The 57,671-nt window shown below is 33.9% G+C and carries 61 protein-coding genes and 1 tRNA gene (1 of these 62 running past the window's edge); 29 read left to right on the top strand and 33 right to left on the bottom strand.

All coding sequences use genetic code 11. The features are described from left to right. The 11 genes from ASJ80_RS12280 to ASJ80_RS17145 all read left to right on the top strand — a co-directional run. Nucleotides 1-182: the 3' portion of a V-type ATP synthase subunit I gene (locus tag ASJ80_RS12280; protein ID WP_069583870.1), read on the top strand. It extends 1,822 nt beyond the left edge of the window; only the last 182 of its 2,004 coding nucleotides appear in the window; its start codon lies beyond the left edge, outside the window; it ends in the stop codon at nucleotides 180-182. Further along, nucleotides 183-671 carry a V-type ATP synthase subunit K gene (locus ASJ80_RS12275; protein ID WP_069583871.1) on the top strand — a complete coding sequence of 163 codons (489 nt, stop codon included), beginning with the start codon at nucleotides 183-185 and terminating at the stop codon, nucleotides 669-671. It abuts the gene before it with no gap. 31 nt (nucleotides 672-702) lie between these two features. Next, complete coding sequence (locus tag ASJ80_RS12270; RefSeq protein WP_069583872.1) at nucleotides 703-1,326, top strand: V-type proton ATPase subunit E; 624 nt, start codon at nucleotides 703-705, stop codon at nucleotides 1,324-1,326. Between the two features lie 15 nt (nucleotides 1,327-1,341). Continuing rightward, nucleotides 1,342-2,499, top strand: coding sequence for a V-type ATP synthase subunit C (locus tag ASJ80_RS12265; protein WP_069583873.1), 1,158 nt, complete (start codon nucleotides 1,342-1,344; stop codon nucleotides 2,497-2,499). Then, nucleotides 2,496-2,816: a V-type ATP synthase subunit F gene (locus tag ASJ80_RS12260; protein ID WP_069583874.1), complete on the top strand. Its 321-nt coding sequence runs from the start codon at nucleotides 2,496-2,498 to the stop codon at nucleotides 2,814-2,816. The genes ASJ80_RS12265 and ASJ80_RS12260 overlap by 4 nt, the downstream gene beginning before the upstream one ends. Next, entirely contained in the window at nucleotides 2,813-4,564 is a 1,752-nt protein-coding gene (locus tag ASJ80_RS12255; RefSeq protein ID WP_095652092.1) for an ATP synthase subunit A, read from the top strand. The genes ASJ80_RS12260 and ASJ80_RS12255 overlap by 4 nt, the downstream gene beginning before the upstream one ends. Before the next feature lie 2 nt (nucleotides 4,565-4,566). Further along, nucleotides 4,567-5,958: an ATP synthase subunit B gene (locus ASJ80_RS12250; RefSeq protein ID WP_048082984.1), complete on the top strand. Its 1,392-nt coding sequence runs from the start codon at nucleotides 4,567-4,569 to the stop codon at nucleotides 5,956-5,958. A 34-nt stretch (nucleotides 5,959-5,992) separates the two neighbouring features. After that, complete coding sequence (locus ASJ80_RS12245) at nucleotides 5,993-6,631, top strand: V-type ATP synthase subunit D (protein WP_069583876.1); 639 nt, start codon at nucleotides 5,993-5,995, stop codon at nucleotides 6,629-6,631. A gap of 1 nt (nucleotide 6,632) precedes the next feature. Beyond that, on the top strand, nucleotides 6,633-7,025 hold the full coding sequence (locus ASJ80_RS12240; RefSeq protein WP_069583877.1) for a DUF22 domain-containing protein: 393 nt from the start codon (nucleotides 6,633-6,635) through the stop codon (nucleotides 7,023-7,025). A 144-nt stretch (nucleotides 7,026-7,169) separates the two neighbouring features. After that, nucleotides 7,170-7,574, top strand: coding sequence for a DUF61 family protein (locus tag ASJ80_RS12235; protein WP_069583878.1), 405 nt, complete (start codon nucleotides 7,170-7,172; stop codon nucleotides 7,572-7,574). A gap of 29 nt (nucleotides 7,575-7,603) precedes the next feature. Next, nucleotides 7,604-7,753 carry a hypothetical protein gene (locus ASJ80_RS17145; protein WP_176720251.1) on the top strand — a complete coding sequence of 50 codons (150 nt, stop codon included), beginning with the start codon at nucleotides 7,604-7,606 and terminating at the stop codon, nucleotides 7,751-7,753. 104 nt (nucleotides 7,754-7,857) lie between these two features. Here ASJ80_RS17145 and ASJ80_RS12230 read toward each other — a convergent pair whose 3' ends face one another. The 6 genes from ASJ80_RS12230 to ASJ80_RS17515 all read right to left on the bottom strand — a co-directional run bounded on the left by ASJ80_RS12230 (nucleotide 7,858) and on the right by ASJ80_RS17515 (nucleotide 14,681). Then, nucleotides 7,858-9,015, bottom strand: a complete 1,158-nt coding sequence (locus ASJ80_RS12230) for an ATP-grasp domain-containing protein (RefSeq protein ID WP_069583879.1) — start codon at nucleotides 9,013-9,015, stop codon at nucleotides 7,858-7,860. A 29-nt stretch (nucleotides 9,016-9,044) separates the two neighbouring features. Continuing rightward, nucleotides 9,045-9,116 (bottom strand) — tRNA-Gln (locus tag ASJ80_RS12225). Between the two features lie 431 nt (nucleotides 9,117-9,547). Beyond that, on the bottom strand, nucleotides 9,548-10,207 hold the full coding sequence (locus tag ASJ80_RS12220) for a CRISPR-associated protein Cas4 (protein WP_069583880.1): 660 nt from the start codon (nucleotides 10,205-10,207) through the stop codon (nucleotides 9,548-9,550). Nucleotides 10,208-10,430: 223 nt separating this feature from the next. Beyond that, the gene (locus ASJ80_RS12215; RefSeq protein ID WP_069583881.1) at nucleotides 10,431-12,770 is read right to left on the bottom strand and encodes a DEAD/DEAH box helicase; all 2,340 of its coding nucleotides are present in this window, start codon (nucleotides 12,768-12,770) and stop codon (nucleotides 10,431-10,433) included. Between the two features lie 50 nt (nucleotides 12,771-12,820). Next, nucleotides 12,821-13,447, bottom strand: a complete 627-nt coding sequence (locus ASJ80_RS12210; protein WP_069583882.1) for a hypothetical protein — start codon at nucleotides 13,445-13,447, stop codon at nucleotides 12,821-12,823. A gap of 502 nt (nucleotides 13,448-13,949) precedes the next feature. Then, nucleotides 13,950-14,681 carry an efflux MFS transporter permease gene (locus ASJ80_RS17515; RefSeq protein ID WP_245837579.1) on the bottom strand — a complete coding sequence of 244 codons (732 nt, stop codon included), beginning with the start codon at nucleotides 14,679-14,681 and terminating at the stop codon, nucleotides 13,950-13,952. On the opposite strand from ASJ80_RS17515, the gene ASJ80_RS17510 reads away from it, so the two are divergent. Beyond that, a complete protein-coding gene (locus ASJ80_RS17510; RefSeq protein ID WP_245837574.1) occupies nucleotides 14,664-14,885 on the top strand; it encodes a hypothetical protein in 222 nt (73 codons plus the stop codon). The two genes, ASJ80_RS17515 and ASJ80_RS17510, sit on opposite strands and share 18 nt — an antisense overlap. 237 nt (nucleotides 14,886-15,122) lie before the next feature. Here the strand turns inward: ASJ80_RS17510 and ASJ80_RS12200 are convergent, their stop codons facing one another. Beyond that, a complete protein-coding gene (locus ASJ80_RS12200; protein ID WP_069583883.1) occupies nucleotides 15,123-15,725 on the bottom strand; it encodes an SOUL family heme-binding protein in 603 nt (200 codons plus the stop codon). A 335-nt stretch (nucleotides 15,726-16,060) separates the two neighbouring features. On the opposite strand from ASJ80_RS12200, the gene ASJ80_RS12195 reads away from it, so the two are divergent. The 4 genes from ASJ80_RS12195 to ASJ80_RS12180 all read left to right on the top strand — a co-directional run bounded on the left by ASJ80_RS12195 (nucleotide 16,061) and on the right by ASJ80_RS12180 (nucleotide 19,196). Then, entirely contained in the window at nucleotides 16,061-16,567 is a 507-nt protein-coding gene (locus tag ASJ80_RS12195) for a PRC-barrel domain containing protein (protein ID WP_069583884.1), read from the top strand. Nucleotides 16,568-16,830: 263 nt separating this feature from the next. After that, on the top strand, nucleotides 16,831-17,076 hold the full coding sequence (locus ASJ80_RS12190; protein ID WP_069583885.1) for a hypothetical protein: 246 nt from the start codon (nucleotides 16,831-16,833) through the stop codon (nucleotides 17,074-17,076). A gap of 222 nt (nucleotides 17,077-17,298) precedes the next feature. Beyond that, complete coding sequence (locus tag ASJ80_RS12185; RefSeq protein WP_069583886.1) at nucleotides 17,299-18,156, top strand: HNH endonuclease; 858 nt, start codon at nucleotides 17,299-17,301, stop codon at nucleotides 18,154-18,156. A 560-nt stretch (nucleotides 18,157-18,716) separates the two neighbouring features. Continuing rightward, nucleotides 18,717-19,196 carry a DUF308 domain-containing protein gene (locus tag ASJ80_RS12180; protein ID WP_069583887.1) on the top strand — a complete coding sequence of 160 codons (480 nt, stop codon included), beginning with the start codon at nucleotides 18,717-18,719 and terminating at the stop codon, nucleotides 19,194-19,196. Nucleotides 19,197-19,307: 111 nt separating this feature from the next. Here the strand turns inward: ASJ80_RS12180 and ASJ80_RS12175 are convergent, their stop codons facing one another. Both ASJ80_RS12175 and ASJ80_RS12170 read right to left on the bottom strand, forming a co-directional pair. Then, nucleotides 19,308-20,771, bottom strand: a complete 1,464-nt coding sequence (locus tag ASJ80_RS12175) for a DHA2 family efflux MFS transporter permease subunit (RefSeq protein WP_083240960.1) — start codon at nucleotides 20,769-20,771, stop codon at nucleotides 19,308-19,310. A 130-nt stretch (nucleotides 20,772-20,901) separates the two neighbouring features. Then, a complete protein-coding gene (locus tag ASJ80_RS12170) occupies nucleotides 20,902-21,489 on the bottom strand; it encodes a TetR/AcrR family transcriptional regulator (protein WP_069583888.1) in 588 nt (195 codons plus the stop codon). A gap of 545 nt (nucleotides 21,490-22,034) precedes the next feature. On the opposite strand from ASJ80_RS12170, the gene ASJ80_RS12165 reads away from it, so the two are divergent. Together ASJ80_RS12165 and ASJ80_RS12160 are read left to right on the top strand one after the other, a co-directional pair. Next, nucleotides 22,035-22,361, top strand: a complete 327-nt coding sequence (locus ASJ80_RS12165; RefSeq protein WP_069583889.1) for a hypothetical protein — start codon at nucleotides 22,035-22,037, stop codon at nucleotides 22,359-22,361. After that, nucleotides 22,358-23,170 carry a hypothetical protein gene (locus ASJ80_RS12160; protein ID WP_245837573.1) on the top strand — a complete coding sequence of 271 codons (813 nt, stop codon included), beginning with the start codon at nucleotides 22,358-22,360 and terminating at the stop codon, nucleotides 23,168-23,170. The genes ASJ80_RS12165 and ASJ80_RS12160 overlap by 4 nt, the downstream gene beginning before the upstream one ends. 41 nt (nucleotides 23,171-23,211) lie before the next feature. Here ASJ80_RS12160 and nucS read toward each other — a convergent pair whose 3' ends face one another. Further along, the gene (gene nucS / locus ASJ80_RS12155) at nucleotides 23,212-23,967 is read right to left on the bottom strand and encodes an endonuclease NucS (protein WP_069583890.1); all 756 of its coding nucleotides are present in this window, start codon (nucleotides 23,965-23,967) and stop codon (nucleotides 23,212-23,214) included. Between the two features lie 205 nt (nucleotides 23,968-24,172). Continuing rightward, a complete protein-coding gene (locus ASJ80_RS12150; RefSeq protein WP_069583891.1) occupies nucleotides 24,173-24,871 on the bottom strand; it encodes a HEAT repeat domain-containing protein in 699 nt (232 codons plus the stop codon). Between the two features lie 586 nt (nucleotides 24,872-25,457). On the opposite strand from ASJ80_RS12150, the gene ASJ80_RS12145 reads away from it, so the two are divergent. Together ASJ80_RS12145 and ASJ80_RS12140 are read left to right on the top strand one after the other, a co-directional pair. Continuing rightward, entirely contained in the window at nucleotides 25,458-25,910 is a 453-nt protein-coding gene (locus tag ASJ80_RS12145; protein WP_069583892.1) for a hypothetical protein, read from the top strand. 167 nt (nucleotides 25,911-26,077) lie between these two features. Then, nucleotides 26,078-26,422 (top strand): hypothetical protein, encoded by a 345-nt coding sequence (locus tag ASJ80_RS12140; RefSeq protein ID WP_069583893.1) that lies wholly within the window; start codon nucleotides 26,078-26,080, stop codon nucleotides 26,420-26,422. 86 nt (nucleotides 26,423-26,508) lie between these two features. Here ASJ80_RS12140 and ASJ80_RS17140 read toward each other — a convergent pair whose 3' ends face one another. Beyond that, complete coding sequence (locus ASJ80_RS17140; protein ID WP_176720252.1) at nucleotides 26,509-26,682, bottom strand: hypothetical protein; 174 nt, start codon at nucleotides 26,680-26,682, stop codon at nucleotides 26,509-26,511. Nucleotides 26,683-26,892: 210 nt separating this feature from the next. On the opposite strand from ASJ80_RS17140, the gene ASJ80_RS12135 reads away from it, so the two are divergent. After that, complete coding sequence (locus ASJ80_RS12135; RefSeq protein WP_069583894.1) at nucleotides 26,893-27,909, top strand: S1 family peptidase; 1,017 nt, start codon at nucleotides 26,893-26,895, stop codon at nucleotides 27,907-27,909. Nucleotides 27,910-27,961: 52 nt separating this feature from the next. On the opposite strand, the gene ASJ80_RS12130 is transcribed toward ASJ80_RS12135, so the two are convergent. Then, on the bottom strand, nucleotides 27,962-28,381 hold the full coding sequence (locus ASJ80_RS12130; protein WP_069583895.1) for a hypothetical protein: 420 nt from the start codon (nucleotides 28,379-28,381) through the stop codon (nucleotides 27,962-27,964). A gap of 826 nt (nucleotides 28,382-29,207) precedes the next feature. On the opposite strand from ASJ80_RS12130, the gene ASJ80_RS12125 reads away from it, so the two are divergent. Beyond that, complete coding sequence (locus tag ASJ80_RS12125; protein ID WP_069583896.1) at nucleotides 29,208-31,499, top strand: pseudomurein-binding repeat-containing protein; 2,292 nt, start codon at nucleotides 29,208-29,210, stop codon at nucleotides 31,497-31,499. A gap of 84 nt (nucleotides 31,500-31,583) precedes the next feature. Here the strand turns inward: ASJ80_RS12125 and ASJ80_RS12120 are convergent, their stop codons facing one another. Further along, on the bottom strand, nucleotides 31,584-33,176 hold the full coding sequence (locus ASJ80_RS12120) for an MFS transporter (RefSeq protein WP_245837572.1): 1,593 nt from the start codon (nucleotides 33,174-33,176) through the stop codon (nucleotides 31,584-31,586). A gap of 267 nt (nucleotides 33,177-33,443) precedes the next feature. Between ASJ80_RS12120 and ASJ80_RS12115 the strand changes: the two genes are divergently transcribed. Then, nucleotides 33,444-33,647 (top strand): hypothetical protein, encoded by a 204-nt coding sequence (locus ASJ80_RS12115; RefSeq protein ID WP_069583898.1) that lies wholly within the window; start codon nucleotides 33,444-33,446, stop codon nucleotides 33,645-33,647. A gap of 127 nt (nucleotides 33,648-33,774) precedes the next feature. Here the strand turns inward: ASJ80_RS12115 and ASJ80_RS12110 are convergent, their stop codons facing one another. Next, a complete protein-coding gene (locus ASJ80_RS12110) occupies nucleotides 33,775-34,116 on the bottom strand; it encodes a hypothetical protein (protein WP_069583899.1) in 342 nt (113 codons plus the stop codon). A gap of 169 nt (nucleotides 34,117-34,285) precedes the next feature. On the opposite strand from ASJ80_RS12110, the gene ASJ80_RS12105 reads away from it, so the two are divergent. Further along, the gene (locus ASJ80_RS12105) at nucleotides 34,286-35,476 is read left to right on the top strand and encodes a M24 family metallopeptidase (protein ID WP_069583900.1); all 1,191 of its coding nucleotides are present in this window, start codon (nucleotides 34,286-34,288) and stop codon (nucleotides 35,474-35,476) included. 77 nt (nucleotides 35,477-35,553) lie between these two features. On the opposite strand, the gene ASJ80_RS12100 is transcribed toward ASJ80_RS12105, so the two are convergent. The 3 genes from ASJ80_RS12100 to ASJ80_RS12090 all read right to left on the bottom strand — a co-directional run bounded on the left by ASJ80_RS12100 (nucleotide 35,554) and on the right by ASJ80_RS12090 (nucleotide 36,800). Further along, nucleotides 35,554-35,928: a hypothetical protein gene (locus tag ASJ80_RS12100; protein WP_069583901.1), complete on the bottom strand. Its 375-nt coding sequence runs from the start codon at nucleotides 35,926-35,928 to the stop codon at nucleotides 35,554-35,556. 22 nt (nucleotides 35,929-35,950) lie between these two features. After that, on the bottom strand, nucleotides 35,951-36,109 hold the full coding sequence (locus tag ASJ80_RS12095; protein WP_069583902.1) for a rubredoxin: 159 nt from the start codon (nucleotides 36,107-36,109) through the stop codon (nucleotides 35,951-35,953). 244 nt (nucleotides 36,110-36,353) lie between these two features. After that, nucleotides 36,354-36,800 (bottom strand): hypothetical protein, encoded by a 447-nt coding sequence (locus ASJ80_RS12090; protein WP_069583903.1) that lies wholly within the window; start codon nucleotides 36,798-36,800, stop codon nucleotides 36,354-36,356. A gap of 621 nt (nucleotides 36,801-37,421) precedes the next feature. On the opposite strand from ASJ80_RS12090, the gene ASJ80_RS12085 reads away from it, so the two are divergent. Next, a complete protein-coding gene (locus tag ASJ80_RS12085) occupies nucleotides 37,422-38,129 on the top strand; it encodes a S24/S26 family peptidase (RefSeq protein ID WP_069583904.1) in 708 nt (235 codons plus the stop codon). A gap of 128 nt (nucleotides 38,130-38,257) precedes the next feature. Here ASJ80_RS12085 and ASJ80_RS12080 read toward each other — a convergent pair whose 3' ends face one another. Both ASJ80_RS12080 and ASJ80_RS12075 read right to left on the bottom strand, forming a co-directional pair. Next, complete coding sequence (locus ASJ80_RS12080; protein WP_069583905.1) at nucleotides 38,258-38,563, bottom strand: hypothetical protein; 306 nt, start codon at nucleotides 38,561-38,563, stop codon at nucleotides 38,258-38,260. A gap of 41 nt (nucleotides 38,564-38,604) precedes the next feature. Next, nucleotides 38,605-38,970 carry a hypothetical protein gene (locus ASJ80_RS12075; RefSeq protein WP_069583906.1) on the bottom strand — a complete coding sequence of 122 codons (366 nt, stop codon included), beginning with the start codon at nucleotides 38,968-38,970 and terminating at the stop codon, nucleotides 38,605-38,607. A 519-nt stretch (nucleotides 38,971-39,489) separates the two neighbouring features. Between ASJ80_RS12075 and ASJ80_RS12070 the strand changes: the two genes are divergently transcribed. From ASJ80_RS12070 to ASJ80_RS12060, 3 genes are all read left to right on the top strand, one after another. After that, complete coding sequence (locus tag ASJ80_RS12070; protein ID WP_069583907.1) at nucleotides 39,490-39,966, top strand: MarR family winged helix-turn-helix transcriptional regulator; 477 nt, start codon at nucleotides 39,490-39,492, stop codon at nucleotides 39,964-39,966. 2 nt (nucleotides 39,967-39,968) lie between these two features. Continuing rightward, nucleotides 39,969-41,429, top strand: coding sequence for an MATE family efflux transporter (locus tag ASJ80_RS12065; RefSeq protein WP_083240961.1), 1,461 nt, complete (start codon nucleotides 39,969-39,971; stop codon nucleotides 41,427-41,429). A 368-nt stretch (nucleotides 41,430-41,797) separates the two neighbouring features. Then, nucleotides 41,798-42,643 carry a transglutaminase-like domain-containing protein gene (locus ASJ80_RS12060; RefSeq protein ID WP_069583908.1) on the top strand — a complete coding sequence of 282 codons (846 nt, stop codon included), beginning with the start codon at nucleotides 41,798-41,800 and terminating at the stop codon, nucleotides 42,641-42,643. Nucleotides 42,644-42,860: 217 nt separating this feature from the next. On the opposite strand, the gene ASJ80_RS12055 is transcribed toward ASJ80_RS12060, so the two are convergent. The 8 genes from ASJ80_RS12055 to ASJ80_RS12020 all read right to left on the bottom strand — a co-directional run bounded on the left by ASJ80_RS12055 (nucleotide 42,861) and on the right by ASJ80_RS12020 (nucleotide 51,847). Beyond that, the gene (locus ASJ80_RS12055) at nucleotides 42,861-44,009 is read right to left on the bottom strand and encodes an AAA family ATPase (RefSeq protein WP_069583909.1); all 1,149 of its coding nucleotides are present in this window, start codon (nucleotides 44,007-44,009) and stop codon (nucleotides 42,861-42,863) included. Between the two features lie 510 nt (nucleotides 44,010-44,519). Beyond that, nucleotides 44,520-45,005, bottom strand: coding sequence for a hypothetical protein (locus ASJ80_RS12050; RefSeq protein ID WP_069583910.1), 486 nt, complete (start codon nucleotides 45,003-45,005; stop codon nucleotides 44,520-44,522). A 284-nt stretch (nucleotides 45,006-45,289) separates the two neighbouring features. Continuing rightward, nucleotides 45,290-45,865, bottom strand: coding sequence for a hypothetical protein (locus tag ASJ80_RS12045; protein WP_245837571.1), 576 nt, complete (start codon nucleotides 45,863-45,865; stop codon nucleotides 45,290-45,292). Nucleotides 45,866-46,259: 394 nt separating this feature from the next. Then, entirely contained in the window at nucleotides 46,260-46,667 is a 408-nt protein-coding gene (locus tag ASJ80_RS12040) for a hypothetical protein (protein WP_069583911.1), read from the bottom strand. A gap of 71 nt (nucleotides 46,668-46,738) precedes the next feature. Then, a complete protein-coding gene (locus ASJ80_RS12035) occupies nucleotides 46,739-47,047 on the bottom strand; it encodes a hypothetical protein (protein WP_069583912.1) in 309 nt (102 codons plus the stop codon). A 1,178-nt stretch (nucleotides 47,048-48,225) separates the two neighbouring features. After that, entirely contained in the window at nucleotides 48,226-48,699 is a 474-nt protein-coding gene (locus ASJ80_RS12030; protein WP_141705182.1) for a hypothetical protein, read from the bottom strand. A 443-nt stretch (nucleotides 48,700-49,142) separates the two neighbouring features. After that, entirely contained in the window at nucleotides 49,143-50,651 is a 1,509-nt protein-coding gene (locus ASJ80_RS12025) for an MBL fold metallo-hydrolase (protein ID WP_069583914.1), read from the bottom strand. A gap of 68 nt (nucleotides 50,652-50,719) precedes the next feature. Next, nucleotides 50,720-51,847 carry a GHMP family kinase ATP-binding protein gene (locus tag ASJ80_RS12020; protein ID WP_069583915.1) on the bottom strand — a complete coding sequence of 376 codons (1,128 nt, stop codon included), beginning with the start codon at nucleotides 51,845-51,847 and terminating at the stop codon, nucleotides 50,720-50,722. 438 nt (nucleotides 51,848-52,285) lie between these two features. On the opposite strand from ASJ80_RS12020, the gene ASJ80_RS12015 reads away from it, so the two are divergent. After that, nucleotides 52,286-53,239 carry a flavodoxin domain-containing protein gene (locus tag ASJ80_RS12015; RefSeq protein ID WP_069583916.1) on the top strand — a complete coding sequence of 318 codons (954 nt, stop codon included), beginning with the start codon at nucleotides 52,286-52,288 and terminating at the stop codon, nucleotides 53,237-53,239. Here ASJ80_RS12015 and ASJ80_RS12010 read toward each other — a convergent pair. The 5 genes from ASJ80_RS12010 to ASJ80_RS11990 form a co-directional block, all read right to left on the bottom strand. Beyond that, nucleotides 53,226-54,008: an alpha/beta fold hydrolase gene (locus tag ASJ80_RS12010; protein ID WP_069583917.1), complete on the bottom strand. Its 783-nt coding sequence runs from the start codon at nucleotides 54,006-54,008 to the stop codon at nucleotides 53,226-53,228. The two genes, ASJ80_RS12015 and ASJ80_RS12010, sit on opposite strands and share 14 nt — an antisense overlap. A 468-nt stretch (nucleotides 54,009-54,476) precedes the next feature. After that, nucleotides 54,477-55,322 carry a metallophosphoesterase family protein gene (locus ASJ80_RS12005; RefSeq protein ID WP_069583918.1) on the bottom strand — a complete coding sequence of 282 codons (846 nt, stop codon included), beginning with the start codon at nucleotides 55,320-55,322 and terminating at the stop codon, nucleotides 54,477-54,479. 80 nt (nucleotides 55,323-55,402) lie between these two features. Beyond that, nucleotides 55,403-55,546 carry a hypothetical protein gene (locus ASJ80_RS12000; protein ID WP_083240962.1) on the bottom strand — a complete coding sequence of 48 codons (144 nt, stop codon included), beginning with the start codon at nucleotides 55,544-55,546 and terminating at the stop codon, nucleotides 55,403-55,405. Between the two features lie 59 nt (nucleotides 55,547-55,605). Next, complete coding sequence (locus ASJ80_RS11995) at nucleotides 55,606-56,196, bottom strand: hypothetical protein (protein WP_069583919.1); 591 nt, start codon at nucleotides 56,194-56,196, stop codon at nucleotides 55,606-55,608. A gap of 54 nt (nucleotides 56,197-56,250) precedes the next feature. Then, the gene (locus ASJ80_RS11990; protein ID WP_069583920.1) at nucleotides 56,251-57,198 is read right to left on the bottom strand and encodes an ADP-ribosylglycohydrolase family protein; all 948 of its coding nucleotides are present in this window, start codon (nucleotides 57,196-57,198) and stop codon (nucleotides 56,251-56,253) included. Nucleotides 57,199-57,671: the final 473 nt, after the last annotated feature.

Here is a 57,671-nt window from a genome sequence, read left to right as displayed (position 1 = left end):
TTATACCAATAGTATTTATAGGTGGACACATTGCTAACGGCGCATTCCAGACTTTTGGAGGAGTTATCAACGCTCTCCGTTTACATTATGTTGAATTTTTTGGTCAGTTTTACATCGGCGGGAGTCAAAAATTCCGGGCTTTCCGTACAAAAAGAAAAATTACTACGTTAGGAGGTAAATAAATGGTATTAGAAATAGGTGCCGCATTAGTAGCAATAGGTGCGGGAGTAGCTATAGGTTTTGCTGGATTAGGATCAGGTTTAGGACAAGGTATTGCAGCTGCTGGAGGTGTAGGTGCAGTTGCAGAAGATAAAGGCATGTTTGCTCAGGGCCTTATCTTTGCAGTACTTGCAGAAACTCAGGCTATATACGGCCTGTTAATTGCCATACTGTTAATGTTAGGTGCTGGGTTAATTGGTGGAACACCAAAACCTATTAGTGTTGCTGCAGGATTAGCAGCAGTAGGTGCAGGTGCAGCTATTGGATTTGCTGGTCTTGGTTCTGGTATCGGTCAGGGTATCACTGGAGCATCATCTGTAGGTGCAGTAGTAGAAGACAAAGACATGTTTGCTCAGGGTCTTATATTCGCAGTATTATCAGAGACTCAGGCTATATACGGTCTGTTAGTTGCTATATTGATAATGTTAGGTGCTAGCTTACTGGGAGCTTAAGTATTCGGCAGAATACATGGAGGATAGTTAAATGAACTCTGGGGCAGATAAAATTGTCTCAAGCATAATTTCTGACGCGCAAAGTAAGGCTGATGTTATAATCCAAGAAGCTGAAAGAGAAGCTGCTCTTATTGTTGAAGAAGGAGAAAAAGAAGCAGTTTTAGAAAAAGAAAAGATCCTGGAAAACGCCAATAAACAGTCCGCAATGAAATATCAACAGCTCATCTCTGAAGCTAAAATGAACTCCAGAAGAGCAGAGCTTGAGGCAAGAGAAGAAATAATAGAAGGTGCATTTAAACGTGCCGAAGATGAACTAAAGAAAATTGCATCTACTGATAGTAATGAATACAAAGAATCTCTCAAAAAAATCATAGAAGAAGCTTCTATTGAAATTGGTGGGGGAGACTTAATATTATCCTTAAAAGCAGATGACATTGCCAAAGTCAAGGATGCAATTTCATCACTTGAAAAAAATATTGAAGGAAAAACTGGCACTAAAACAACCTTAGAGATTGGAGAAAACATAGCTACCATTGGGGGAGCTGTTGTAAAAACCAAAAATGGAGATATTGAAGTTAACAATACAATCGAAGCTAGAATGCTGAGGTTCAAAAAAGCTCTACGATCAGAGGTTGCAAGAATATTATTTAAATAATAAGGGGGAAAAATCATGGCAGATGGTATCATATCAATAGTAGCTCAAATGGGTTTTCCCTCTATTGATCCTCTTTTAGGTCTTTTAGCACTGGTAGGGTTAATTGTTGGAGCTATAGTGATAGTGGTAGTCATACGACCATTGTTAGATATTTTTCCATATGCTTACCCTAATGCACGAGTAAGAGCAAGAACAGGAAAAATTCTTACAGAAAAACAATTAACAGAAATTATCGAATCAAATGACTTAACAGAAGTGACAAATTATCTTAGAGGACTTCCAGACTATGCAAAATACATAGATCAGTATCCCCTAGAAAAAGCCCTTGATACGCATCTTGCAGATAATTATGAAACATTAACCAAAATAGTCCCAAAGGATATTAAACCTATTTTTAGTGTTTTACTCCAAAAATGGGATATAAGAAATATAAAAAGCATAATTGCTGCAAAAGAAGCAGATTTATCCAGAGAGGAAACTGTAAATCTTATAGTTCCATTTGGAGAGTTAAAAGACTCACTGGATAAACTTTTAGATGCAAAAAATATCACTGAAATTATCAACGGTCTTGAAGGGACAGCATATGCACATGTTCTTGATGAAGCATTACCTGCATATCAAAAAACAGGCATGGTTTTACCTTTAGAAGCTTCACTCGATAAATTCTTCCTTGAAAACTTATTAACTGCTGCATCAAATCCTTCTGATGAAAGCGCAAGAGCGTTACATTCATATATAGGAACACAAATTGACGCAGCTAACTTAAGTATTATTTTAAGAGCGAAGGCTGAAGGTCTAATGTATGACGATATACAACCTTATATTATTTCAGATGGTTATCAAATCAGGGAATGGAAATTAAAAGACCTGATGGAATCTGAAAGTGTAGGAAATGTTGTAAGCAGCCTAGACGGAACTGAATATGCACAAATTCTTACTGATGCTTTACCTGAATATACCAAAACAGGTTCTGTAGCACCACTGGAAGCAGCTTTAGATGAAAAAGTCAGACAAACTGCAAAAGCATTATCAGTTAAAATACCTTTCGGAATAGGGCCAATTGTAGGTTTCTTAAGCAAAAAAGAAAAAGAAATACGAAACTTAAAAGTCATAACTCGTGCGAAAAGAGAAATTGGATTCTCTAACTCAAAAATTAAGGAGTTGCTAGTATGAAATCAAGTATAGCAGTGATCGCAGATCCAGACACAGTTACCGGCTTTAAACTCGGAGGTATTAAAACCGGATATCCTGTTGAGGATATGAATAAAGCCAAAACACGTCTAGAGGAACTTTTTAAACAGGATTTCTCAATTATTATAACCACTGAAAAAATTGGGGATGAGTTAAGAGAAACAATTGACAAACTCACAAGAACAAGCACATTACCTATGATAATTGAAGTACCTGATAAAACAGGGCCAAGTGAAAGGGCAACTGATCCTATTGGTGAACTTATCAAACGAGTAATTGGGGTTGAGATGGTAAAATGATTACAGGAAGGATAATTAAAATAGCAGGTCCCGTTATTGTTGGAGACGGCATGAAGGGAACCCAGATGAATGAGATGGTTAGAGTCGGTGAAGAAGGACTTATCGGTGAGATAATCGAACTCGAAGGCGACACAGCAACCATTCAGGTTTATGAAGAAACCGCAGGTATTAAACCAGGGGAACAAATTGAAAGTACAGGAGGACCACTCTCCGTAGAGTTAGGTCCTGGAATTCTGACATCGATTTATGATGGAATTCAAAGGCCACTTGAAAACATTAAAGCCTTAACTGGAGACTACATTGAAAGAGGTGTAGACGTTCCAGCACTACCTAAAGACAAAAAATGGAAATTTACTCCAAAAGTAAGTGCAGGAGCACAGGTAAAAGGCGGAGACGTTATTGGTGAAGTTCAGGAAACTTCTTCCATAGTCCACAAGATTATGATCCCTCCAAAAACAGAAGGTACTCTAAAAAGTATCGTAAGTGAAGGGGAATATACAATAGTAGACGACATAGCTGAAGTAGAAACATCAGCCGGCGTTGAAAAAGTACAGATGGTACAGAAGTGGCCTGTAAGGGTTGGAAGACCATACAAAGCAAAACTTGACCCAGATATACCACTGGTAACTGGTCAAAGAGCGCAGGACACATTCTTCACAGTTGCAAAAGGTGGAACAGCAGCTATGCCGGGTCCATTCGGTTCAGGTAAAACTGTTACACAGCAGCAGCTTGCAAAATGGGCTGACGCAGACATCGTTGTATACATAGGATGTGGAGAACGTGGAAACGAAATGACAGAGGTTCTAACCGAGTTCCCAGAACTTGAAGACCCAAAAACAGGAAAACCACTCATGGACAGAACAGTCCTTATTGCAAACACATCAAACATGCCTGTGGCTGCAAGGGAAGCATCTGTATACACAGGAATTACCATTGCAGAATACTTCAGAGACATGGGATACGATGTAGCTCTTATGGCTGACTCAACATCAAGATGGGCAGAAGCTATGAGGGAAATTTCAGGAAGGCTCGAAGAGATGCCGGGTGAAGAAGGTTACCCAGCTTACCTTGCATCAAAACTCGCTCAATTCTACGAAAGAGCAGGAAGAGTAACCACAGTAGGTACAGAAGACAAAGTAGCATCATTAACAGTAGTTGGTGCAGTATCACCTCCGGGTGGGGACCTTTCAGAGCCTGTAACTCAAAACACTTTACGTATATCCAAAGTGTTCTGGGCGCTTGACTCATCACTTGCAGACAAACGTCACTTCCCTTCAATTGACTGGCTGCAGAGTTACTCATTATATGTAGACAGCATCGCAGGATGGTGGAACACCAACGTAGGTGAAGATTGGAGAGAATTAAGGGACGAAGCAATGCTTTTACTCCAGAAAGAATCCGAACTTCAGGAAATCGTTCAGCTCGTAGGTCCTGATGCATTACCTGACCGGGAAAGAGTCACCTTAGAAACCACAAGGATGTTAAGGGAAGATTTCCTCCAGCAGAACGCGTTCCACGAAATAGACACTTACTGTGCACCAGCAAAACAATACGGAATGCTTAAAACCATAGTCATGTTCCAGGAACACGCTACCGCAGCTCTTGAACGCGGCGCAGCGTCCAATGAGATCATTGCACTCAGCGTAAAAGAAGACATCGGTAGAATGAAATACATACCTGAAGCAGAGTTTGAAGCTGAGATTAAAGCAATTCAGGATAAGGTAATTAAACAAACTAGTGAGGTATGAAAATGGATTTAAATATCAAAACAAGGGAATATACAACCGTTTCTGAAGTTTCAGGACCTCTCATGATTGTAGAAGGTGTTGAAGATGTCGGCTACAACGAAATAGTAGACATAATAACACCTGCCGGGGACGCCAGAAGAGGACAAGTTCTCGAGGTACGTGAAGGTTTTGCGGTTGTACAGGTGTTTGAAGGTACAAGCGACCTTAACACAGCAACAACCAAAGTAAGATTTACAGGTGAAACAGCAAGATTAGGTGTTTCCCTTGACATGTTAGGAAGAGTTTTCGGAGGTACTGGAAAACCTATAGACGGCGGTCCAGAGATCATCCCCGATAAAGAACTCGATATTAACGGGAACCCAATGAACCCAACCGCAAGGGAATTCCCAGCAGAATTTATACAAACTGGTATCTCAACCATAGACGGAACAAACACCCTTGTTAGAGGACAAAAACTCCCTATATTTTCAGGATCAGGATTACCTCACAACGACCTTGCAGCACAGATTGCAAGACACGCTAAGGTAGTAGGAGAAGAAACTGAATTTGCAGTTGTATTTGCTGCTATGGGAATTACCCACGAAGAAGCAAACTTCTTCATGAGAGATTTCGAAAGAACTGGAGCTCTCGAAAGAGTTACAGTCTTCATGAACCTTGCAGACGACCCTGCAACTGAAAGGATCATCACACCAAGGATGGCACTTACAACAGCAGAATACTTTGCTTTTGAAAAAGGAATGCACGTTCTTGTTATCTTAACTGATATGACCAACTACTGTGAAGCATTAAGGGAAATTTCAGCTGCACGTGAAGAGGTTCCAGGAAGACGTGGATACCCAGGTTACATGTACACTGACCTTGCTTCACTCTATGAAAGAGCAGGTCGTATGGAAGGTAAAGAAGGTTCAATTACCCAGATGCCAATTCTTGTTATGCCTCAAGACGATATTACCCACCCAATTCCTGACCTGACAGGTTACATTACCGAAGGACAGATCGTATTAAGCAGAGACCTTTACAGGAAAGGTATTTACCCTCCAGTAGACGTTCTCCCATCACTTTCAAGATTGATGAGTGGTGGAATTGGTGAAGGAAGAACAAGAGAAGACCACAGTGGTGTATCTGACCAGCTGTATTCAGCATATTCTGAAGGCCGTGACTTAAGAGACCTTATGGCTGTTGTTGGTGAAGAAGCACTTACAGAACGTGACCGAAAATATCTCGCATTTGCAGATGAATTCGAGAACAAGTTCGTAACAGAAACCAAAGATGAAGACAGAACCATTGAAGAAACACTCACCATTGGTTGGGAACTTCTAAGCTTACTTCCTGAAGCCGAACTTAAGAGGGTTAAAGCAGAGCATATTCCAAAATATCATCCTGCACATAAATAACCTCCTTTATTTATTTTTAAAAGAGGGATAAAAAATGGCACAAGAAATGTTAGAAGGAGTTAATCCAACAAGAATGGAACTTCTTAAACTTAAGGACCGTGAAAAGCTCGCAGTTAAAGGGCATGGTCTCCTTAAAGAAAAAAGGAACGCTCTTATAATGGAATTTTTCAACATACTGGAACGTGTAAAAGGTTCCAGAGATGAAGTTGAGAAAAAAATGGCTGAGGCATTTGAAGATCTCACAACTGCTCAAATTGTTATGGGAGACTTAGCTGTTAAAAAAGCTGCTGTGTCTGTTAAAGAATCTGTCAAAGTGGATATCGACTCACGGAGTGTAATGGGTGTTGTGGTGCCTATACTTGAAGCTGAAACTTCACAAAGAAACATGGTTCAAAGAGGTTACGGATTTGTAGATACTTCTGCCAAACTTGATGAGGCAGCAAGGAAGTTCGAAGAATCAATCAATTTAATACTTGAACTTGCAGAAATCGAAAAAACCATTGTACTTCTTGCAGAAGAGATAGAGTCAACAAAAAGAAGGGTAAATGCGCTAGAGCACATAATCATTCCAAGGGTAGAAAATACAGTCAAGTATATCGAAATGCGGCTTGAAGAAATGGAAAGAGAAAACTTCGTAAGGTTGAAGATGATTAAAAAGGCCATGGAGTCATAAAATGGGAGCTATTAGAGTATTAAATAGAGTAGATGAGGTTAAAGAAGAGCTTAAAGGCGAAGAACTTCATGCATTAGGCAATTTTAAAGTAGGAAACATTATAGGTAAACTACGCGCAGTAATAGCTGATGAAGATGTCGATATTAAAGCTAATGAAGCCAAGTCAATAAAGATTAAAAAAATCAATATCCCTAAAAACTATATAACCTTTTTATCAGCCTATGCATCAAACAGATATGGTCATACAGTAGCAGTGGGAGAAGAAGTTCATCTTCCCATGAGCATGAAAAGAACAGTTGACTATGCTTCATTTCTTGCAAACATCGATGGTACTATAAAAGAAGACGACTTACTTGGAGTTTTAGTTCTTCTCCCTGTAGAGATGATTAAATAAACTCCTCTTTTTTACTATTTTTTTATTTTAATTACCCAAAAAATAAAAGCTATTTATACAGTTAAATCTATATTAAAAACATTATTTCCGCATTTTACATTATTTTTATAAAATTTATATGAGGGGAATAGATAAAATTAATAGATGAAAAAATTAGATCCTTCAGATAATATCCTTAAAAAGCAGGTTATAAGTTTAAACAGACATCTCCCTAGACGTCGAAAAACATTAGAAGAGCTTTTGAGAGAAGAACGTCCCCATGTACTCGGTGCAGATGGCACAAGGCACAGATTTAAAAATGCTGAACTTAAAAAAATTGCCAGCATGATTGATAAAGAGGACTATAAAAAATTAAAACTTCCTATTTATATTGAAATTGAGTCACTAACATCTGGAGCAAGAATTGCTGGAGACCTTGAGTCAACCATTATTTGCAAAATATTAAATATAGATCCATGTAAACGTGAACTTTTTATATATAGACCTCAAATAAAAGAACTTAGAATTAAGTTTCCAACAACTACACAGTACATCTTTCTCGTAAGATAGTCAAAGTCAAAATACATTAAGGTGATCAAATGAGTATAGACCCAATAGAAGATATTATGGATGATCCAGATAAACGTGCAAAATTATTTTTAATACTCTCTGGAGCATCAATTGTAGTAACTATGATGATAGTAATAGGGACCTTAATCTTTATTCTACGTGTTTTAGGCCTATTTTAATGAGAGTTTAATTATAAATTATTTGTAAAATTAAAAGTAATTGATAAGTAGCGAGTAAAACTACTTATCTTTTCCAAAATATAATGAAACGCTATTTTTAAATATCACACACTAACATTTCTGGCCAGTATTTTTTCAGGGAAAGGTTCAAGCTCATTATAAACTCTTTCAACCAGTCTTTCTGCTTTATAAATGGCCTTTTCAAGACTTTCATCTGATGTTATAACTGTTGCGGCAGGTTCATCTTTTTCAATAATGACATTTCGCTCAGGAATATCATATACACCCTCAAAATCTAAATTTCCCGCAATACAACGCCTTTTTGCAAAAATAACCATCTTAACAGCGAATTTATTTGGTTCTGGTATTTCAATTATTGTGCCGCTGCACGCATTAACATGGGCATCCACCATGTTAATTCCAAGCACTTCTTCAGCACACTCAAAGGTACCCTGAAATCTCGGGTTAACTTCTATAACATAGATGTCTTCTCCAGTATGGATCATATCTACCCCATTTGATCCTAAAAGTGATAACTCCATTATGGCATCTTCTGCTGTTTTTTTAACCTGCACGTCATCAGTGAATGGAACTATATTTCCACAGTATGCAAATTCATCAGGCTGTCCAAGTCCATCTTCTCCAAGTATCTGCCTGCTTGTAAAAATTGCCTTTGCTTCATTCCCTGTTGATAAAACAGATGCACTGACATTTTGGCCTTCTATAAACTCTTGAAGCATCATTCCATTAAAATTAGTGTTTTCATTTGTTTCCTCAAATCTTTTAATGCCTTTGCCCCCAGCCCCAAAAACTGGCTTTACAAGGAACTTTTTGTCGTCTTTACTCCCTACTATTTGGGCCGCCTCAGCATACGAAGATACTAAAAAAGTTTCTGGGACATTAAATTTATCTTTGAGTAAGTTGTAAAGGTTATATTTATTTTCGATTCCTGCGATTTTTTTGTTCCCTATCACTTTTGATTCTGGAAATTTATCAGGCATTGCCCCTGCACTGCATAGGATACAGTCCACATCATCAACAACTTCATTTGCATAAGTCTCAAGAAGTTCAGGATCGAACCTTTCAATGTAGTATCCGCAGGATTCATAGGGAATTTGATTTAATATGCATCTTAAATAATCAGAACATTTTACAAGGTCACTTGTACAAAAATAATCTACTGAATAGATGGTGTTTCCCATCTTTTTTGCAGAGCAAGCCACAGGTCGCGAATTTGTACCTACAACAAGAATGTTTTTCATAAAAACTACCTCTTGTGTTTTAAAAGGAATAGTCCCGAGCGGAGTCGAACCGCCGTCGCCGGTTCCAAAGACCAGCAGGATTACCACTACCCCACGGGACTAACTAAAATAAACAGATTATCTGCGCCGTGGCATTTCAGTTATTTACTGTTTGTCATATTTAAATTTATCGCTTATACATTCAAACAACAAACTAACTTATTTCGAGCTTCATTGTATTTAAATGTATCTTTAATGCCATTGGAGTATCCTATATTTTTATTTAACTTTAATACAGGATTAACAGATAATTTGCTTATTTTAAATTCCCCATAGTATTACAATATTGCTATTTTTTATGTATGATTACATATAACCTTTATGGAAAATTAGGGAGAAAAAGGTTATTATAAGTTTAAAAAGAAAAATATATTCCACAAATCAGCTCTTAATTTTATAATTCTCAAGAGCGGCATAATTACAATCAAAAAAGAGTATTGATTAAGTTATTTACAGCAGAAACCGTTGAAAACACGTTGTTTTGCAGGTATTTTCATACTCTTCTATCACATATTTTATTGAATCTGCATTTTCTGCATTTATTAGGATTATCAGTGGAACCAAATTCAGTATTTCCAGATATCAAATCATGTACATGATCTATAAGGCCAATTATGCTCTTTTCAGCTTTTGCGTCAAAATAAGATGCCCAGAATATATTATCAGTTCCCCTCTCACGGAGGGATGCTACAATTTGCCTGTCTTCCCCAACCATATCTTTAAATGCCAGGCAATATCCATATACCTGATTTATACTTGAATAATAAGGTATAACACCAGGTTTATCATCTATTATTATAAATTCATCAGGAGTCATCCATATTTCATCTATAAATCCGCGAATTCCATAATTAGCTGAAACTACTGGAAATTCACGCGATAAAAGTTCTCCAGTTTTTGAGGATTCAAGCATTTCATCGAATGTTGCGGGTACTGCTTCTTCTTTGAAGTTTTCTTCTAAAACAGCGTGTTCTTTTACCCCTTTAACCATAGCAGCTGTAGGTGCAGTTTTAATCTGGCGAACATTCTCAAGAAAAATGCCATATTCACAGTAGCCCTGCTTATTTAACCAGCTAATGGGGAAGTTAGTCTTATTTTCAATTATCTTAACTTGAGATACAGTGGGGTGAGGAATTGAATCTGGAAATGGCATGCATTATACTCCTGAATCTTCTAATATATACTATTAGAAGTTAAATGAATTATATAAACACTACCTTTTCTCCACTCGTTTAAAAAACAGATAATACAAAAATTATGCATACTAAAAAAGTCAATCTGATTACCAAAATTCAATCAGAAACCTTAATTCATAAAAATTGTGTTTCATAATTGATTAATATTTAATATAAAAAGTTAAAAATAAATAGCATTACCTATATATGAAACAGGTTATTTAGTCCTTCCCAATGCCATTCACCATCTCTATCCCAACCCGTTGCAACATTAGGAACATATCTCAAGGCATTATTAAAGAAATAGCCATCTTTTAATGAATTTAGACCCACAAGTAACAGTAGCCCCTGAGGCCTGCTGAATGCTACAAAATACTGCCTTATAAGGTCATCAAATGCCCTATCAAGCGCACCTCGTTTTGGTATTCCCAGTTTAGAAAATTTCCTCATGTTATCCTCCAAGGTACATGACTTTCCAGGGGTTCCAGGAAACCTTTTAAATGCATGGTTTGCATAATTCATTTTAAAATCAGAGCCCACGTCCACTATAACAATAGGAAACTCTAAACCTTTAGACTGGTGAATTGACATTATATTTATCCCATTTTGAGGCAGGTTCTCAAGAACATCCAGATCAAGGTTTATAGCACCTAATGCAATAGGTACAAATATATTCCACATTACCTCTATTACTGAATCTTGATCTATATCCCTATTCCGCCCATTTAATATGATATTTGATTTAAAATCACTGAATAAACTGGTCTGCGTAATGGTTTTAATGATAATTTCCAGATAGACAAGGCCTTCCTCATCTAATATTTCAGGTATCCATTTAACCATTTTATAGATAAGCTCAACTAGAGGAACCTCCATTTTGTCCTCTTTTATTTGAAAATAGCTTCTCCACGTATCTATAAAAGCGTGCATTTCTTCAGATTTATCTCCTTTATCATCTATATATTTTAAAGCCTTAGACCTCCAGATTTTAAATCGGAATACCGCATTTTGAGGCAATCTACCAAAGGTATTCTGGATTTTACACCCAGGATCTATACATTCCAAAAGAATTCCACATAATATCTCAATAACAGGTATTCTACCTAAACTCTGCCCACGGGGATTAAAAACAGGTATCTGTGGGTTAATTTTATTTAATTCATCTTTAAGTAGAATTGGAAGCCTCGAATTACCTTTAAAATCTAGTTCAAGAGGAGAACTACATAAAAATGCAATATCTGAAGGAGATCCCTCTTTTTCATCAATTTTGATTTTAAATGAACCACCTTTATAATCTAAATTAAATCCTTTACCATAGCTGACTTCCCTAATAAAATTTGCCAGATCTGCCGCAAGTGTGTTAATATCATCTCTAAACATTCCGAGAACAGGGACATTAATCGAATTTTTTAAACTGGGCGAAATTGACCTTTTACCTTCTGCACGCGCATTTTGAAACTCTTTATCAAGCTTTATAAACTCATTGCAGAAATCAACTATATGCTTGGTGGACCTGTAATTTTTAGAAAGATTTACAAAAAGAGGGTTTATTCCAAGATACCCATTTAATCTATTTCCAAAATCCGTAAAAAGATCCACAGTGGCGCCTCTGAACCTGTAAAGTGACTGGTCATCATCACCAACAACAATGATACTCCCTTTATTCTTGACGGCTACATCTGCAATCTTCAGGTAAATAGTTTCTTGAAGCAGGTTTGTATCCTGATATTCATCCACCAAAACTATTTTGATATTTTTTAAACCTTTAAGTCTCTCAGTTTGGAGTTTTCTTAAAAATTCATCCTCAAGCATTGAAAAATCAAGGAGGTTCCTGTTTTTTAAGTCACCGATATAATCAGATATTGCATCATAAGCTATTTTAGCGCCAGGGTGCTCATAATCATTTATAAACTTTTCAAAATCAATTCTATCATGGTATATCCTATCTTTTATCTCAAGGAGTATCTGACTCATCATTGAAACATTAAGCCTTGTTTTTGAACCTCGTATATGATTCAAAAACCCCCTGAGATCCTTATTTCTTTGACGGTCATGGTCAAGGATCCCAACTTTTATCATAAGTGCATTTGATACAAGATCTTCAATTATAGCCGGTGCTGGACCTTTAATATGATTATTTTCTAAAATATCCTCCGCTATACTATCCAGCGTTCCTGTAATTATCCTTTTAAAATCAAGTTTTTCAAGGAGGACATTAATGGATGAGTGCTTTGGGTTTTCCATTAAAGTTGATTTCAGTTCATTTCCCCATTCAACAGTCCGAGATTTTAATTGAGCAGCTGCTTTCCTTGTAAAAGTGGTTGCTAGAATTGAGGAAGGTTTTATACCATCTACAAAAATAAATTTCAGTATTTTTAAAACCATTACTGTTGTTTTACCGCTTCCAGGACCTGCCACTATAAATAACGAAGTATCAGGAGAAGATATTATTGCATTATGCTGGTCTTCATTTACCTCGATCCTTATATCCCTTCCAAGCTTTTCCAGGACTATCTTTTCAAAATCAGAGTATTCAATCATAAACCGCACTCATTAAAAATAATTAAAAAAAAAAATAAATATTAAATCTTTTATTCATCCTTAGGTACCAGTTCCTTTTTCCCAAGGCGGTTCTTTATCATAGACCAGAGATCTTTGTCTTCATCCGGTTTATCTTCATCTGGCTTAATCTGTTCCTCAATAATAGTACTTTTATTTAAAACCAGATCATAATCTTCTTTTAATTTATTATATTCAATATCCCGGAGTTCCAATTGTTTAGCCAGTTCTTCAGTTTTAGCTGCTAATTCCTGGAGTTTTGAGGTATCCATTTTGTATAATTTTGTGGCTTTGGTATGCTTGCTTAAAAGTTCCTTGTAAGATTTTGATAACTCACTGTGTTTCCATTCCAGATCTTTAAATTCTTTCTGATACATAAGTTCAAGTTCTTTAAATTCCTTTTTATATCCTTCAATGCTCATTTCATATCCTTTAAGCTTGCTCAAGTATTCCTTAACTGCCCATGTATCTTCCACGCCGAATAACTCTTTAAAGTATTTTTCAGGTATTATAAGTACTCCTTCTTTACATTCCAGGTTATCAGATCTTTTAAGGGGGATAAGATACTGATTATACTCATAAACCTTTTGTTTACCGCCCACTGTCTTTTTAGCTCTTTTTTTGTAGCATTTTACAGAGGTCTTAATTAGCTGTACCATTTATTCACTACTCCAAACCGAAGTCTAAGGGAAAATTTAGAGTATAACGCTCTTCAAGTTGTTCTATAGTATATTTATACATATATATTTCCAACTTACACTAGCCATATGTTTATTTTTACTATTTTTATACCTTATCATATTGAGGGCAGTAATATAAACTAAGGATAACTTATGGCATTTTTATGAAAGCATCTTCACAATATAATACATTTAAAAAAGATATCCCTCAATCATATTTTTGAATTTATTTTCATAGTTTTAACTTGCTCTAAGCGACCTTTAAGGCCCATGGTTAAACATAGCATTATAACCGCGGCAATACCAACTGCAATATATGCAAATTCGTAACCTGCATAAGTTCCTCCTTTAAAAGCAATTATACCCCCACTAATGCACCGCCAACTAACTGCCCAGCACTGGCATTGGTGTTGATCAGTGCCTGACCAGAGGCCCTGTATTTTTCTGGACTTTCTAATAACATGATGTATATCAAAGGAGCTTAAATAATTGTAATTAACCCCACACCCAAAATGAGGCCAGATAAGATAAAAATATAGAATGAATATGCAAAGAAGCTTAAAATAAAAATGCCTGTAATTAATATAAAGCTACTGTAAACATCACTTTTTGATCCAAATTTGTCAAGTAATTTACCAACTAAAGGTGCACTGATAACTTTGGTAATCACCAGAGGAAGAATCATTAAACTAGCAGTAGAAATGGACAGAGATAACGAAATTACCGCAGATGGGAGAAATACTATTGCCACTTGACTTAAACCGGAGCTTATTGATATACCTGTAGCCAGCCTAACTTCCCTATTTTTTAATAAATTAATCTGAATTACAGGGTCTTCAGCACCTTTCTCAATTCTCCATAGGACAGGCAGTAATGCAATAGAAAATATTAAAAATGGCCATACATAAAGCGATTTAAGACTTTCAGTAAAATTACTGCTGTCTATCTGATTTACCCAAAATGCAAGTGAGGCAACAAGAATTCCCAGTATTATGGCCCCATACCAGTCAAAACATGAAACCCATTTTCTTTTAGTTTTAGGCAATATGAAATATCCTGCATTTATAGGCATATTTATTATAAAAAGCCACCACCAACCATAGTTAAGAAATAAACCCCCAGGTATTGGTCCAAAAATCGCTGACAAACCAAATACGGAGCCCATAATACCAAATGCAGAGCCACGTTTTTCCGGATGAAACGTGTCCCCAATAAATGCACTTGCAACTGGAAAATTCCCCCTACTTCAAAACCTCAGATAGCCCTTTCAAGAAGCATTATTTCAAAGGAAGATGAAAATGCAGTGATTACAGAACCTGCAGCAAACAGAAATATATCGATTATATATTTCTCCTACTTTAAACATCAGATTAGCCATAAGCAGCGTCCTATCATGAAAAAAGGATATAAATGGTAAATATCAGGGACAGCCCATCATTTACAGTAAAAAATGATTTAACGGCAGGTAATACTGGCCCTACAATGCCAATATCAAGGGCACCCCTAAATACGCCCACAAAAAGCAGGGCCAAAATTCTGTTTCTCTGTTTACATGATACTTCTTGTATATATTTGTTAAAATATTTTTGAGCATGTTTAATAACTTTGAGGGAGAATATATGATAAAAAGTAATTAAAAAATAAATTCTATTTTTTAAACTTCCACTATTACCTCATTTCTCCTTAAAAATCCAGGTACTGCAGGATGGTTATATTGCGCCACCATAAAACGTGATTTTGGCTTAATTTGATTTTTAGAAAGCCACTTTTTTAGTTCTTCAATTTTTTCTGCAGCAAGTTTTTCTTTTACTCTGCCTTTAAATTTTAAGACAGCATTTTTTTGATTTTTAAATTCTTTAAAATGAATTCTTTTATCATTGGGCTCTGGCAAAGTATCCATAGTATACTTTGACGGCATTGCAAAAGATATACGTTGAAAATTAGCTTCTGTTTCTTCTTCAATAACTGGAGTAGCCATGCCTATCTTCTCTGAAGCACTAACAGTTTCAGTAGTTACTGGAGCGGTCATTTCTATTTTTTCGCTTATTTCCTCTTCCACAACAGGTGCAGTCATTGCAATCTTGGAACGCTTTCTGTTACCTCCAAAAATGTAACCTGCAAGGATCATGAACCCCTTACGTACAGCATCATCAAATGATGCGCCGATATCCACCTGGGCTAAAATATAATCAGCATATTTTCTTATTTCAAAATTACCTTCTTTAATCTCTACATCATACGCCAGCGTTTCAGTCATATCTAACCCCAGATATACTTTGTTTGAAATTATTTAAGTAATTATTTTTAATGTATATTTAATACTAAAGATTTAACGCTTCCACAGCCCACCACATATTAAAAGCTCAAAAACAGGGTTAAAGTTATAAATAGTAAAAAGAATTCAAAGTAATATTTTACCTATATACAGTTTAAAAATCATAATAAATCCCGAAATTTAAAATATATCCTGTAAAAATAGCATAATTTCAAACAATTCATTTAAACAGCAATAAAACTTCATTAATCAAATATTATTTATGTTATAAAAGATAAAATTGATATTAATTAAATAATATTTGGAACGTGTTAAAAATGAAAGCCAGCAAATTTATAGGAATGACAGTTTTAGATAATGACGCTAAAGAAGCAGGTAAGATAGCTGAACTTGAAATAAAACTAAAACACTGCCTTGTAGATAAAATATGGGTGGCTACGGGATCCGCTTTAAATAAAAAATATTTTTCAGTTAAAGAGGGAGACCTGGACAAAATAGGAGACTATGTACAGCTAAAATTGAATGGAAAAGAGATTGATCAAAAAACTAAGGTTAACAAATTAGGAGAACTTGCAGAAACCGGCTCATTATTTAAGGATATTGTAGGAAAAACTGTCTTAACCTACGATGCTATGGATGTAGGTAAAGTGGGCGACATGCTCATCGACCCTAAAGGGTGCCTGATCCATAACGTGCTCATATCCACAGGACCCGCTTTCAGAAAAAAACATTTAGTAGTATCTGATGAAGATGTACACAGTTTTGGAGATTATGTTATACTGAAACTGAGTAAAGAAGAGGTAAATAAAAGAACTACCGATTAATTGTTTTATTTACAATAATTTTTATTCTCTTTTTAAAAACAACTATCAATATGGTTGTAAATTTTTACACATTAGTTAAAAATATAATAGTACTGATGACCAATATATTATAGTGAAATTTTTATTTTAAAAAAATTTTATTTTTAAAGTAAACCTGCTCATTTTTGTGAGTGATGGTTAAAAATCTGATTTAAAGTTAAAGAGCTGATTATATCACGCCTAACTTAACAATAGTTACAAAAATCAGGTAAATGGTGAATAACATGGTATGGGCCACTAAATTAAAAGTATCTATTTTGGAAAATGAAAAAGTCTTTGAAAAAGGTAAAAACAGCGTAAAATCAATAAATATACAGGAAGATATTGGAATAATTAAAATTGAGTATGAAAAAGATTCCCCGTGGGATATTGAATTAATTCCAATTCAAAATGCCCAGATAGCTTATAAAAAAGAGGTATCTAAAAGGGGTGCATTAAATTTTGATCCCCATATTAGAGCAAGGGATTAACTACTTTTAAATTTTTAACTTTTTAATAACATAAGATTTCCTTTTTACTATTTTTTATAGTGAATGACCAAATATTTTTGACGCTATTTAATAAGGTAATCTGTTTATATGCTTTCGAAAATACGATTCTCGAATACCTAAAATTTATAAATTTAAAAAGTTATGTCATTGACTTACTTATTGAATGTAAAAATTTAATTAAACTTAAGCAAAATGAAAATCATGGATACAGATTATCTCGAAAATTATCACCTTGAACTTAAAAACAGGAAACATAAAATTCTGGATGAACTCTGGGAACTCACACAAAAGCACCTGGATGAATACATAGGCAAAATTACAAAATCCAGGGAAGAACTAGACATTTTAATGGCTGTAGAAAACACAGATGAATTTAAAACCCTTTTAAAAGATTTAAGCTGTGTAAAGAATAGTTTAAATGAACTATATACTCAATTTTTAGATGATAATCTTGATACAGATCTTAAAAAGGACAAAATTATCGCATTAAAGGAAATGTGGAAAGAAGAGATAACTACTGAAGAAATCACAAGGGCCGTAAACTGCAGTAAAGGATATACAAGGCAGTTTTATCTTTTAGATGGAAAAGTAGTGCAGAAAGACGGTAGAAATGGGATCAGTGCAAAAACAAAAAGATACGTCTTAAAGAGGGACCAAAATTCATGCGTAGTATGTGGATCCCCCAAAAATCTTGAAATACACCACATTATTCCAGTAATGGGTTCTACAATTAAAGACCAGGATGAATCCCATAATTTAGCTCTGCTGTGTAAAGAGTGCCACTACCTCGCTCACAGCGGTAATTATTATAAGGGCCTTGCCTATGAAGATCTGGAAGGTTTCTGGGAATGGACTCAAAACACTGAAAAAACAAAAATATGGCTTATTTTAAAGGATATTCATGGCGTCGGCCTTAAAATAACTGAAAATATTTATAGATGCTTCCCCAGTATGGAAGAGTTAGAAAATGCAAATATTAAAAGTTTAACCAGGGTTCCACTTGTAAATAAAGGGCTAGCTGAGCGGATTAAATTAAAACTAGATAATAGGATCATTTAATACATTTAAACTCATTTATTGACATCAAGAATCCCTTATTAAATTTTACTAAAATATTTTTTTAACGCTCATGTCCATGATCCTGTGCATGAGTTATACTATTATGCTAAATTGTAATTTTTAATTGATTATATGGGATTTATCTTAAAAAAATATAATTTACTTACCCAGACACACGAGTGAAGTGATATTATTTACACAACATTCTGGGCATGAGCGTTTTTTAAATAAATGGAATGCAACATTCGATCCACCTTATTTAAAATAAAAAGGATATAAAAGAGAGTAAGATTTTTTAGCAAGTTAAAAATAAAATAAATGATATTCCCTAATTATAACTTAATTGAAATTTAATGTTTAAAATTATTTTGGAATTTAAGGTTTTAAACATTATATAACCGTCAAAAATACGTTTGTAAATCTTATTTCATTTTTTAAATCCAAATTACACTGTTATTAGTCCTATTAAATTATAGCAAAATATAATAATTAATAATGGCAATTATTAACTATTGTTAGAATTTAAGAGTTGTTGGAAAAAAGCTTAAGAGGTGATTGGTATGGAAAAAACGGGAAACGCAATAATTCTCATAGTTTTAGGTTTAATAGTTTTAGCATTCCCACTTTTAGGAGTAATTCCATTTAGCGTACTAACTGGTGTTGCAGTGCTATTTTTGGGTTTAGGTCTTCTATTTATGGGCGCTGCCTCAATGGGCGAAAGTCTAGTTATGGGCATTATAGAACTCATTTTAGGATTTTTAGCATTAATTTTTGGCCTAGGATTTATATTTAATCCTGCATTATTTAGTTTCGTGGCAGCTTTATTCGTGTTCATTGCAGGTATATTCCTGGTAATAGCAGGAATTGTTGCCATAGCATCTAAAACTACAGGAAGCAGGTGGACAGGACTAGTAGCTCTAATTTTAGGTATAATCTACATAATTGTAGCTGCATTCATTAAAGATCCGCTGTATTTAGGTATATTAATTGGATTATGGCTTTTAATAACTGGAATAATAATGTTATTCCAGAAAGATTAATTAAAAGTCTTTCCAACAACTCTACTTTTTAACAGCTGTTTTTATCTGCAATTAACTATTAAATGTTTTAAACTGTATTACAGTCAAAAAAATATAATAAAGCGTTTTTTTTTAAGCATGTGCTTCCTTCTTTAAAAAAAGGGAAAGCACAAATACAAACGCAAGTATTATTGCCCCTATTAGAAATGAAAAGTTTACACCAGATATTAATGCAGATATCTGCTGTGCTGGATCTGGATTAATGATATTTTGAAGGTAGCTGTGCTGTCCAAATGACATAAAGCTTACAAATAGAGATGAACCAATTGCACCCCCCATCTGCTGCAGGGAAGTCATTATGGCAGAACCTGAAGCGTAATGTTTAGAATCCAAATTTCCCAGAGTATTTGTCTGGTTTGGAGACATTAAAAGGGCTGATCCTATATACAGGCCGCAGTTTATAATTAACACGGCAGCAAGGGTGGTTGAAACAGAAAGGTTCGATAAAAATATCATGGAAATGCACATAACAGCAAGACCTGAGCTAACGATAACCCTTGGCCCATGTCTGTCATATATATGGCCTGCAAGAAGAGGCAGTAAACAGTTTAAAATATTTCCAGGCAGCATTACAAGACTAGCAACAAAAGAAGTAGTTCCAAGTCCATTCTGCAGGTACATTGGAAGTATAATCACTATTGCAAAAACGACCATCACATTAATTACATTAATTATTATCCCTATTGTGAAAAAGGGATATTTAAAAACATGAAGGTCCAGTAAAGGGTGTTCCATGGTTAACTGGCGTGCTGCAAATAATATAAGGCTAAATATGCCTATAATTAGAGGCATTATAACATTCAAACTTAATCCATAGTCTCCTAAACCGCTGAATCCCATTATAATTCCACCAAATCCCACAGCAGCCAGAATAACAGATAAAATATCAAGTTTAGGGCGTGTTACTTCAGTGACATTCCTTAAAAAAGAAATGCCTAAAACTGATGTGGCTATGAAAAAGACTAAAACCAGCAAAAAGAACCAGTGCCAGTCCATAAAGCCCATAAGAAATCCCATAAATACTGGTGCAAACATTGGTGCAGAAAGGATTACAAGAGATACAAGTCCCATGACCAATCCCTGTTTCTGTCTGGGTATTAATATTAGTATTGTGTTAAATATTAGAGGTACAAGAATACCTGTTCCAACTGCCTGGATTACACGTCCAGTAAATAAAACCGGAAAATTTGATGAAATACCTGACACAATCGTTCCTATAATTAAAAATACCATTGAAGACATGAACAGTTTTCTTGTTGAAAACCGCTCAATAAGAAACGCACTGATAAGGAATACAATACCTGAAACAAGAACATAAATAGTGGTCAACCACTGTACTGTCCCCGCTGAAATATTATACTGCAACATTATATGAGGAAATACGATGCTCAACGCGGTTTCACTTAACATCGACATGAATCCGCCAAGTAAAAGTACAAATAAAATTTTTTTAGTGTTATTTTTGTTAACTGAAAACTTATTTTCGTTTGAATTTAAACCCATTTGTGGATAATCTTCATCTGTATTTAAAACCATTTTTGAATTCTCTCCTATATTAGACCAGTCTACATAATATTGAAAATTAGAGATACTTCCCATTATCCTAATTAGACCAGTCTACATAATTTTTTAAAAAAATTCATTCAAAATTCTTCCAACAATAATATTATTGAGCCAGTAGAATAGGAATCTGCTTTGCAATTTCAATGAAAGGCTTATCACTCTTTTTCGTTAAAGACATGATTATTGCCCCTTCCACCATTGACTGAATAACCAGTCCAAGGGTTTCTGCTTTTTCTCTGTTGAAACCCCCTTCTATTAACTTCTGAGTATAAGCATCTTGCCATACATTAAAAGCAGATTCACACGCTTTTCTTAAAGTTTCGCTGGTTGCAGCTGTTTCCAGCGCAATAAGGTTGATCGAAACTTTTTTAGTGCTCCTAAGTGCTAATTTTTCATCTTTTTGAGCATATACCAGATCTGCCATTTCTTCGATGGAATTTTTAATGGATTCTGCAGGATCCTGGATTTTTGCAAGCCTTTCTTTTATTGTTTTTTCGACAAATTCTTTTGTTAAATTTACAGCTTCAAGTGCTAGTTGTTCCTTCCCATCAGGAAAATAATAGTATAAAGAACCTTTAGGAGCATTACTCTCCCTTAATATCTCATTTAATCCAGTAGCATGATATCCTTTAAGCTGAAAAAGAACTGTTGCAGCTTCCACTATTCGATCTCTTGTATCAGTTTTTTTCATTATACCATCCAATTATAACGACTGGTCTATATAACCATATTCAAATTATTGAATTTGATCTATAAATAGTTATAGGCCAATTTAACTATTACCCAACCGGGCTATGTCCCAATATTTCAAAATAAAGTTAAAATATGATTCATTTTAAAATACATTATATATCACCAAAATAACCAAACATGCCTACAAACGTACTCAAAACCTAAAATAGTCATAAAATACACTTATTAAAAATTTAACTAGAATCATATTTATAAATAAATCCAAAGCCAGATAGATTAAACTTATAACAAGCAGTTAACATGAATCGTCCAAATATTTCATTTTTAAAACTCATTTTTCTACAAATTTTATATTTAATCTTTTTAAAAATCAGAATAAAAAATTAATAAATATAGAAACCCCTTTGCTTTAAATATTAAAAGGACAGAATATGGACGAATTATGGAATGATTTTGGAGTAATTCTGGAAAAATTATTTTTATTACGCATCACCCATTTTAATTAAAGAGCATCAAGGTTCATTTAAAAATAATGTGATCATCATGGTTTATGAAATATTTATACCTTCAATACCGTTTGTAGGGGGTTATTTAATAACATATACACTCTACAATACAGGTTTAATAAAAAAATCACTTCATGCGAATTTATGGAACTTTATATTACTTAGTGCATTTTTAGTAGCTGCGTGTGCAGGATTTGTACTTATGGTTTTACTTGAACTAGGCATAATTACATCCATCAATTCAGGACTTCTTTACTGGCATGTAGAATTCGGCATCACCATGGCATTAGTTACAGTATTCCACATAATCATTTACTGGAAAAGTACCAGAAGGCTGTTTACAGGAGGGAAGGTAAAATCTTGAAAGATAAAATTAAAAGTAAGTTAGCTGACTTAAAAAATGCAGTAAACCAAAATATTTCCCCTCAAAAACAGAAAATGATTGGGGCTGCAGCAACTGTGCCTGTAATTGCAGCATCAGCCATGTCCGGAGTTTGTGCAGGAAGCTGTCCGTACGGCTTAACAAACGATCCTTATCCCGGACAGTGCCATCTCTACACTGACAGTACTGGAGACGGTATCTGCGATCTTTCACAGGCCGCTGCCACTGCAAGCACTCAAACTACAGATTCTAGTACTCAGACTACAGACTCAAATACAGATATAGACACTCAAAATAGCACATCCAGTGATGGATATCATGGAGGGCACATTCAAGATGGAACTTCAGACCAGACAAATGCAAGCACCACTACAGTTCACGATCCCAGTTCAGGGACTGGTGATTCATTAAATACCGGCAATGACTACCACATAATTCCCGTAAGTCTTTTAATTATAGGCGCGTACCTATTTACACATTACCTTTTCAGTAAAGGCATTCTAAAACCTCAAAAACATAAAAGGTTGTGGAACTTGCTGTTAATGGGAGGTTTCTTGGGATCCGGCATCACAGGAGTGCTGCTAATCTATATGATAAATTTAGGTATTGGCCTGGTTTACAGACAAGGCCTGGATTACTGGCACGTAGAATTATCACTCCTGATGATTATAGTCACCCTGATTCACTTCCACATATACAGAAAACCATTTAAAAACATGTTTAAAGTACTGTTCCCCTTCAAATCGAGTTTAAATAAAAATAAATCAAAAATTAGAGGCACGTCCAAATAAAGGACTTTACCTCTATCCTTCATTTTCCAATCTGCCCCCGATTACTTGTTGAAAAAGTCCAGCGTGACACTTTTGGCACTTTTAAGTTCCTTAGGCGGTTCAAGTGCCTTAAATTCAAGTTGATACTTTTCAAGAAGTTCCTGAGCGTCTTCAGTTATAGATGGAGCTACCAAAAGACCTCTAACAAAATCTTTATGGTCCGTGAAGTCTTCAAAATATTTTTTTAACTGCTTAACCGCATTGATACCTGCCTGCCTGCTTTTAAGTTCCAATACCATTAAACTGCCGTTTTTATCCTTACCCAATATATCTATAAACCCAGTAGATACCGGATATTCCTTAGAAGTGGGCCTGAATCCTTTTTCAATAAGTTCTGGGCTTTCCATTATCATGGCACGCATATCTTCTTCGTAACCTGCCAGTTCAAGCTTTTTAATGTCTTTACCAATATGATACGATATCATATGTGTTTTACATATCTCAACTTCAAGAGACTCAGGTGGATTTCTCCTTACCCCACAGAGGTAAACTCTGCCGTTTTCCATTCTTGTCTTGAATTTACAGTTAGGGGGCTGCCAGTTAACAGGTTCCAGATTATAATCTTGATGGACTAAAAATGAACCATCAGTTTTGATAATTATTGTCCTGTCTCCAGATCCTAACCTGCTTGTAGCCCTGCCCCTGTATTTTATCCTGCAGCAGGCCACTATTATTATAAATGCCCTTTTAGAAATTGCTTCGTTTATAAAATCAAAGACTTCCTCTGTCCCCGGATTTTCATCTAACTTAATTATCATTAAACATCCTCAAATTATTAAAAAAAGGTAAAAACCATTTTAAAACTAATATTACGTTTTCAACATATAAAAATATAATTATAAAAGCAAATAGAGAACTGTTTAATGATTTAAAGGAAGATTAACATAAAAATAGTTATTATAATATTAAATTTAAAATAAGATATATTCATCCAGTAATTTAAAAGTTTAAATTAAAATTAAATCACTTTGAAGTGATTTTATTTATTGCTCTTTTCAAAGCAGATTCAAATTCATGAGATTCTCCATTTGAAGATTCTAAAGCTCCTTTAAGATATGGAAGTGCTTTTTTATCTCCTATAGTTCCAAGGGCATTTACCGCATTTACCCTGACAAGATAACTTTCATCTTCAATGGAACTAATCAGGTACTCCACAGATGTATCACCAATTTTACCCAATGACAGCACAGCACAGGATCTTAAAATGTAATCATTTTCTTTTAAAATTTCTTTTAACGGTTCAAGAGCGCGATCATCACCCAAATTTCCAAGTGCATCCACCACTTCACATTTAACATTTAAAGACCCATCATTTAATGCATTAATGATTGGTTCAACTGCCCGCCTGTCACCAATTGCACCGAGAGCCCATACTGCAGTTTCACGAACATGCCAGTGTTCATCCTTTAAAACACTGATTAAAGGTTCAACAGCATTTTTATCCTCAATCGTGCCCAGAGATACAACTGCAGCTTTACGAATAGGCCAGTACTCATCGTTCAAGAGATTAATTAAAGGTTCAACTGCTTCCTTTGCATCTATATCTCCAAGAAGATATGCTGTTTTTTCTCGAATTCGTTTGTCATTATCATTTAATGCATTTATGAGGCCATTTACATCCTTTTTATCCCTCATTTTTTCCAGATCTGAGATAGAACTCATGGTTATACATCCCTATTAAATCGCTGATTTACCGCCATATTTATTTAATGCCCTTTATTAATATTTATAGAGCATATAATTTTTATATGTGCCTACTAACTTAAATTATGTTTAAAATCATTTTTGAACACATTGTATCATAAAATAATTGCTAAACAACTCACATGATAAACACTTTGTGCAAAATAAGCTTTGATAATTCCTTTAATTTTAATAAACAAATAAATCTATTAAATGCGCTTGAAAACATGCCATAAATCTTAAAATACAATAATAATATGTTATTTATATAGTTTGTAACTATTAATTATTTTATATTAAAAATTAGATTAAATCATCTTTAAAATATAATTTCAAGATATTTAAATCCTGCAAAATTAACAGCTGATTTAATAGACATATATCCGGAAATTAATAGGATCATTTTTCTTAGTTTTATTTATACCTGATTAATTATATTAATTATGGCACAAAGTATTATAATAGTTCTCCCATTAAGCACCATTAATTTTGTATCTAAATTACATTTACGCGAAATTATTATTAGTTATGAAAAACATAAAAAAAGATACGAAATTATGTAGGGGTGGTTGCAATTAAAGGAAAAATACTATTTTTAGTTAGCGCATTAGTCATTACAAGCATTACCGTATCTGTTTATCCAGTAATATCTGCTAATTCCCCATTAGGACGGACAGACCAGCCAAATTTAGGGAATCCAACAAATAATAATCACAAGATCAGTTCAATAAATAAAATATCAAACAGGGGTTTACATCAATCAGATCTCAATGTTAAATCATCAATCCCGAAAAAGTATACAACTTCCAAAATCAAGGCCAAATCATCTAAATCTCAATTAATTGCTAGAAAATATATAAAAGAACCTAATGCAGTAGCAGGTAAACCTGAAAAATACAAAATAGGTGGAAAATGCACAGATGTTGTTCCTGTTTTATTGAAGGGTAAAAGAGTAGGAGAAATAAATATAGACCCTAAATCCGGGAAAAACGTGGGTGGTGCAGGAGGAGCACCTTAATTTACTCTTTTTACGCATATAACAATTAATCGGGTAAATTATTCCTTTTAAACTCTTTAAAACACTTTATCATGATACATGGGGTAAAATATGTCCAAGATATTTAATAACAGAATGTAAATATTTATGTTCCAAAAAAGATAAAGTAATAGATGAGGTGATTATGCTTGGCAGAAGTGTTAGTACCTGTAACTTTTAGTCGAGAAATAGAAGGGAAAATAAGTGATTTAGTCATACCTGAAGAGTTTGTCAAGGATTTCCGTTTTATAAGTGATACTGAACTTATAGTTGTTATACGAGTCCTAGGCTCAGATATAGAAAAGCCCCTAAATTTCTTTGAAAGCAGCAAAGGAGATAAATTCACCATAAAAACCATAGAAAGTAATGGAAAGCAAATATATGATGAATTCACATTAATTGATATGGAATCAAACGAAGGGCCCTATCCCACTGCAGATATAGATATCGAACCGCAAGAGATTAAACTAATACTAGAATTTGAAATAAAATGACCAAATAATTATTATTTTAAATTAATTTTATTCTCATTTTACTAATTAATCAAAATATTACTTACTTAAAATAAAAGCATTAATGCCTATCTTTCTCTTTTTGCACGCTCTCTGGCCTTTAAAATTAAAAATATTATTACACCAATTACAATTGCAATAATAATGCCCCATATCAATGCGACTCCTATAATGAGTATTGCATTAATAACTGCATTTACAAAGCCCATTATTGCATTAACTAATGTAGATATTATATCCATGTATTATTGTTTTGTTTTTAATTGGATATAAATTTAGAGATTTTTAAAAATTGATTTACTGTTATTTAATTAACGTTCAAAATGTACAAAAAACAGCAAGTTAGATAGTGATCCCGTTTGAAATTGGTAAAAATATAAATAAAAGTTAGAGCATAGTTATTACTTAAATTAAATAATTTAATAATTTTTAATGTAATGGTGGACCATTAAGTGAAGCTGTTGAAAAATACATTAACCTTAATACTTATCTTGCTGGCAGTATTTGTAACTTATGAAACATTTTTTATAGATAATAATCCTTTAAATTACTTTTCTTCTAAATCAGCCAGTTCAACAGTTTATGTTGAAAATGGAGTTTCCGGCATAGTAACTATAACTGATCCATCACTTAACAAAACAGTATGGTTTAATATTAGTTTTTATCCCTTAGAAACTGGTTCCGGAGTTATTGTAAGTAAAAATGGATATATCATAACTGCATTTCATGTTATAGGTGATCCCGAGTCTAATACTATCAATGTACTTAAAACAATGAGTGATGATGACATCAAGACATATGTGGAGCAGGCAGCAGTATCTACCTATTTATCAAATTATAACCCCCAGTTAGGCGCAGAATTATCTGGAAATGATATGATCAGTCAAAGTAATTTAAGCGCCAATACACGTGCAACTACAGATCTGTTGATTCAAAACAATTTAATTAGTGCAAAATACTATAAGCAGGTCATTAAAGTTAAATTTCCATCTTCTACAGGAATTAAACCACTAAATGCGCAGCTGGTTGATGTTGGAAATTCAGGCAGCGATAATGATGTTGCCCTCCTGAAAGTTAACCCCGCAGGCAGCAATTTACCTGCATTAAAAATCAGTTCCCATGATCCAAAGAATGGAGAAAACATCCGCATATACGGTTATCCTGCAGACAGCAATGTGACACAATCCCAGTTATCAGTAAACCCCTCCACAACCACAGGCAGCCTCATATCAGGAGTACGTAATTCACACGATATACTTTACTACAAAACAAATGCATCTACGTTCCCTGGCTATAGCGGAGGTCCGGTTTTAAATAGTAAAAATGAAGTAATAGGTATTTTAATATATGGAGTGCAGTCAAAGGGAAGTTTTGTACAACAAATAAAATCAAGATATGGCTTATTTTTATCCTCAAACTACATAATACAGATATGTAGAGAAAACGAAGTTCCCATAGACATCACATAATATGATACCTGTAGATCTACTAAAAAAATTCCTAAGTAGATCTACTAAAAAATTATTCTAAAGTAAGCAAATCTATCTTATTAATCAACTGCTCATTTTTAACTTTAAATACCTCAAATGCTTTTTTATTTCGATTGTTGTATTCTACAAGGGATTTTGATATACTGCCTGAAAGTTCTTCATAATCGGTTTTAAAGTTTACAAGCAGTTTTTCCAGCTTTTCCAATTCCATTACTTCAGGACATTTAGGGTTAAACAGCCTAGCGGTTTTAAACCTGTGGTTACCCATTAAACTAACCCCACCTTCTAATCTAAGTGCCGGGCCATATAATTCCTGCAGTTTGTCTGATTTTTCCAACAATTCTTTTAAAGCTCTTACTTCATTTAACTTAGAATCTATTAATTTAACAATATTAGATTCCATGTTAGGCTCCAAATTTCCTTTATTTTTTATACCCTCTTTACTCTCCATATTTACCAGTCCTCCATTTATATTCCTTATTTTCCAATAAGCTTAAATTTCACAACTGAATCTAGAGCATATGCCCAATTAGGACATAATATAAATATTAACTGGATGCTGGAGTTCTTAATCAAACTAAAACCATCTTATTAAGATTAAGGATTTCATATACTTGCGTGTATCCTAATTTTAAATCATGTATTTTGAATATTATTTGACTCCTCCGCCATATCGATGTAAATTGGTATTCCAAACTTAATATGGAATTTGTAATAGTGGCTCATAATAACATTATGTAATATTAGGAATGATTCTAATATAAAAGATTTTCTGTCAGATATAAACTTAAAAACGCATTAAGAAGACCAGTATTCCAAACTACCAACATAATAGTACAACTACCACAACCTGCAAATTAATAATAAAAACTGCCCCCTGAGCAGTGAATCTGAAAGGCAGCACAAAAATTAATTTAAACATCTTGATTTGAAAATTATTACTTTCAAACAGATAAATGAAATAAATTAACGTCCATCACGAACTTGGAGCAATTTACAGTTAATAAAAATGATGGATTAAACCAGGACTGCATAGCCCATATAAAGATGCCCTGAAAAAATAATTTTTCATCTTAAATAATTTAATAAAATTTTATAAAAATTGCAGTACAAAAAAGATTAATATTTCACTAATTCCCAGTTTTAATTCGCTTTTATACCTCTTTAAATTCAAAAAAACGTATAATAATTATGTTTTCATGAAAAAATTAAATCAAAAAAAATATATGCTCAAAAAGACCATAATCACGTGTCAATAACTCCAAACTGGTGTTAATATGACATCTGAAAAAATGGGAGGCAGTATAATGAAGCGACTTTCGTTGCTTTTAGTGCTCATTATTACATGCGGAGCACTCTTTAATGTAAATACCATATACGCCACCACAGAAAATTCACAGATACCACCTAACTGCGATGACACAAACCTTGTTCTTAACAACACAACAGATGCACAATCTAACGTGACGATTCAAAATACAACAGGATCTACACAAAAAAATGTAACAGAACCTGTTAATAACACTACAGTAACAAACCAATCAATGACTCAAAATCCAACAAGTTCCAGCCAAAACAGCGGATTAACTCTTAAAAGCTTTAGCGTGACAAGCGTCAAAAATTCTACAGACACCACAGGAGCTAAATATAAAAATATTAGCGCAATTTGGCTAAACGCTGAATACGCAGCTAATTTAAATATAACTAAAATTAAAAACACCGGAATTACAGATATATTCGTTAAATGTAATATTTATTCCAGCACTTACCAGAACACCCTGAAAAATATTGTATCCATGTTCAAAAACAGTGGAGTACGGATAAATGCATGGGTAACATGCTTTTTAGATGCAAACAGTAAATGGATCAACCCTGCAGGGACAACTTACACATACACTGTAAAAGTGACCAAAAAAGTTCCAGTAAAGACTCATTATAAATACTGGTACAAATCATGGTACAAATACAGGGGGCACTGGTACTACAAATGGAAATATGTCTGGAAAACCAAAACAACGTATAAAAATGTCACAACCACCCAAAAGAAAACAGGCTTAAATACCACTTATAATACCAAGGTTCTAAATGCCACCACTAACATGGTTAAAAACTGTGGAATAGATGGTATCAACCTTGATTACTTACGTTATCCCGGAACAGCTTACAAGTACACGAACAGCTCGCAGATCATTACCTCTTTCGTTAAGAGTATTTACAATTCAGTAAAATCAATTAATTCATCAGTAGCAGTTTCAGCAGATTTAATGCCTGAGGGGAAAATGAATGCATATTACTATGGACAGAATTACACTCAACTTGCAAAATATCTTGATTTCATGGTTCCACTGGTTTATAAAGGTAATTTCGGATACAACAGTTCAACAGGCACCAGCAGCGGCGGTAAAAATGGTACCAGCTGGATAGGTAGTTCGATAGCATATATAGTCAGTCAGTCCAATGGAACTCCAGTTGTAGCTGGCCTTCAAGCTTACCGTTCAGCAAACAACCAAACTGCAATACCTGTAAATGAATTGCAAAACGATATAAACTCAGCTGTAAAAAATGGCGCATCTGGATATGCATTATTCAGATACGGTAAGATAACAGAGGCTTTCTTCAAAAATTCAGCTCCAATTACCTTCACTTCAGAGCAGATTCAAAATGCTGCAGCAAGTCTCAGAGCATATATAGAGACTAACAGCAAACTTCCAGCCTATGTGACAATTGGTACAACCCAAGTTTCGATTGAAGATCTATTGAACTTGATGGTTACAAACGTCCTACAGCTAAACAATGGAAGTAAAACGCATTTAACATTTAAAAACATAAGTTCACCAGATAATCCAACAGGTGACCTTGTAACAGGGTCAATAACAAAAACAGAATATCTAAACATCGCACAGAGAATTAAATCATTTATAGATGCAAACAACGCCGCACCAAACTATGCATCAAGTTCCCTTGGAAATATTCAGTATGAATCACTTGTTTACATGTACTCGAAGATACTGGATTTCTACAGTATCACCAGTGGACTACCAAATTATGTTGATGTAAAGGCATGGACAGCCCTTACTCCAGTTATAGAAGCAAGACCCGTGTATATAACCAGTGATAACATCATAAACACAGTAACTGATACTAACCGGATAAATACAATCATCAATGCTTTAGAAGCATTAGGATTAACTGCAGTAAACTGGGGATTAGGTCCAAACAGCCATTACAGCGTGCTTCAAAATAGTACCGTCCCTGCAAATGCACTAATAGTAGACATATACGGAGGAGCATGTGCAGGTACCATATATGAAATGGGACAGAATTATTATAAAGTATTAGTCGGAGCTAAAAAAGTATTCAGTGTCTGGTTGGCACCATACGCTACAGATATAACTAATTTAGCATGGCTGCCCAGGTCAAAAGACGATGATTTTGACCCCCCAAGCTTTACAGGGTTAGCAAATCCAGATCAGTATCTATTGAATAATGGATATGAGTACATCTATTCCGGAGATTTAAGTGCCATAATAAACCGAATATACCAGGAAGCAACAGAACCTATTGAGTAAATTAATTGGACATAAAAAAATTGTGCCAGTTTATTTACTTTTCCTATCTTTTTAAATTTCAAAAAATAATTTAAGATCATATTGCTACTTTTCAACCTTTTCTTTTTCTATAATATCCGGCGGCGGTTTGATGAATAAAGACAATAACAGCCCAATAAACAGCATGACAGCAGAGGCTAAAATTGCAGCCTGCATCCCACGACTATCAGAATTAAATGTAAGGGCAAAAAGTTTAGGGTCATCCATAATAGTCGACATATCTGGACTTAAAGTTTTTCCCACCCATGAATAAATATCATGATTTAAAGCCTGCTGATTTTGATATACTGAATATTCAACTGGAAGTGTAGCTGCAACATTAAAGTACAATGCCATAAAGAAAATTAATCCAATAGCAACAGTTCCAATTGAAGATCCAACATTTATGAAAGTGTTATGTATTCCTGAAGCCTCTCCAAGCTGTTTATCATCCACACTGGAAAGAATAATATTGGTAATATTAGGAGTAGCTAATCCTAAGCCCATTCCCAGTATAAATAAGCTCGGAATAAGATCCATCATATCCAAACTTGCAGGATACATAAATGAATAATATAACATCAAAATAGCAATGATAGACAAAGCAAACCCTATAATAACAAGATAATGGGCTTTGATACGTTTTGTAAGTTTACCAATACTTATTGCAAATATTGCACTCCCAATAGAAGTAGGTAACAAAATTAAACCTGTTACCAGAGCATTGACCCCCCACCTTGTCTGTACATATACAGGTATGATGTAAAACAATCCAGCTAAAATTAAGGCCAGGATTAATCTGGATAAGTTACCAAATGTAAATGAACGGTTTTTTAAGATACGCACGTCTATAAATGGTTTTTTACCCTGTTTAATTAACTTTCTTTGATAATAAAAGAAGATCACTATGAATAGAATACCGATCAGGACCATTGACATTGCAAATGCAAACCCGATGGGATTTATAATGGTCCCATAGTGGTTAACCCACGTAGCAGGATTGTTCAACTGCAGTACACCTACTATAAATAATAAAATCCCTGATGAAACAAGAAAAGCTCCTCTAAGATTTAAATCGGACCATTTCAATGTTATTTCAGACTCTGCAATGTCATAGGACAAGACAAGTATAGCAACTACCAGTATAGTTTCTAATGCAAATCCCCATCTCCAAGAATAGAATGTTGTAAGGTAACCTCCTAGTAGTGGCCCTATTGCTGTCGCAGCTATATATAATGTAGATGAAAATCCCAGTGCAAAAGCTCGTTTAGACCCAGCGTAATGAGCTGTGATTATGGACGATGTTGCCGGCAGCATTAAAGCCGCACCAAAACCTTCTATTATAGACCAGCCCACCAGCAGCATAAGTGCATTTGTACTTACGGCTGCAATTAATGCCCCCACACCATAGATAATAGCTCCAACTACAAAAGTCTTCTTTCTACCGATAACATCCTGCAATTTACCTCCAAATAGCACAAAGCAGCCCATTACAAGAGCATAAATAGCTATTATAGACTGTATATTGGCAAGAGTTGTATTCAGATCTTTTACAAGATATGTCATTGCCACGTTCATAAATGTAGCATCTAAACCTATGATAAACAATGCTAAAGAAACAAAAATTAAAATTGACCACCCATAATTCGACTTGTTCAATATAAACGCCTGCCCAAAATACTCATTTATATTTATGGTAATTTTCCCGTTATTTAAATATAACTAATTAAATATCTCATATTTTTAATAATACAACATGAATTTATGATATTTGCCAAAAAATGGTAATGAATTGGAATAGATTTGGATATGATTCGGGAAAAACTATTTTTAAGCTTTTTTAGAAAATATAACTGAAACAATGAGTTAAAATACAGAATAACCAAAAAAAATTTGATAATTAATTTAAGACAAGAGGTGAATAATTTGAAAGTAGAATGGAAAAATGAGGATTTAAAAAGTGAATTAATAATGAACACACTTGAGTATCTGGGTAGGAACCAGAATGTTTCCATTAAAGACCTGGCAAATTATACAGGACAGGAATATATTTTAATAGCCTTTTTAATGCAGGATTTAGAAAATAAAGGCATTATTAAATCAGAAAAAATTTTTAACCTAAATAAATAAGTTGAATTTAGCAAGATGTTTCAAATAAGAAATTAAATTTTAAATTATATAAAAAGTTATTTTTTTAAATATTAAAAAATTAATTTTATCTTGAAAAATTAGTTAATAAATGAATATACTGTTTTAGTTATTTGAATAATAGTACTTTAAGCTCGCTCAAGTTATCCCTGATAAACTGTTCTGCCTTTGGATCTGCAAGTATTTTTAACTGTTCATGTCCTTTTTCAGAGTAAGCTCTGGCCAGTAATCCCTGAAGCTCTGGAACCTGCATTTCAATGACTTTTTTAATCTTCCCAATTTCTTCATCACTTAACTGATCTTTATAGTTTTCTATCTGAGATCTAAACTTTTTCACCACATTCATGTTCCTAGAAACAGCCATTTTTAATATTACAACTGGAACTTTGGTAAATAAGTCCACTACACCCATAACATCTTCTTCAGTTATATTTCTTTCCTGAGACTCCATTTAAGACCCCTTTTATAAATATTAAATATTGAATTACTTGATAATTTTAAACTGGATCTATTAGAACTTTTCCAATATATTTTATTATGGATTAAAGCTATACATTTGATATAATCTTATTAAAGAGTATCACTTAATATACATAAATAGAACAATAAAGGAGCAGAATATGAATAAAGTACCTTCAACTGAACTGGAAGACCGCATGACACGTTTTAAAGCACAGATGGATATATCCAACCCCGAATGGGAAATAGCCGCAGTTTTCAGTAAAATAAATCAATATTATTTTACAGGAACTATGCAGGATGGAATGCTGCTTATTCCAAGAGATGGTGAAGCCACATTCTGGGTACGGCGTAGCTTTGAAAGAGCGACTTATGAATCATTATTTCCACAGATAAAATCCATGAAAAGTTTTCGAGATGCTGCAAAAAGTGTAGATAAACTTCCAGACACAGTTTACCTTGAAACTGAAACAGTTCCATTGGCATTATATGGTCGGTTTCAAAAGCATTTTCCTTTTAAGGATGTTAAACCTGCAGATACCAGTATTGCTGCAGTAAGAGCGGTTAAAAGTGAATATGAACTGGGGTTAATGAGAAAAGCAGGTGAAATCCACCAGCGCGTGCTGGAGGATATAGTTCCAGAGATGCTGGTTGAGGGAATGAGCGAAGCAGATCTTGCAGCAGAGCTGTTTAAAATCATGGTAAATGAAGGATATCAAGGAATAACTCGTTTTGGCATGTTTGATACAGAGATGGTACTCGGCCATATTGGTTTTGGTGAAAGTTCGATTTACCCATCTTATTTTGATGGGGCCAGTGGAAATTACGGGATGGGTCCAGCAGTGCCTCTTCTTGGAAGCCGTGAGCGGAAGCTGAAGAAGGGAGATCTGGTATATATTGATATTGGATCAGGAGTAGAAGGCTACAATACAGATAAAACCATGACATACATGTTCGGCAGTTCTCTTCCCCAGTACGCCATAGATATCCACAACAAATGTGTAGATATACAAAATGAAATATCAGGAATGCTAAAACCTGGAGCAATTCCATCACAAATTTATAACCACATAATGAACAGTTTAGACGATGATTTTCTACAGAATTTCATGGGATTTGGTAACCGCAAAGTCAAGTTTTTAGGCCATGGAATTGGTTTACTAATCGATGAACTGCCAGTAATAGCAGAAAGATTTGATAGTCCCATTCAAGAAGGAATGGCCTTTGCAGTAGAACCCAAAAATGGAATTAAAGATATTGGAATGGTAGGGATTGAAAACACATTTATAGTAACTGCTGCAGGCGGTAAAAGCATCACTGGAAATAACCCTGGCTTAATTCCAGTATTTTAATTTAAAATTCATATAAAATTAGGCCCCGTCCTTATTTTTATTATTTAAAAAGTTAAAAAAAATTTTTATTTATAAAATCAATCAGTACGCCGGTAATAGTGCCTCAAAGTCTCTGCAACCCTTTCTTCATCAAAATTTTCCTCACCCAAACAGCAGGAAGTTGATGATCCATCCAGGCAAAAGTAAAGCGTAGGAGTCCCTGTTTCCAGATCGTTTTCTGCATAAATAGGGCAGTTTCTACATAAACATTCTTCTTTCCGGTTCAGGTCATTGCAATGTTCTATTCCCGAGGCACAGTGCAGTGCAGGAAACTCTTTAGGTTCAATCAGTGAAGAACCCAGCGCCCCTTCCTGAAGAAGTATCGCTTTATCATGTACACACTGACTTTTTTGTACTTTACACTCAAGACAGCGGCATTTTTCAATATTTTCCGTATTAAATTCGATTTCCATATTACCCACCAAAAATTTCAAATCATTCTAAAGGCTTAAACAGGAATTTTCCGGCTCGACATTTAGGGCATTTCCACCCTTTAGGTAAATCCTCAAACGGTGTACCCGGCGCAATATTAGAACGTTCATCTCCCCTATCAGGATCGTATATGTAACCACAAACAATACATTGATATTTCATGGATTAACCTCCCTGTGCTTTTATCCTCAAACCTATGATTTTGTAGGCTCCAAACACTTTGTGTTTGATGATATTTTGTTTTTCATTCCATAAATTTTTAGCTATATCTTAAAAGAGTTATATTCATTTGAAATACGGCAGATACTATTTTAAAATCAATGATAATAAACTAATTAATCCCTAAAAAACATTTCAAAAATAGGTAAAAAACTAATTAAAAACAAAATGAGGGAAAATTTCCCCATTACTTACTGTTAATTATTTCATTAACAGCTTTGCTGATTTCTTTATTCTGCATTAAAATATTAGCTGCAGTTTGGATATTTCTATCCTGCATTAACTTATTAATTTCATCTTGAACGTCTTTATTTTGTATTAAGCTGTGTATCTGAGATCTAACATTCTTGTTCTGCAGGATATCAACAATTAAATTCTGAATATCACTATTTTTAACTACATAAGTTATCTGCAGGTTATCCTGCATGAAATCTGCTTTTAACTTATTGATATCATTAGATATATCTGGACTTGCATTTTGAATCTGTGCAAACGTGTTTTTAATTTCACTGTACACATTAGAATTCATATTCTGGATTTGATGCTTTATTGTGGCGTTACTTGAGTCAGCCGCGTACACTGGAACTGATCCAATAATTACTGCCAGAAGACAAATCGTTACGATTTTGTTCATTGAGTATCACCCCGTGCTTTAGATGTAACTTGAAATCATTGACCCATTATATGCCATTATAAAAATAATTTTCCATATTTACAACATTTATAACCATGCTTATTAAACCAGCTAAATACAAATTTAATGTGCAAAAAATCTTTTTTAAGCATTAAAAAGGCTATAAAAACCAATATGGACATCATACTAAACTAAGTTAAAAATTTTTAAGTTCTCCACACTATAACCAATTATAACACTATTAAACCATAATAAACCTATTTGCATATAATAAAAACTTAAAATAGAACTATAAACAAGCATAATTATATAATACTAACTTAATTTTGCAAAATAAATATAGAATCATCCTGATTTAATTTATATTAGCTGTGAAGTTAGTAAAAATTAAGCCATATAATTTTTACACTTAAAAAGAATTTAAAATTAGATTTTATATACAATTCCCAATAAAATGCCCTTAATATGAGAAACACAACATGTCTTATTCTAGCACTTACTAACTCCAATTTTAATTTAGATCAAAACATATAAATAAAAAGATTAAAAGATTTTTTTGTTCCAGCACATTGTGAATTAATAATTCATGCTTTTTAACAATTATCAACCGGTGGTGAAGGATTGAAATCAAAAACAGCGATAATAATAGGGGCAATTATATTAATTATAGCTGCAGCTTCAGCAGCTACTTTTTTATCTGGACAATCGACCGATACCACCATAAATTCATCAAACCAGCAGCAATCAGCACCTATAGTAGAACCGAATGAAATAGGCATAACTGTAAAAACTGACGGGAAAAACGTGACAGTTCAGGCAACATCGGTTCCTGCAGACGTCCAGGTGCCATCTAAAATGATTACAGAAATGAAAAATAAAGCATACAATGACATTCAAAGCTATTCCAGTACTTCCAGCAGCTTAAAATCAGACATGCAAACTATTGCAAAGAAATATAATTTTACGGCAAATATTACCCTAACTTCACAATTTGGAACTAACCAACTGCCATTTTTAGCAATTGTAAGTGGAACTTCTATGATTCCAACTTTAAAAGATGGGCAGGAAGTTACAGCTCTCAAAACAAAAAATATCAAAGTAGGAGATATAGTAATATCAAGACACTCTACCTACGGCCTTATAGTAAAAAGAGTGGCCACCATAGAAAACGGTAAAGTTTATTTGAAAAGTGACAACAGGGAAATATCCAATTACATCAAAGAAACAACACTTTCTGATGGAGTAGTAGAAATTTCAAACATTACAAAGACACCACTTGATACATGGCGCTCCATACGTGACATAGTGGGAGTAGTGAAAGATTACTAAATTTAAATTAAAATAAATAAGACTGATTATCAAAATCAGTCATTAAAGTTTTTCTATTTTATATCCCAATATCAATAGTAGACTTAATCAACAGTCAAACACATCGTGTTTGGAGTGCCAAAATCAATTTATATTTCTATATCTATTGCTGATTTGGGTAACCAGACCTCTTCGTTGCCCACTTTCATCAATATTGCTTTTTTAGTTTCTTTTTTAATTATACCAACAACTTCGCTGGACAATCCTTTATTGGTGGCAAGCCACTCAGGCAGCTTAACAACCGCTGTTTCCCCCTCTTCTTCAGGTTTTAGCTGGCCACTTTGAATTTCCCTTGCGACATATAGATCTTTAAGGTCTATTTTGATAGTTTCCCCTTTTTTAATATCCTTTAATGCAACTATTGTCCCATCTTTTTTTAAAAATGCATCTGACAAAAAATCACCTGTAGTATTTTTAAATGTTCTTGATTTGAATTCTATTTCCCATCAACACGAGCAGGAGGCTCTTTATCAATATCAAGGGAAGAAACATTACCCCATTCTCTAATCCTTTCACATATCAATTCTTCAAACTGTTTAGGGCTTAATCCTAGCTCTTTTGCACGATCTCGTATAGCTTTAGGTTCATGGGCCTTGTGTTTTATGTAATAAGCAGCAAATCTTGAAACATATTTTTCAAGCTTTTCTTCACTTGAAGCTTCTATTATTTCGGCCGTATCATCAGAAAGCATGTTTAGATCCTTAAGTGGAATTCTTAAGGGCATAAATTTAATTACAATATCTCCAGTATGTTTATCAAAGATTATACTGTCTATACCTGCTTTTAATCCTTTTAAAACCATAATACCACCCGTTTAATTAGTTTAAAAAATAAATTAAAATTTTAATATTAATAAAGTTAAATATGTTTCTATTGTATTTAATACTATTGATTTAAAATTAAGCCCAATTTAGCTTTATTTTTATATATACCCCCAAATAAAGAATAAAAATCTAAAATAAACTTATAAATTAATTATAAAAGGATACTAGTTGTTTTAATCCTTTATTTTTTTGACAGTTAATAGGCAGATTTGTAAGGTAAAATCCATTAAAATAAAGCCATTTTTGTTGCACCTGCAATTGTTGCATGAACAACATATTTATATACCATGAAAACAGAATAGGATATGCAAATGTTAATAATAAATCTTTTTTTATTTATATTTAAAAGACTTTAAAACTATTATTAATGATATTACAGTTTTTTATAACTATTTATAGAGGATACATACTCTTAAAATCTGTAAACACGATTTAGTAGATATATAGATTTTTAGAGCTAATTTAAACTCAAATTAAGTATTGAGGTGAATTTTACATTGCATCACACTAAAAAACTACTAGAAAACACTCCCGAAGATATTCCGCTCGGAGTATTCATATCCATAATACACAGGACCCGCATCATACATTTAAACAACAAAATGAAAGATTTAGAACTTACTGCAGGTCAGGTACCGTTCCTCATTCAGTTATCACACAAAGAAGGCATAACACAAGACAATCTCGCAGTTCATTTACACATCGACAAGGGAACAGTTGCCCGCGCTTTAAAAAAGCTGGAAGACAATGGATTTATATACCGCGAAATAAACCCGCAAAACCGTCGGAAATATCTTCTTTTTTTAACTGAAAAGGGAAGACAAATAGTACCTAAAATTCATCAAATTGATAATGAATGGGAAAAATCAGTCTGCTTCGACTTATCAAATACAGAATACTCCCACCTAGTTAAGACATTACAAACGCTGGCTACAAAAAGCCTTGAAAAAGTACATAAAAATGGTGAAAAATAAAAATGAACTTAAATAAATCTCAAAAAGATGATAACATAAATAAACGTATCTCTTTAATTACTGGAAATCCAAAAAAAGCAATCCGCAGCCTGGCAATGCCCATGATAATATCCATGTTACTTATGATGGCATACAACCTGGCCGACAGTATATGGGTTGCAGGGCTTGGCTCAAATGCACTTGCTGCATTAGGTTTCATCACGCCTGTGTTCATGATCATTGTAGGTATAGGTAATGGTCTGGGGGCAGGTGCAACATCATTAATTGCAAGATGCATAGGTGCAGAGAATAAAAAAGGTGCTGATAATGCAGCCATACACTCTTTAATCATGACAATTATAGCTGCCGCTGTTTTAACCATAGCCATACTGATCTCTCTTCCAGAAATTCTTACAGTTATGGGCGCTGGTGAATCCCTTGGCCTTGCAGTTCAGTACGGCCAAATAGTATTTGGAGGGCTAATATTTTTAATCCTTTCAAGTGTTGCTTCAGGTATCCTGAGGGCCGAAGGAGATGTTAAAAGAGCAACATATGCAATGGCTGCAACCGCAATCTTGAATATAATTTTAGACCCAATATTCATTTATTCCCTTGGAATGGGGGTTGCAGGGGCTGCATGGGCAACAGTAATATCTTCAAGTCTCTCTTCGGGGCTGATAATTTACTGGCTTGTCCTGAAACGTGACACTTATGTATCTTTATCCATGAAGGACTTCAAAACAAACTTCAAGGTTATAAAGGATATTTTAGGGGTTGGAATGCCTGCAAGTGCTGAGTTCCTCATAATGTCCATTCTCGGTATAATTTTAAACATCATACTGGTCACAACTGGAGGAACGGACGCAGTCGCAGTATATACTGCAGGCTGGAGAGTAGTGAACATTGCCATGATTCCAGCCATAGGGATAGGTACTGCAGCAATAACAGTTGCTGGTGCTGCATATGGGGCTAAAAAATATGGAAATGTTTCTACTGCACTTAATTACTCTGTAAAATTAGGTATTTCCATTGCAGCAGTTACCAGCATCATTACATATATATTTGCACCAAATATTTCAGGTATCTTTGCATATTCATCCCAAAGTGCATTCCTTGCACCATCAATAGCCTCTTTCCTCCAAGTAATGTGTTTGTTCTACATCGTAGTCCCCCTCGGGATTACCGCCAGCTCAATATTCCAGGCCATGGGAAAAGGGACAACTTCATTAATCCTGACCATAATTAGAGAAGTCGCATTTATTTCTGTATTTGCGTACTTATTTGCTTTCGTCCTTGGTATTGGATCACAGGGCGTATGGTGGGGAATTGTAGTTGGAGGAGCATGCGGATGTATATTGGCATATATATGGGCACGTACATATGTCAACAGGCTCAAAAGGAACTACAACGGGAAAAAATCCACAGATAGAAAATTTAAACTGGACGCCAAAACAAAAACACCCCATGTCCCGCAAAAGGATTAACTAATCCTTTCTTTTTTAATTTTTTGAAAATGCCCATTAAATCATTCAATTTCTAAATTTTTTATTTTCTTCAGTATATCGATGCAGTTGTTTTAGTATAAATAACAATTAGAATATATTAACTACCTCATTTACCCGCTAAAATAATTTAAAATAAAATGACTATTTTTAGATGACATCTATTTTTATCAAATTTTTATATCTTCTTTTAAGTTAGAAATCAATTTTCTAACTCCAATATACTCCTAAAAATTGATAATTCATTTTTTATACTATAATAATGTATTAATATTATTTAATAATATATTACTTAGTGAACAGAGTAATTTTTATCTAAGCAGTATTTTCCAGCAGTATAAAGTGGTATTATGAGAAGAAAAAAGGAATTATATGTAATTTTTACATTTTTAATATCATTACCTCTAGTTTTTGGAAGCATACCCCATAATTTTGGGGAATTATCAAATATACATCCCGACATATGGAATAACAGCTGCAATAACAGTACAGGACAAGGAAATTTTACATTAGAGTCAAATAACTCAACTAACCAGACCATAACTCCAGTTAACCAGACTATAATAAATGATACCCCCTCAAATCAAAGTATCGAGGACATACTCTTTGACAGTATATCATTAAATCTAATTAAAACAGAACTAAATCCATACGTTATAGATGAAGCTGCTGGAGATTCAACAGGCATAAATAAGACTTTAAATCAAACGGGAGAATTACCTCCAATTAAAACGAAGGTATCACTTGCAAAATGCCTTAAACCAACGTCCAATGCCCAGTCAAATGATCCCCGTATCAAGGCCCTGGCAGCAAAGATAACAAAAGGCGCGACCACCAAATATGAAAAGGCAGTTCGGATATTTAACTGGGTAAGAGACAACCTGGACTATTCATTTTATTATAATACAAAATATGGTGCTGTAAAAACCCTTAAAAATAAGGAAGGAAATTGTGTTGACCTTTCTCACCTTTTAGTGGCTCTTTCAAGGGCGGCAGGGATTCCTGCACGCTATGTACATGTTACTGCCAAATTTGCAAGTGGGCATGTATGCGGACATGTTTTTGTCCAGGCCTACATCAATGGCAAATGGTACAATATGGATGCAAGCAACAATATAAATGAGTTTAACGTCATCAATAACTGGTATAAAGTTACAGCAGCAATAAAAGGTATTTATACAAGTTTGCCTTTTTAAAAGTGTGTTTTTGATCAACTTTACAAAATCGAAGATTTTGTAAGCCCGAAAAATCTCCGATTTTTCGACGGCCTTTTTTCTAAAAAGCCCTCGAACATTTCATGTTCGGGGCCCCAAAAATTCTATGAATTTTTGAGGGGTTGAATGGAGTTTATAAAAGATTACCTTTTTAAAGTGTTCAATTTGACACCTTTAAGTAGCCCTAAATAAATCCAACTTAATATGTTCCATTTTCACTGTACGGTTTTAAAGCCCTTAAATATTCTTTAAATATTTTATCCCTAAGGTGGTACTTGCCCCTCTCCTTTTTTATTATGAGATTTTTGTCCAGCATTGTTTTTAACCAGAATGAAGGTTCAGATTTTAAATTTAATCCTTTTTTAATTTCTTTATATGATAAAACCTCTTTATCACTTTCTGCCATTAATCCAAGGATCCTTCTTTCTTCATGAGTTGCCTTTTCATACATGCCCCTAAATTCTCTTTGAGCCAGCAAATTCAACGACCTTTTAAATGAAAGTTTAAACTCGCTAGTTCTAACTATACCATTTACAGCACCTGCAAAACAGTTGTAAGCTATAACCTGCATGTAATAAGGAATTCCTTCCGATAATTCATATATCAAATCTATAACGTCCTCCTCGAATTTTATGCCCTCATTTTCAGCAGGTATAACAACAGCTTCCTTTAATTCTTCTTTAGATAATAGTTTAAGTTCATACGGCTCAAATATTCTCACAGCAGAATCCAGATGGTCCTGTATCTGCGAAAATATGTCATGGGCCCCTGTTGCAACAAACATTATGTTCATACCCTGGATGTTGAGTTCCACCAGAGCATTCTGCAGTATACTTAAAACTCTACTTGGACCATTATCTGAAATTATTCTCTGCAGATCATCGAATAAAAGAATTAAGACAGGGTTTTCTCCTTTTAATTCCAGGTAAATTGTTTTTAATATTTTTTCAAGGGCCACAGATGGACTTGTGGCTGGTATTTCCCTAGATACAGTAAATCCTCCTGCAAGGGGGATATTAACTCCAAGTGAAGTTATATTGTCCCAAAAGTGTCCTTCACTGATTTTAAGTGCATCCGCACACTTATCAATAATTAAACTGTAAATATCATTGAAGTTTCCCTCAACAAGAGGAATACGTACTGTATATACCCCTTCCACATTATTTAACTGCTCCTCAAACTTAATTAATAAACAGGTTTTTCCAATACCTTTAGGGCCGTAAATAAGTATATGTCCTGCAGCTCCGGCCCGTGTAGATTCATAAATTTCCCTTAACTCGTTAAGTTCATCCTTTCTACCTGTAAAATAAGAAGGGAAAATACCTGTTCTCTTTCTAAATGGATTCATGCCTTTCACCATATCTTCCCAATGTAAAAAATCATAGAAATAACCTATGATCCCTATGTTTTCTATGTTTGAAAATCGTAGATTTTCAACCGTGAAAAAATCAAAGATTTTTCACATGTTTGTGAAAACCTCTGGTTTTTGTAACCGTGAAAATTTCCAATTTTTTACAATGAAAATCAAAGATTTTCACATTTTAATGCCAAAACTATTAAATTCTTCCATATATCCCCCGCTCAAAAAGATAAGCCAGATCTAACCATTTTATAATATTAGAATCACTACAATACTTTCTAACTAGCATCGGCCAGTGTTTTTTACATCAAACAACCCTCAAATTAACCCTTTAGAAATAAAACATATAATTAGCCATATTTTCAGTTTCAAAAGGTCAGCAGCATAATATATCCTTATATTTAAAGGGTTAAGTGATTTAAGCAAGAGCATGTGAAAAGTAATAATCGTTTACTGTCTAATAAATCAAAAAATAAAATTAAAAAAATAAGTTTCAGATTAAGTTATGGTTGAAACAATGCTTTTTACGGCCTTATCTATATGCTGCCGAAACCTTGACTGTTTACTTGAATCCCAGCCAGTATAAGCCCATGCTAGCACATAATAATATTTATCATTTTTAGAGAAGAAATAATAATCCTGAATATCCCCCGAATTACCATCAGTGGTCCAGAATGTCTCAACATTTATTCCATCCATTGTCTTGTTGTGTGTTTTCACCATGAAAGTTGTATTATCGATATGTAATGCCTGATCATGCTTAGCATCAAATTTCTGCTTGCTCATCTCTATTACCCGAATACGTGGATCACCATCCATCCAGATCACGGTACCCTCTCCAGGCATCCAGTGCAATTCCCACCCCTCAGGTATTGAAAAGTTAATATTGTTTCCCGATTGTTTTTCCTGCTGTGTGTTACTGGTACAGCCAAAGGTAGATGTCACTACCAGAAGAATTCCTAAAACTAGAGCCCATTTTTTCATTTAACTCAAATTATATTATATTAATACCAAAATATATTATTTATGATATTAAAAAAATTAGATTTGTGCAGTAACCATCTCTTCATATAACTACTCAAAAAAACGATTAAAAAAAAGCATTAAATTTATTTAAATGAACAAAATGAAGACAAATTCAACTAATATGATTTAAAAATCGTAAAATAAAAAAAATAGTATTTAAAACACTATTTAAATTTAAAGCTTTTGAGCCCAAAAAAGCTCCATTAATGAATATTACCCATTAATGATTTCAATATATAACATTAATTTTTCTTTTTATCAAGAGGATTGCCATTTTTAAGCAGGCCCAATGTAATTTCTTCAAATTCATCTAATAAACCTGGAGCTTCCTCTTTAAAACGATTAGAATGTGGGAGAGAAGATAATTCAGCCCCACTTGAGGCATAAGTGCTGTTAAACTCCCTATCCATAGTATCCAAATCCACCAATTTAGAATAAATAGATTTAAGAGATTCTAAACAATTATTAAAAGTGGAAACAGCCACAATTTCCTTATCTTTAAAGGTTATTGTAAGCAGGGAAGCATGTTTTCTCCACATGAAGTCATCTAGACATGGCATTGGCATTTTAATCAATCTTTTGGCAATGTCAATCTTTGACTCATCCATATTTTCTTCACTTTCATCAGATTTATTTAATTTATACCAGAATTCCTTAAGTGATTCCAGATTCCTTTCATTTTCAAGTAGTATTAACGTACGGGTAGAATTAATTTTTCTTTTTCTAGCTTTTTTAGCCTTACGCCAGTCGCTTAACTCTCTGGAACCTAAACCCATAAAAACACCCACAATTGTTGTTATTATGGGAGTATAACTCATAATTTCCAACGTAAAAATCAACTCCAAATTTTTTAGTAAAAATTAATAAGCTTAATCTTTTATTTTTCAAAATAAATATCATCAAGCCCATTGTTATAGTTAAATATCACAAATGCTCTGCTTCAGCACAGCATTCAATTAAAAAACGATTTATAAATGAATTTAAATGAATAAAGCAGCAATTTTAATGTCACCTTAACTTATTAATCCAATATTTGCTGTTTGTTTTTCTCTTTTAATTTCAAAATTAATTCACTCCAACCATATAACATGCTATTACAACATAGATCAATAGTACTATTTAAAGGTTACTACACAAAAATATGAAAAGTAATACTCAAAATCACCCACTCATTTAATAAAAATCAAAAATTTTATTCATCAAAGATATTACCTAAAAAAGAGTTAAAATAAAGGGTAAACCTAAAAAAAGCGCCAGTGAAAAAATAATAATTAATATAACCCTTTTAAAACGCTTCTTTTTTTCCTCAGGATCCTCCATTTCACTTAATTCCCTATGGAGCAAAATAAAAGCAAAAAGAACAACCGTAACAAGCGAAAATGCCCAGCTGACGTCCAGTATATCACCAAGATATGCATAATTTGGTTCTGCTGCCTGTTTAATATCACTAAGCACAAATACGACTGTAAACCCAACAGATACCATATTAGCCAGTAAAAAATATAACAAGTTTCTGCTGTATTTATCATTGAATTTAACAAGCATTCTGGCAAATAAGGCATAAAATGTCAATGTTAATCCTGCCAAAGTTAACACGATATCTGGATTTAAATTGTACATAATTTCCACCTGTGGCCTTGATTAAAGCTATAATTGACCATAAATACAAAGTAACAGGAAATATAAATTATTCAGACTTTTCCGTGTCTTTCTGCCTTAGCTTTAGTTTTATACATATTTAACTGTATTTTAACCTGTTCAAGCTCAATTTCCCTTTTCTTTAACTCACTTTTAATCAGGAAATTTTTTATCCACAGGTATACTGCCAGTACGAGGAGTATAAAGATAATGATCAATAAGACAGATATGGTGATTCCTGCTGCAAATGCCTGCCAGAAGAGCGAAAAACTATACACAATATAAAATATGGCAGCTAAAATTCCAATTACTAAAACAATGATTCCTGCAATCTTCAAAGTTTTCAAACGTTCATTATACATAAAATCACAGCATTTATGTTATAACTAACTGATAACCAACATAGTTAGTTCTAATTTCTAATACACTGCTTTTACATCAGACATTAAAACTTTCTAAAATCTTTTTAAAAGGTCATTTTACTGGTTTTAATTAGGGTAATTCACATTATATTTTATTAATTCTGCACCCTGCTCAAATATTAACTATATTATACTATTGTAGTTTAAGACCTAAAATTATTACGGAAGTACACTAAGTATATCTCCAGCAATAGATCTTAGTGCCTAAAACATATTCTATACTGCCCAAATTCAAGGATATACACACTATGTGATTTGCCTTTTACATATATAATTTATTTTAATCGGCTTAAATTTAAAAATTTGAATAAAAATAGGGTATATACTTGTAACACCTCAATAAAATCCTAGAAACTACATGCATAGAATATAAACATATCCATGCATGTAATCCCCTGCACATATCAAAAATTAATTTAATGGAGAAATATAAACCTGATTTTGGTACACAGTATCATACTAGGGAGAAAAACTAAACATTACCTCTTCATTCGCTCCCTATTGCTTTTTATAATGTAATAATATGTCATACCCATTAATGATAATTTTTATCTAATAAGAATAAATTAAATTCTATTTTATCAATTTAAAGGGGATTTTATGGGAAATATCAGGCAGGTATGTATCTGTTTACATGACCTATAATTACATCTATGAACATAATGATATGTGCATATCAAAATAAATTTATGTAGAAAGTACAAATTTAATTTTGGCATTACGACACTGAGCGGGAATTGATATCAATTTTACCTCCATTCCCCTCACAATACTACTTTTTAATCCGCCATTTACTCATTATTCCACGATTTATTTAAGATAAATTGGAGTATAGGGAGTTCCATTCCATAAACTTTTAATCGTGCTGAATTACCAATATTTCTCATGTCTAAGACATGCACATGAAATGCTTCATGTTAACTTGTAAAGGAATTATGTTAAATTTGTAGTTTAGATATTCCCTGAGAATATTACATTAGAGACATGAGCGTTAAACATAATTGGAACCTATCTTTAACCGAATAGATACAGAATATCCAGTTTTACCATCTCTGATTTTCGATCTCAAGATAAGTAAATGGAAATTCTTCCCTAACTCCCAACACTTTTTCGAGGACTTAACCAGTTATATTAAAACCACCACTTCGAATTATACCTATTAACTGTGCCATTTTACTTAGCATTGTATTGACATCGGTTAAAAGCTTGTCTAATGGTTGTCCAGTTGCATTTGTCTGTGTTAAATTAGTGGTGTCATTTAAAACTGGTGCCAGTAACTGTCCAATTATATCCCGTATGGTTGAACGATTTAAAGTCTGGTTTGTGGACTGATTAGTCACTGTTAAATTTGTACAGTTAAAAGTCTGATTTGATATCGGTCCTGTTATGTTCAGTGTACAATTGGTCTCATTCCTTGGAGTTGCATTAGTGCATTTTGGCGTTGCATTTATTTGAGGCATTATATAGCTGGTTGAGACCTGGGTTTTACTCTGATTTTGTTGCTCATTTGCTGTTACAGCTATACTGAAAACTGCAAATACAATAAGGAGCATTGAAATTGTCAGTATCAGTCGTTTTCTAATATTTTTCACCCCCCATTACATCAGTGAGCGTTAGAAAATATTTAACAATTCAAATAAGCATTTTAAACCATTCGGCAGAATTTAACATCTTAAAAAAACAGATTAAGATGTATATATCCATTTAAACTACACGATGATTTTAAATGCACTTATTATGTAACTGAATAACATTATTTTCTAACAATGTTATTATGTTATTACTTACTATATTAATATTATTATTAATACAAAAAAAGGATTTACTATCCAAATTTACAAACATATGCCTATAAAAACTAATGAAAATAAAAAGTTAAAATATACTCCACTTCTATATAAATTAAAAAACCTGTTTAGATGTTTTTAATAAATCAGTTAAGCTAAAAACATGTGAATACTAACAAAAATAAATATCATTTTATCCTAAATCATATGGTGCCCAAAAAAACTAATTCAAAAATGTGGCTCAATATTTACATCTTTTTTGGCAGGTAATGATAGATCTGCCCATAAATTTCTAGCTTATCTCCAGAAAGTAGTGAAACAGCTCCATGACCACTGCAAATTAAACATTTCTTATCTTTAATTGATAATTCTTCATTTAGTTTAGAAATTATCCTTAAAAGTGCTTTTCGTTCCGTTTTAGCCAGCTTTCTATCTACATTTACAGAAGTCATTAAATTTTTTGCAAGGAGGTTGTACCTCCTTCTATCTTCACTTAAACTATCAAAGTTAATTAAAGAATCCCCTGTAAAAATAATCCCTTCATCTGGACATGCTAAAAAAACCTGCCCATAAAGATGCCCACCTAAGCTTTCCAGCACTTCAAATTCCATATCCCCAACTTTAAAAATGTGAACAACCTTGAAAGAACCCCTCATTTTAATTATGTTTTCAGAAAAAATATTCACATCTGCCGGAGAGTTAAATCTTGAAAACAGGTTAATTAATTTGGTATATACCTCTTCAAGGACACATTCTTCCACATTGGATCCGTAAGCCCTGTTAGCTTTCCCAATGATATCTGACGTGCCCCTATGCATGAATGATTTAACCCCATAAAAGCCCCCTGCACCGCAGTGGTCTGCATCTGCATGGGTCATGTAGATACCTTTAAGATTTTTGAGGTCAATCCCACAGTGCTGGAATAATTTTAAAATGTCAGGGTAATAAATCCCATAACCCGAATCTACCATTACCATCTCTTCTGGAGCATTGATAACAAATATATTCCCTCCACATGGCGGCTGGAAGCAGTAAAGTTGAGTATCCTGGTTTAAATCTACCTTTTGAATATCAGCGTAGAAGCCGTCACCAGAAGTATCCTTTAATGTGTTTCCAGTAAGTAAGATACTTTCAAATACATGTTTAGGGTCTTCACCAAGGCGCGTGAGCTCCTGAACAATATGGTTAACGTCACCCAGCAGTTTAATTAAAAAATCATCCTCAGTATTTCCAATTATCTCCCTTAACTTCTGGGCAAAAAATATGTAAAACACAGTATCATCCAGTTTTTCACCTTCAGTATCATATTCAACGATTTCTAAGAGGTAACGCGATTTTAAATTATCCAAAAGGGCATCCACACTTGAAATTTTATCTAGAGTCAACGCAACCGTTAATTTATCGTGCCTGTTGCTTTTATCATCAAAGTCCAGAAATCCAATATTTGCACCTGCAGATGTTATACAATTTAAAAATTCAAATAAAGCTCCAGGAGAATGTGGAAGTGAGATATTAAACTTCAAATAATTTGCAGGTTTAAGTGTAGTTTGCAGATAGCCAATTTCGTCAAGTTTATTCATTATTTTTCCATATGATGACTCATCAGCCGTAATTTCAAAAAATACGGTGTTGGGATCAATTTTTCTATTGTAGTGAATCCGGTGGATGTTGCCGTTATAGTCCTTTGCTATCTCTGCGGCTTTATGTAAAGCACCTGGCTCGTTAGGCATTCTTGCTATAAAAGAAAATTTTTTCATTTCCATCACTATTGACCTATTTCTATCTTTCCATTATCTTATTACACTCCATATACCTTAAAATTATTCTACAATCTATTATTAATTTCATATCCTTTAGACCTGATTTTAAATGGGATTTCACGATATATACCTTGAAGATCTCCGCGCAGGCTTTCTAAAGACTCGGGATCTGGAGAAAATAAAAGTACTCCCCCTCCACCCCCCGCACCTAAAGGAAAAGCAGTACAGTTATGTGATTCAGCACGCTCCAGCAAATCCATAGAACCTCCCATATAATCCATGCAAAGCTTTGTTCGTATTTTACGGTATTTTACCATAGAATCTAAAACATGGCTCCATTTTTGCAGTCTCAGGCCTTCACGAAACCTGTAGGCCACTTCCATTTTTTTAAAGTGATGTTTATACCCCTCTTCAGCCCGCAGGGCATTTCTCCACGCAATATTAACTTCAGTACTCAGGCGGGAGTATCCCGAATGAAAAATAGCCATCCTTTCTTCTAACTTATGATAATCCTGAGGAGTTATCAATTCAAACCGCATTGAAGAGCCGTATCCGGTATCAGGACATCCCGGTATGCCCCATGGAAACCAGACATAATCAGTAACTCCCCCAAAAAGAACATTGGACTGCTCCTGAGTTCCAGTAATGCTTACTCCAAAATCCTGTTCAATACGGGAAGCCATAGCAATCAGCTGGATTTTACTAAAAGGCCGTCCTGCCAGCTCATTTGCAAGTATGCAAACACCTGTAGCTGCAGCAGATGATCCCCCAAGCCCTGAAGAATGCAGGCCTTCTTTTAAATTTTTCAAAACAAACATAACGCCTGAAAGATCGAATATTTCCAGTATTTTAAGCAGCCAGTTCTCTTTTACAGGGATAACCTCCCCCAGTGATGCGGAAACCTCTGTTTTATATTCAACAGACTTAATGCCTATACGGCCAGGATCAAAAGGATGGGCTTCAACCCTTGTTCCAGTATCTATAGTTATACCAACCGTTCTTGGAAGGTTGCATGTCCATTTCACTGCAGGGTCATCTTGTTCAGGTATATGCGGCAGTTTCCAGAATGCCTGTTGAAATTCGCTTAAATCCAAACTGGATCCCGGACCATCAATTCTATGATAAGCAATAACTTCTGGAAAAGCCTTCTTTTTCTCTGCTTCTTTTAGGAAATCATGGAGCTGAACAGTCATTAAAATCATCTCCTGCTTTTTAAAGCAGTTCCTTAGACAAATATCCTACTAATCTATAATTTTGCAGTTAAATATAATTAAATACATTGATTATAACAAATATCCAAACAGACCATTAACTCCCACATTACATTTTTTAAAAAATTAAACCCCATTTAATTAATTATATAAATCACAAGCCATGTTACGTTATTTACTAAAAAAACAAATCATTTCAAGAAATTTTAATGGCAGATAAAATCATTTTTACCCTGTTTTTAGATTACAGCTGAAATATCTCCCAATATGAATTTTGCAAAAGAGTTTATTAAATTACAGCACATAAATAATAAGCAGAATACATTTAAATGAATATTTTCACTAAATGTGCCAAAACCCAAAAAAATACAGTATTAGTTACAATCAGTAGCTTAAGATCAATTAAGGTAACTGGTATAAATGCAAAAAACTCTTTTAATTTATGAAAGCAAATACGGGACTACAGAAAAAATAGCCAGATACCTGTCACTGGTACTGGGACCTGCTAAATACTGCAGGACAGATGAATTTAAAGATCTTTATAAAGATTTTGACTTTGTAGTTATAGGATCTCCAGTGTACAGTGGGAAACTGGAACCCCAAATATGCCAGTTTGTTGAAAATAACCTTGATTGGCTTAAAGAAAAACCAGTAGCCCTGTTTTGCACATGCCTGAGCCCTTCAGACGGGAATGAAAATCTAAATGACCTTGCAAAAACAATAGGTAAAATTGTTGATAAGAACGTCTTAGGGGGCGTATTAAAACAAAGCACATTGAATGAAGAAGACAAAAAAGCACTCCAATTGTTCAGCAAAAAAATAGGGTTCGAACTAGAAGATATTGACAATTTTAACCTGAGTAACGTTCTAAAATATGCCCTTGAACTTAAATTAATTAAAGATGACCTGATACCTAAAGCGCCGTCACCTAAAGTCAAAAAGACAATAGAAAATTTCTTAACAACCCATAATACCTGTACACTTTCCACTTCATACAAAAACAGGGTAAGGTCAACACCAATAGAATACCTCTACAGCAACGGATTTATGTACTTTCTAAGTGAAGGGGGAGAAAAATTTTCTAATATCCCCCTTAACAAAAATATCTCCATAGCAGTTTATGACAACTATACCCGTATGAACAGCCTTGCAGGCATGCAGATAACCGGTTCTGCATATATCGTTCCAGAGGATACATATGAATATTACGATGTAATTAAAATGAAAGGTTTAAACGAGAACTTTATAAAAAATCTGCAGGTTAACATGAACATAATTAAAATAGAAATTAATAAGATCGAATTTTTATATTCCAAATTTAAAAAAATGGACTTTGAACCAAAACAGATTTATTTTTTCCCTAAACATCTTTAAGGAATTTTAAAATTAATTCCAGCAGAAACTGTAAATTTTCAGGGATAAGGACATTATGTCCCGTATTTTCAAGTATTACACGTTTTGATCCACCTATAATTCTATGAGCCTGCCCTGCAAGTTCATCTGGAATTAAAACATCTTCTTTTCCAGAAATTATTAAAGCTGGTTTTGAGATCACCGATATTTTGTCTTTAACATCAAATTCCATACACGCATCAACGGTATTGATCAGCGATTCTACAGACTCTGTTTTAACTTTTTCTTCCTTAATCTGCTCAAGTTCTGCCTTATTCTCATTAATTAATTTGGGAATTAAAACTAAAGGCAATATTTCGTCAAAAAATGCCGCAAAACCCCCTCCAACCAGAGACTCCCTGAGCTTCAGGAAAGTTTCATTTAATTTCGAATCAACAAAACTGAAACTGGACATCAAAACTATTGATGAAACCATTTCGGGGTAATTAACTGCCAAATCCTGGACTACAGCCCCTCCCACAGAAAATCCGATGAAGTGGGCCTTTTTTATGTTTAACTCATTGAGAAGAGAATATACGTCCCTACTGAACTGTTCAATGAAATAAGGGCCCTTTGGTTTGCCCGAACTACCATGTCCTCTAAGATCTAAAGCTACTGTCCTGTAATTTCTTGAAAATTGAGGGATTAAAGGGGCCCAAAACCTCAAATCATCAGATAAGCCATGGATTAAAATTAAAGGGAATCCCTCACCTTTTTCAATGTAGTTAAGTTTAACACTGCTTTCTGGCATCAAATATCCTCCAGCTCCAATTAGTTTTATATGCTTATGCAAATCATTTCTATTTACATATTCCTTTTTAAAGTCTGTATAACTAAAATTAGATGATAAAAATTTTATATAATACAAGATACACAAATATTTCCAACAGATATAAAACTATTTAATGTTAAATACATTCAAATAAGGTTAATACTAAACTATAACAAACTAAATTTAGGACTTGTCGCTAATGAGTCTTGTTTTAAAGTTGAATTAATCACAAAAGTTCATTTAACACTTTTTTACGCATAATTCTGGATGTATGAAAATATTTATGAATATAATCCAGTACATATGCTTCAAAATCCAAAAATAGTTTATTGCAGATATATATACTTTATTTTGGGTTGTACAACACAACAGAGAGGGAAATAACAGCCCCATTACCCCTGTCCCTCTCTGATTATTACGGGACTTCCACCCAATTTAGGTAAAAATTTAATTATACCTCACCACTTCATAATTAACTCCATTGTCTGTTACATTAACCAAAATATAGTGGTAAAAATAGTTTTCAGTATTATTAACACCAGCATGAGGCTTGCTTAGAGGAGATCCTGCGCCTCCAGTTGTTATAAATGATGTTTTGCCCCATACTCCCTGGAAATAGCCGTGGATATGTGATGTGAAAAGCATGGTGACGTTGTACTCGTCAAAAAGGTTATTAAGGGTTTTTGCAGTAGTTGAGTTGCCTAAACTGAGACCTTCACCTTTAAAATTATACCTAGGGTCATATAGCGGAATGTGCATAAATATAAATCGGTATTTATAATTTTGGCTCTTTTTAAGCTCGTTTTTCAGCCAGTTCATCTGAGTGTCGTTAACATTTGAGTTTGCATCATCCAGGACTATGAAGTAGCTGTTTTTTTCTGAAAATGAGTAGTAAGGGTTTCCAAACACGTTAATATAATTAGACTCGCTGCCGCTTCCTGAAAGATCATGGTTACCAATATTAGTGAGTAACGGCGCTTTTAACTGTTTTGCATCTATTAAAAAGTATCCAAAGTGCATTGGAGTTCCCGAAGTGGTTAAATCCCCATTATCTACCGAAAAAAGCACATTTTTGCTGTTTAAACTTTTTATTAAATGATTGAACCTTCCATCAGAGTTAGCACTATCCCCATACACTGCAAATGAAAAACTACTTTCATTTTTACTGATTTTTTGAAGTTCATGATAATTCCAGTTAGAATCATGATTATCAAAGGTTACCATATAATAATAAGAAAATGTGCCGTAAAGTAGTATTAAACCTAAAATTAAGCCCCAGTATTTCTTAGACATAAATCAACCTTTATTTTGAATATAGTATAAAAATGTTATGTCATAAAAAGTATCTGGTTGCTGATTTGTAATATAAAATGTTAACCAGATTTACCGACTTTCTGGTTTACATCGTAAGAAGACGAAGATTCAGGGTTTAAAGGGACCCTGTAACCGCATGCCCGGCAAACCATGTAATCATCCTGCGGTAACATTACCATATCACACTCTGGGCAGAACTTCATAGAGATACATTCCTAATTTTTTGTATATAAAGATTTACAAAATCAACCCGGTCAGTACACTATTTTGAAAATATAAGTACATTAACAACCTTTTCATTCTTTTTAAATTCATTAAGAGGTTCAATAATCTGTTTAAATCCTTCATCACCAAATATTTTATTTATAAAAATTATCAAATATTTATTCCCTGCTTCAGCGGCTTCTTTAAGCTTGAATATATCAAACTCAATCTCACGAATGACACTAATATTTCCACTTGTTATATACTTAAATTCAAAAGCAAAATCTATGTAAATATCTTTAATATCAAGATCCGTATTTGATAGCCTATTCCAGGGACTTAACTCGTTTTTATGTTTATTGTAAATCTCTTCTTTAAAGACAGCTAAAGCATATTTATCCCTGATACCTTTTTTAATTTCAGGTTCAAAACAATTCTTACCTGAGATATATTTCTCACCAGAAGCCTCTTCCTTAATAAATCTCTTTCTAGTTGGATATTCTGGATGAATTAAATTTTTAAACTCTGGATACATCTTACAGAAAAATCTATGGCGAAAATCATATTCATTAAAAAATTCATCTGAATTTTCCCGGAATTCATCAGCCAGGTCATTAACAGCCATTTCAACAATCCCCTCTGAACCCATATTTGACCCCCAAACCATTTTAAAAATAAAATACAAGCTGTTATTACTTATAATTTAAATCTTATTATAATTAGCGTTTATATTCCCAATCAATCTATCTGCAAATGACCGGATCAAATCACAGCATGCCAACTTATTTTTCCAGCTTTCAGGAATCCCACTTTCTCCATAATAAGCACCTGCAATCTGGCCGTAAACTGCACCTGTTGTATCAGCATCATCCCCTAAATTAACAGCCATTAAAGCGCCGTCTTCAAAGTTATCACTGTTGTAGAAAGCCCATAATGCAGCTTCTAATGATTTTACCACATAGCCGCTCCCCACGATTTCTGGAGGATTTTTATGCTTGAACGAACCGCGTGCAATTTCATCAATTTCTGAGGATAATTCATGTGCATCCCAGGAGCCAGGAACTGGGCAGTACATGCAAGAGAGTATTAACTTCTTTTTGTGGCCCATCATTGCACCGGCAATTAGCCCCGCCATATATCTGCATGCATCTACAGTTAAGATATGTCCATGTGTTGTCCTTGAACTTTTCCCTGCATTACTAACTGCATCTTCTGGACTTGAAAAATAGAAAATTGGAACTGGGGCTAAACGCATTATAGAGCCGTTTCCAGCAGAGCGCTCGTAGGTTTGGCCGCAGTAAGGTCCATGCGTCTCTTCAAATTTATGTAAAGCTTCACGCGTGGTGTTTCCAATATCAAAACATTTGCCGTTGACGCTTAAATGCCCTTCACGGTACCACAGAGTATATCTTTCAAGTTGATCCATAGGGTCGAATCCCTGTTGTTCAATCAAGCTTTCAGCCAGGCATAATGCCATGCTTGTGTCATCTGTCCATTCTCCAGGCTTTAAGTTGAACGATCCGCCCCCGATCATGTCTTCAACTGGTTCAAATGTTCCTGGAGATTTAAATTCCAGCGGGACGCCGAGTGCGTCGCCTGCTGCGAGGCCTATGATGGATCCTCTGGCGCGGTCGATGATTTTTTTATTCATATAAATCTACTTTAATTTTAATGCCCATAAATCACTTTTGAATCATTATTTAAACAAAATACAGTTAACCATGAAATTTTAATTTCAAAGATTCGACAAAATAGAGTTATATTCCTCTAAAAACAAATTATAAATCTCGCATACCCAAAAATAAGTTTTAAACGGCAATATCTGACTCTTCTGTAGCTTCTCCACGAGCCACAAAACCAAATAATATTATCTTATCTATTTCAGATAATAGACTTTGATAATCTTGTTATATTAATATATAAAATTTGTTAAATCATATCTAAAAATAGAATATTCTTATTGTTTCATATTTGGCGCGAGTGAACTTTTACATTCACTCTCGTGAAATTAATAACTTAATAAAAATAATATTAAATTTATGTAAAATTAATTCAAAATAAATCAATTGTAAATATGAGAGTGGCCGGCAACGTTTCAAGCTTCCCATAAAAGACATTATAGTA

Source organism: Methanobacterium bryantii (assembly GCF_002287175.1).
GTDB classification, from domain to species: domain Archaea; phylum Methanobacteriota; class Methanobacteria; order Methanobacteriales; family Methanobacteriaceae; genus Methanobacterium_D; species Methanobacterium_D bryantii.
This window is presented reverse-complemented; position numbering and strand designations above follow the sequence as displayed.

Bases quoted from the DNA above. Each gene is read 5' to 3' on its own strand.
- ASJ80_RS12185 (WP_069583886.1), top strand. From the start codon at position 17,299: ATGGATACAGATTATCTCGAAAATTATCACCTTGAACTTAAAAACAGG.
- ASJ80_RS12100 (WP_069583901.1), bottom strand. From the start codon at position 35,928: ATGGAAATCGAATTTAATACGGAAAATATTGAAAAATGCCGCTGTCTT.
- ASJ80_RS12090 (WP_069583903.1), bottom strand. From the start codon at position 36,800: ATGAACAAAATCGTAACGATTTGTCTTCTGGCAGTAATTATTGGATCA.
- ASJ80_RS12040 (WP_069583911.1), bottom strand. From the start codon at position 46,667: ATGTACAATTTAAATCCAGATATCGTGTTAACTTTGGCAGGATTAACA.
- ASJ80_RS12270 (WP_069583872.1), top strand. From the start codon at position 703: ATGAACTCTGGGGCAGATAAAATTGTCTCAAGCATAATTTCTGACGCG.
- ASJ80_RS12200 (WP_069583883.1), bottom strand. From the start codon at position 15,725: ATGACTGAAACGCTGGCGTATGATGTAGAGATTAAAGAAGGTAATTTT.
- ASJ80_RS12255 (WP_095652092.1), top strand. From the start codon at position 2,813: ATGATTACAGGAAGGATAATTAAAATAGCAGGTCCCGTTATTGTTGGA.
- ASJ80_RS12175 (WP_083240960.1), bottom strand. From the start codon at position 20,771: ATGGTTTTAAATACAGATGAAGATTATCCACAAATGGGTTTAAATTCA.
- ASJ80_RS12235 (WP_069583878.1), top strand. From the start codon at position 7,170: ATGAAAAAATTAGATCCTTCAGATAATATCCTTAAAAAGCAGGTTATA.
- ASJ80_RS17145 (WP_176720251.1), top strand. From the start codon at position 7,604: ATGAGTATAGACCCAATAGAAGATATTATGGATGATCCAGATAAACGT.
- ASJ80_RS12210 (WP_069583882.1), bottom strand. From the start codon at position 13,447: ATGGTACAGCTAATTAAGACCTCTGTAAAATGCTACAAAAAAAGAGCT.
- ASJ80_RS12265 (WP_069583873.1), top strand. From the start codon at position 1,342: ATGGCAGATGGTATCATATCAATAGTAGCTCAAATGGGTTTTCCCTCT.
- ASJ80_RS12065 (WP_083240961.1), top strand. From the start codon at position 39,969: ATGAACTTAAATAAATCTCAAAAAGATGATAACATAAATAAACGTATC.
- ASJ80_RS12050 (WP_069583910.1), bottom strand. From the start codon at position 45,005: ATGAAAAAATGGGCTCTAGTTTTAGGAATTCTTCTGGTAGTGACATCT.
- ASJ80_RS12060 (WP_069583908.1), top strand. From the start codon at position 41,798: ATGAGAAGAAAAAAGGAATTATATGTAATTTTTACATTTTTAATATCA.
- ASJ80_RS12095 (WP_069583902.1), bottom strand. From the start codon at position 36,109: ATGAAATATCAATGTATTGTTTGTGGTTACATATACGATCCTGATAGG.
- ASJ80_RS12180 (WP_069583887.1), top strand. From the start codon at position 18,717: ATGGAAAAAACGGGAAACGCAATAATTCTCATAGTTTTAGGTTTAATA.
- ASJ80_RS12010 (WP_069583917.1), bottom strand. From the start codon at position 54,008: ATGCCAGAAAGCAGTGTTAAACTTAACTACATTGAAAAAGGTGAGGGA.
- ASJ80_RS12055 (WP_069583909.1), bottom strand. From the start codon at position 44,009: ATGAATCCATTTAGAAAGAGAACAGGTATTTTCCCTTCTTATTTTACA.
- ASJ80_RS12260 (WP_069583874.1), top strand. From the start codon at position 2,496: ATGAAATCAAGTATAGCAGTGATCGCAGATCCAGACACAGTTACCGGC.
- ASJ80_RS12075 (WP_069583906.1), bottom strand. From the start codon at position 38,970: ATGGTTTTAAAAGGATTAAAAGCAGGTATAGACAGTATAATCTTTGAT.
- ASJ80_RS12250 (WP_048082984.1), top strand. From the start codon at position 4,567: ATGGATTTAAATATCAAAACAAGGGAATATACAACCGTTTCTGAAGTT.
- ASJ80_RS12150 (WP_069583891.1), bottom strand. From the start codon at position 24,871: ATGAGTTCTATCTCAGATCTGGAAAAAATGAGGGATAAAAAGGATGTA.
- ASJ80_RS12020 (WP_069583915.1), bottom strand. From the start codon at position 51,847: ATGACTGTTCAGCTCCATGATTTCCTAAAAGAAGCAGAGAAAAAGAAG.
- ASJ80_RS17140 (WP_176720252.1), bottom strand. From the start codon at position 26,682: ATGGATATAATATCTACATTAGTTAATGCAATAATGGGCTTTGTAAAT.
- ASJ80_RS12190 (WP_069583885.1), top strand. From the start codon at position 16,831: ATGGTATGGGCCACTAAATTAAAAGTATCTATTTTGGAAAATGAAAAA.
- ASJ80_RS12045 (WP_245837571.1), bottom strand. From the start codon at position 45,865: ATGAGTTATACTCCCATAATAACAACAATTGTGGGTGTTTTTATGGGT.
- ASJ80_RS11990 (WP_069583920.1), bottom strand. From the start codon at position 57,198: ATGAATAAAAAAATCATCGACCGCGCCAGAGGATCCATCATAGGCCTC.
- ASJ80_RS11995 (WP_069583919.1), bottom strand. From the start codon at position 56,196: ATGGGTTCAGAGGGGATTGTTGAAATGGCTGTTAATGACCTGGCTGAT.
- ASJ80_RS12220 (WP_069583880.1), bottom strand. From the start codon at position 10,207: ATGCCATTTCCAGATTCAATTCCTCACCCCACTGTATCTCAAGTTAAG.
- ASJ80_RS12000 (WP_083240962.1), bottom strand. From the start codon at position 55,546: ATGAAGTTCTGCCCAGAGTGTGATATGGTAATGTTACCGCAGGATGAT.
- ASJ80_RS12215 (WP_069583881.1), bottom strand. From the start codon at position 12,770: ATGATTGAATACTCTGATTTTGAAAAGATAGTCCTGGAAAAGCTTGGA.
- ASJ80_RS12105 (WP_069583900.1), top strand. From the start codon at position 34,286: ATGAATAAAGTACCTTCAACTGAACTGGAAGACCGCATGACACGTTTT.
- ASJ80_RS12245 (WP_069583876.1), top strand. From the start codon at position 5,993: ATGGCACAAGAAATGTTAGAAGGAGTTAATCCAACAAGAATGGAACTT.
- ASJ80_RS12240 (WP_069583877.1), top strand. From the start codon at position 6,633: ATGGGAGCTATTAGAGTATTAAATAGAGTAGATGAGGTTAAAGAAGAG.
- ASJ80_RS12035 (WP_069583912.1), bottom strand. From the start codon at position 47,047: ATGTATAATGAACGTTTGAAAACTTTGAAGATTGCAGGAATCATTGTT.
- nucS (WP_069583890.1), bottom strand. From the start codon at position 23,967: ATGATAATTAAGTTAGATGAAAATCCGGGGACAGAGGAAGTCTTTGAT.
- ASJ80_RS12025 (WP_069583914.1), bottom strand. From the start codon at position 50,651: ATGAAAAAATTTTCTTTTATAGCAAGAATGCCTAACGAGCCAGGTGCT.
- ASJ80_RS12015 (WP_069583916.1), top strand. From the start codon at position 52,286: ATGCAAAAAACTCTTTTAATTTATGAAAGCAAATACGGGACTACAGAA.
- ASJ80_RS17510 (WP_245837574.1), top strand. From the start codon at position 14,664: ATGAAACGTGTCCCCAATAAATGCACTTGCAACTGGAAAATTCCCCCT.
- ASJ80_RS12275 (WP_069583871.1), top strand. From the start codon at position 183: ATGGTATTAGAAATAGGTGCCGCATTAGTAGCAATAGGTGCGGGAGTA.
- ASJ80_RS12165 (WP_069583889.1), top strand. From the start codon at position 22,035: ATGGTTTATGAAATATTTATACCTTCAATACCGTTTGTAGGGGGTTAT.
- ASJ80_RS12130 (WP_069583895.1), bottom strand. From the start codon at position 28,381: ATGGAGAGTAAAGAGGGTATAAAAAATAAAGGAAATTTGGAGCCTAAC.
- ASJ80_RS12230 (WP_069583879.1), bottom strand. From the start codon at position 9,015: ATGAAAAACATTCTTGTTGTAGGTACAAATTCGCGACCTGTGGCTTGC.
- ASJ80_RS12005 (WP_069583918.1), bottom strand. From the start codon at position 55,322: ATGTCTAAGAAATACTGGGGCTTAATTTTAGGTTTAATACTACTTTAC.
- ASJ80_RS12195 (WP_069583884.1), top strand. From the start codon at position 16,061: ATGAAAGCCAGCAAATTTATAGGAATGACAGTTTTAGATAATGACGCT.
- ASJ80_RS12125 (WP_069583896.1), top strand. From the start codon at position 29,208: ATGACATCTGAAAAAATGGGAGGCAGTATAATGAAGCGACTTTCGTTG.
- ASJ80_RS12170 (WP_069583888.1), bottom strand. From the start codon at position 21,489: ATGAAAAAAACTGATACAAGAGATCGAATAGTGGAAGCTGCAACAGTT.
- ASJ80_RS12110 (WP_069583899.1), bottom strand. From the start codon at position 34,116: ATGGAGTCTCAGGAAAGAAATATAACTGAAGAAGATGTTATGGGTGTA.